This window comes from Paenibacillus sp. CMM36 (assembly GCF_053570945.1).
Map to the genome: position 1 here is coordinate 1 of NZ_JBSEDY010000003.1, position 57671 is coordinate 57671.

Consider the following 57671-nt stretch of genomic DNA (forward strand, 5'->3'; position numbering starts at 1 on the left):
CCCCTCAAGATGAGATTTCCCAATTAGTAAGACCCCTTGAAGACGACGAGGTAGATAGGTTGGGGGTGGAAGTGCAGTAATGCATGGAGCTGACCAATACTAATCGGTCGAGGGCTTATCCTAAAGATAAAACGCAAATGAGTTTCGGATCCAGTTTTCAGGGTGTAACCTTGAAGGTATGTACAAGTGACATACGACAAGCGCATGGCTATTCATTCACACGATAAGTGGTGAACCGAATAACCGTACGGAAGAATTTGCGTAGCAAATTCATGTTTGGTGGCGATAGCGGAGGGGTTCCACACGTACCCATCCCGAACACGACCGTTAAGCCCTCCAGCGCCGATGGTACTTGGACCGCAGGGTCCTGGGAGAGTAGGACGTCGCCAAGCACGATAAAAAGAGCACAGCCCGTTAAGGCTGTGCTCTTTTTCCTATAACCGATTTATTTATCATTCACCTGAAAGATCACCATTATGGATTCGGTCAAAAGTTTTATGGTATCTTGGTTGTCCTTTATATAGTGGTGCCTAGTCAGCATTTTTAACTGAGGACAGTATTAACTGGGGCAGTTAATCTATTTCAACCTGTTCTGTCTGAAGGACACTCAAGGCTTGAAGTTTACGGGTAATTTCTTTTTGCCACTTGGTATCTCCGACTTGTACGGCAAGATTGAGAAGGTCCAAATAATCATCAATATGCAGGGAGGTTTTACTAAAAGTTTCTTTCACTGTGGTCCTGCCTCCTTTAAAGTCTATGTGTATTTATCATTTAATAATGATAATCATTATCAAAAAACAATCTTATTCATATTATGCCTGTGTTCTAGATAAATTGCAAGTTATGATATGAATGAATTTTGAAGCACGCAAATGAGGGCTTGAAAAAACAAACCCTTCTCCTTAAGTTCACGCATTGTTCACGTCTTTTCTATGGAACATAATGAAAAGAACAAGCGGGCATTGAGTGTCCACCAATAAGGAGGGCAAATTGCGCAATGCTTCAACAAGAGGAGGAAAAAGACCATGAGCAGAACAAAAATGAAAGCGTTTGCTATTATGATGGCGAGCGCCTTGGCATTGACGCTGGCAGCTTGTAATAACGGACAAAGCGCAAGTCCGGGAAATTCAGGAGAACCGAGCAAAGGCACCGCAACGAAAGATGTTACGATTACCTTTCAGAACATCAATCCTGATCCGAGCACCCCTTCGTACAAAATGATTAAGCAAATTGTAGGTCAATACGAGCAGGATCATCCTCATGTCAAAATTGAATTGGATTCGCTAAATACAGATCAACAAAAGCTTAAGCTGAAAACACAGGCAGCGGCGAAGGAAGTGCCTGATATCACGATTGTAAACCCTGCTGCACAGATGAAGCCATTCGTAGATGCCGGGCTGCTAGCTCCATTAAACGATGTGGCTGATAAAGAGGGGTTAAAAGATACGTTCCAGAATGGACTTCTTAATTACTATAGCTTCGACGATAAGCTCTACGCTTTTCCGGACGGCAACAATATAGAAGTGGTGTTTTACAATAAGGAACTGTTCAAGCAGGCGGGAATCCAGAAGTTGCCGACCACCTTTGACGAGCTGATTACGACGGTCAAAACGCTGAAGGCGAAGGGAATTACTCCGATTGCCATTGGGGAAAAGGATTCATGGACGGGGTCCCTCCTTTTTATGAACATTTTGTTGCGTACGAATGAAGGACCGAATTTTCTCAATGATGTACTGGACGGCAAAAAGACGTTTAACGACCCGGCTTTTGTGGAAGCGGTGGATGCATTTCAGGAATTGGTGCAGGCAGGAGCTTTCCCGGATGGAGCTACGTCTATTGACTACAATGCAGGTGGTAATATTTTTAAAACAGGAAAAGCCGCGATGTATATCATGGGTACGTGGGAAACGGGGTCAATTGATGCTTCTTCGGTAGCGGGTAAGGTAGGAGCGTTTCAATTCCCTACGGTGAATGGCAAGGGTGATGTGAATGAGTACGTAATTGCGCCGGGCAGCGCATTTGCGGTATCTGCGAACAGTGAACATTTACAGGAGACGAAGGATTTTCTGCATTATTTTATTAAGGAGATGCCCAAAATTCAGTTTGATCTGAAAAATGCGATTGGCAGTGGTCAGAAAATGAAAGGGGACCTGAAGGAAGCGGGCTACTCCGAGTTAGCAATTAGTCTTAATGAGCTGTTCAAGAATGTAAAAGGGGGCGATCTCGCCTTTGATAATACGATGAATCCGGCTATTGCGCAGGCGCATCTGAGTAGCATTCAAAACCTGTTCGTACAAAAAGAAGACTCCGCACAAGTTGCCAAGGAACATCAAAACACTTTTGAAGCGAATAAATAAGTGAGGATTTTACAAAAATCCAGTAAGCGACTTCCGATGAACAGTATTATAGATCGAAATGGCCTAGTTCATCTAGATATTGCACTTTGGAATGACTGGAATGGAATTTTGCAAAATCCCGAAGTAGCAGGCACTAGGGAGGGGGCGGAATGCTTCTTCCCTGATCGGAAATCATGTAGGTTGTACATCCTCAGAAGATGTTCAGAATCAACATAAAGGAGATTAGAGCATGAATGTACTGAAGGTGCCAGCACGTACCATTGCCGTTTTCGTGCTACCCTGCCTGTTGCTGTATACCTGTATGGTATTTGTTCCGATTCTGGTGTCGGTGTATTGCGGATTGCTGGATTGGAACGGAATCGCCGAGGCAAAGTTTGTGGGGGTGGCTAATTTTGAGCGGATTTTCACATCAGATTCAGTGTTCTGGCCGTCCGTGAAACGGACTATGATGTTCGCTGTGTTTTCCATGCTGGAAATTCCGTTCTGTCTGCTGCTGGCGATCTTGCTTAATCGCTATGTGCGTAAGGCCAATACGCTGGTAACGATGTATTTTCTGCCGGTTATTCTGTCGGTGGTCATTATCGGGCAGCTGTGGAAGACGATCTATAATCCAGCCTCGATGGGTGGAATGCTGAACGGTATTTTGCTGGCGACTGGGCTGGAAAGCTGGACACGCTCATGGCTGACGGAACCGCTGATCGCGATGTACGCCCTCTATTTTGTATCGTTATGGCAGTATTTTGGCTATCATTTGCTTATCCAGTTTACCGGGGTACAAAATATACCGAATGAGCTGTACGAAGCAGCCAAAATTGATGGAGCTGAAGGATTCAAAGCAGACCGCTATATTACGCTGCCGCTCATTGTACCTATTTTCAAGATATCAATTGTATTAGCATTTATCGGCTCCCTGCAATCGTTTGATTTGATTTGGGTGATGACGGGTGGAGGACCAGCCCATGCGACGGATACAGTATCTACGTATATGTACAATATGTCCTTTTTATCGATGAAATACGGATATGGCAGCGCATTGGCTTCAATTCTCGTAGTGATTTGCTTGTCATTTACAATTGTGATAAATTTTGTTTTCAAACGAATCGAAAATAAGGTAAGCTAAAGGAGATGGAACTGTTGAATGTCTTGAAGAAAACGGGAGTCTTTTCCTTATTGGCAATCTTAATGGTCACGCAGCTGTATCCACTCTTTTGGCTTCTGACCTATTCGTTGAAGACAAATGAAGAGATATTGAGCTCAAGCTTCTTTGCACTCCCTCAAGTGCCTCAGTGGCACAACTATCAGGAAGCCTATGAATCAGGGAGCTACTTGCGTTATTTAGGAAACAGTGTGCTGGTAACCGGGGTTACGATGATTTTCGTCATTTTATTAAGCTCGATGACTGCTTATGCGATTACACGTTTTCGTTGGCGCTTCGGGGCTGTTGTGCTGACCATGTTTCTGATCGGGATGATGATCCCGATGCAAGCTACACTACTGCCGCTGATGGTGATGTTTAAAAATGTCCATATTCTGAATACGTATTTCTCATTGATTTTACCCTACATTGCTTTTCAGACACCGATTGCGGTCTTCATCCTATCCGGCTTTATGCGGTCCATTCCCCACGAAATTGAAGAGTCCGCTTACATTGACGGAGCGAGCATTTATCGTATTTTCCGCAGTGTAATCTTACCCATCTCGATTCCGCCTACCATGACGGTATGTATTTTAACTTTCATTAATATCTGGAATGAATACATTATGGCTGCCACCTTTATCTCGTCCGAGAAGCTCAAAACTCTCCCTTTCGGCGTATATACGTTCGTCAGCCAGTATTCTGTGAACTACGGTAATATTGGCGCTTTTCTAGTCATGGGTGCCTTACCGGTCATTATTATTTATTTTGTTCTGTCCGAAAATATCACCAAGGGCATGGTTGCGGGAGCGGTTAAAGGATAGGCGGCCGATGCGAAAGGAGCGCAGAGAGGTATGATGCGCCGTTTTCAATCCATTCAATACCGCTTGTTTGTTCTGTTCCTATTAAGCATGTCGGGCATTGTGCTGGCGGTCAGTCTATTATTTTACAACCGTACTACGGTGCAGTTCCATGATAAGGTCAGCGAGCTGGCGCGTAAAAATGTATCCCAGACGGCAGGACTGTTCGAATTGCTGCTCGGCAGCTATAATAGTCTCTCCAAATCAATCAGCAACAATATGGATTTGGTTCGTCTGTTGACGACGGATAGTATTGATTTACCTGCTGTCAATTACATCAACGAACGTACGATTACGAATATTCTGGGGGCTATCTATTATTCGCGTGAAGATCTGATTGGCATCCATGTCATCACAGACACAGGCAAGGTATATAACTATGGCAATTATATGAATGTCATTGATACTCATTACGAACAGACGGAATGGTATAAGGAAATTCGAAAGTCGGCGGGAAAAATTGCATGGCTGGGCGTGTATCCTCACTCTGTCATTGATCAGGTGGAAACCAGACCCGTATTTGCGTTTGGACGGCAGCTCTATGATTTGGATGAGCACAAGCCGATTGGTATTGTCTTGTTTGAGGCTGAGCCGGGTTCTGTTTTGTCGGCTCTCCACAATTTGCGGTTAGGTACCAATAGTCAGGTATATCTGCTGGGTCATGAAAATCGAATTGTGTCGGCCACTTCCCCTGATCCGCCACCGGATTTGCGAAATCTAGAGCAGCAGGTGCCAGAGGGGGAAGTTATTGTAAATCGAAGTAATGAGAATGTTGTAATCGCTTCCAAGTTGCCGTTTGCCGACTGGTCTGTGATTAGTGTGACACCTAGTGAGGATCTGAACGTGGAGCTGGTGCAAAATCAAAGGTACCTATTTATCGTGGCACCTATACTTATTATTGTGTCGGCGTTAATTGCGTCCATCGTCTCCAGAAGCATTTCCCTTCCGCTCAAGCGAGTCATTCGGGAGATGAAGCGAGTAGAGACAGGGAATTTCCGCCATACGGTAAACACCAAATCCTATGAAGAAATCAATCAGTTAGCTACTTCCTTTAACCATATGGTAAGACGAATTGCAGAGCTAATCGAGCTGGTGCGTATATCATCGGTCAGTGAAAAAAATGCGGAGCTACACGCGCTACAGACGCAGGTCAATCCACATTTTCTGTATAATACGCTGGATATGATCTATTGGATGCTGGACGAAGAGGGGCAGGATCAGCTCGGAGAGGTGATTCTCTCCTTATCCCATATGTTCCGTTACAGTAGCCATTGGGAAGAGGGGGCTGATGTAAGCCTTCGTGAAGAAGTGGAGCAGGTTGGCCACTATCTCACCATTATTCAAGCTCGGCTGGAGGGCAGGGTATCTGTAGACATTAGCATTAATGAACGATGGATGGATATCCGCTTGCCAAAAATGACCTTACAGCCCTTGATTGAAAATGCGGTGAAGCACGGACTGGAGCCTCTTCATGCGAATACAGGTGGCAAGCTGCTCGTCAGAGCGGAGGAATATGAGGGTGTATTGAGCCTGCACATCATCGACAACGGTGCAGGGATGAAGTACGAACGATGGGAGGTGGTCCAGGTCGCTTTGGCAGAACCCGGCAAACAGGCGGGCAGCGGGCAGGCGGGAGGCATCGGCCTGCAAAACCTAAATTTACGGCTACGGCACATGTTCGGAGAAGAATACGGCCTACGGATCTCTAGCGCACCTGGGGCCGGAACAACAGCCACTGTAAGTGTGCCTCTGCCACAGAAGGAGGAGAAACATGAATATTCTGATAGCTGACGATGAAAGTATGATACGGCAGGGGATTCGGCGTACCATTGGCCAAGCTCTACCCACCTGCGGCATTCATCTCGCTGCTTCCACCGAGGAAGCAGCAGGCATTCTGGCGGAGCATTCTGTAGATATTGTATTAACTGATATCCTGATGCCTGGCATGGATGGTCTGGAATTCATGCGTATTTCTAAGCGAAAGCATCCTCATCTGCAGTGGGTTGTCATTTCGGCCCATTCCGACTTCCATTATGCACAAAGAGCAGTAAAGCTGGGTGCCAAAGACTACCTGTTAAAGCCGATTGGTAAAAGAAAGCTGCTGGAATGCATTGAAATGTTGGCAGCCGAGGCACTTGTGGCCTCGCAGCAGGCGAACGAGGGTAGGCTTCTCAAATCCAATATGGTTTATTTGCGTGAAGCCGTTTTCCAACGCTATGCCCTTGGACTGGATACAGGTAAGCTGGATATACAGCCTTTTGTCGAAAATTATCCGGAATTCCATCTCTTCATGGTTCGTATGGAACCTGATCACAAGCAGACACATCTGGAGCATTTTATGATTGAAAATGTACTGTCCGAACTCGTTGAGGCAGGGGGCAGCGGCTTTGTCGTTAGTCTAGACCGCCATAGTCTGCTGGGCATTGCAAGGCTAAGGAGTGAGGCAGAGGCCGCACGGCTAGAGACGTTGCTCGAATCCCATTTGAAGCGTTATGTGAAGGTGCCCCTACAAATTACACGTTCGGGTGTTCATCACAATTTTGCTTCCATACCTGAAGAGGTGGCGCGGCTAAGACGTACGCCAGAGGAGATTGCAGCCGCAGCAACGGATACAGGAGAATGTCTCCGCAAAGGCATGCATACGGTAGATGTGGCGTTGCAATACATTCGGGCTCACTTTACAGAGGAGCTGTCACTTGAAAAAGTGGCCTCAATTGTATTTTTAAATCCGGTGTATTTTAGCCAGTTATTTAAGCAAAAGACGGGACAAGGCTATAAGGATTACGTCATTTCCTTGCGTATGGAGGAGGCGAAGCGGTTGCTCAGTGATCCTCATTTGCGGCTGGCTGATATTTCAGAGCGGATCGGCTATCAGGATATGCGGCATTTTACACAGGTATTCCGGCGCAAATGTGGAATGACTCCAACCGAGTATCGACATCAGGGAGTCAAGTAAGGCGATATCAACGACCGAATGAAGGAAGTTTATCCAGCATCAGACTGTTTCAGGAGTAGAGCGGTAGAGCATCTACTCGGGAACAGTCTTTTTTGTGTTTTCAGCTTGTAGCAGTTCAACCAATTTGCGAGCTGCATTGGATAAATAACGATCCTTGCGCCATACGACGGCAGGCCGTGTGAAGGGGAACGGCTCCTTAATGGAGAGTGTGCGAAATCTGTCCCCGTATTCTTGTCCCAAGCCAGCGTCTGGAATGATGGTAATTCCCATGCCTGTGGAAACGAGCGAGAGAATGGTCGATATTTCAGGACAGTCCAGTACGACGCGCGGAACAAGATGGTGTTCCTGAAATTTGCGTATGACGGTTTCGTATAGTCCGTGTCCCTCTGTTCGGCGTCCCAGCAAGAGGTCATAGTTGGCAGCTTCTTGTAACGTAATTTCCCCACTGGGATGACGATCTGCCCATTCAGACGGAAGTACGGCAACAAAGGAAACGCCCTCCAACTCAATTGAATGGTACGATTTGTCATCTACCGGAAGCAGCAACAGGGCCAGATCCACTTTATTTTGGTGCAGCAGCTCTTCCAGATGATGTGTGTCTCCGTGTCCTATTTTAATGTATACCTCTGGATAATCCTGATGAAAGCGGCTGAGTTGTTCAGTAATCAGAGACATACAGGCGGATGACGTGCCTATAGCAAGTGTGCCGGTTACTTTGTTTTCAAACTCCCCAATTTCTCTACAGGTGTCCTCCATTTCAGCCAATAATCGTTTGGCGCGTGTATACAGTGTATACCCGGCCTCGGTAACTTCCCACTTCTTTCCTTCACGGTAAATCAGCTTTACGCCAAGCTCGTCCTCCATATTTTTGAGTTGTTGACTCAGTGGAGGCTGGGCCATGTTGAGCGTTCTGGCAGCCTTGGTGATTTGCCCATCCTCCACGATGACACAAAAGTAATGCAGATGCTTCATATCCATTGGGATTCCTCCTTATTTCTAAACAACGCTTCAATTAGGATACTTTTAAAGTATGTATTACATATATTATATATATTTTTCGTGTGCAGGGAACAGGCGTATAATTTTTGACAGTAATGCATGGGTGAACATAAAACGATGGAGTGGAAGGAGGGGACATATGAAAAAAATGATTGTAGGAATATCGGGAGCGACAGGGTCGATCTTTGGTATCCGTATATTGCAACAATTACGAGAGGCTGGAGTTCAAAGCCATCTGGTACTATCCCCGTGGGCTATTGCGAACATTCCCTATGAGACAGGCTATACGGTGAAGGAAGTGGAGGCAATGGCGGATGCAGTCTACTCGTATAAGGATCAGGCTGCGCGTATTTCCAGCGGCTCCTTTCGGGTAGACGGTATGGTCGTCGCTCCTTGCAGCATGAAGACTCTTGCCTCTATTCGTATCGGTATGGCGGACAACCTGCTCACCCGATCAGCGGATGTGATGCTGAAGGAGCGAAAGAAGCTACTGCTCATGACCAGGGAAACACCATTAAGCAGTATCCATCTGGAAAATATGCTGGAGCTGTCACGTATGGGCGTGATGATCCTGCCGCCGATGCCTGCCTTTTATAATCATCCTGCAAGTATCGAGGAATTGGTAGATCATATTGTTTTTCGCGTATTAGATCAGTTCGGTATCGTCACAACCGCAGCCAAACGATGGGATGGAATGAAGCAAACTGACTCCAGACTGCACCAGAATTGAGAAATCGAAAGACGAAGGAGAATGAATGATGGCTTATAAAGACTTTCGCGATTTTCTAAACACCTTGGAAAAGGAGGGACAACTACTCACGATCAGCGACGAGGTAAAGCCGGAGCCAGACCTGGCGGCAGCTAACAAAGCATTAAGCAATCTTGGAGATAAGACACCTGCTCTCTTTTTCAACAATATCTATGGATATACGGATGCTCGTATTGCAATGAATGTGATGGGCTCCTGGCCCAATCATGCCCTTATGATGGGAATGCCAAAAAATACGCCGCTCAAGGAACAGTTTTTTGAGTTCGCCAGACGCTATGAACAATTTCCGGTGCCCGTGAAGCGGGAAGAAACGGCTCCTTTTCATGAAGTCGAGATTACAGAGGATATTAATTTGTTTGATATTTTGCCGTTGTTTCGTTTGAACCAGGGGGACGGAGGATTTTATCTGGACAAAGCGATTTTAGTTTCACGCGATCTGGATGACCCGGACACCTACGGTAAGCAAAATGTCGGCTTGTACCGGATGCAGGTGAAAGGAAAGAACCGTTTGGGCATCCAGCCTGTACCACAGCATGATATTGCGATCCATATCCGTCAGGCTGAGGAACGCGGCGAAAATCTGAAGGTGGCTATTGCCCTCGGATGTGAGCCTGTTATTACAACGGCTGCTTCTACACCGCTGCTGTACGATCAATCCGAATATGAGATGGCTGGGGCCATTCAGGGTGAGCCTTATCGTGTGGTCAAAGCGAAGGACGCAGATCTGGATCTGCCTTGGGGAGCCGAGGTCATTTTGGAGGGCGAAGTGTTGGCAGGTGAACGTGAGTATGAAGGTCCATTCGGTGAATTCACAGGTCACTATTCCGGCGGTCGCGCGATGCCAGTCATCCAGATTAATCGTGTATATCACCGCAAACAGCCTATCTTTGAGCATCTGTACATCGGGATGCCTTGGACGGAAACGGATTATATGATCGGTGTGAATACAAGTGTACCGTTGTTTCAGCAGCTTAAGGATGCTTTTCCTAATGAAATCGTAGCCGTTAATGCTATGTATACGCATGGGCTGGTTGCTATTATTTCCACGAAAACCCGGTATGGCGGCTTTGCGAAGGCTGTGGGAATGCGTGCGTTAACGACTCCGCATGGATTGGGGTATTGCAAGCTGGTGATTGTGGTGGACGAGGGGGTCGATCCGTTCAATCTGCCGCAAGTCATGTGGGCTTTATCCACCAAGCTTCATCCAAAGCATGATGCTGTCATTGTTCCTGGCTTGTCTATTTTACCGCTTGACCCCGGCTCTGATCCGGCAGGTATGACGCACAAAATGATACTGGATGCGACGACACCTGTAGCACCGGATATTAGAGGCCATTACTCGCAGCCGCTCGATTCCCCGCTGGGTGTAGCGGAATGGGAGAAAAAGTTGAGCCAAATGCTTCGCTAAATATTTTTAAAAAACAAAGAAAGATTAAAGGAGTGCTGACAGATGCATATTTGTCCCCGTTGTGAGTCCAATCGTTCAGAAGTTGTTTCCCATTCGCCGGTTAAAGATGCCTGGGAGGTTTTGTTGTGCCCTGTATGCCTGTTCACATGGCGAACCTCAGAACCGGATAGCATTACGGATCCAGCAAAGTATAAATCGGCGTTCAAGGTAAACCCCAAAGATATTCCGAATGCTGCTCATGTTCCTCCTATTCCAGAGCGGTTATAGGGTCGTTCGTAAGTAGCCGTAAATTATGGTACTTTGAAGTTATAGGCCAAAAGTAAAGGGGATTATACTTCATGCAGACACCAAGGATCGGTAAGGAACTGTTCACGCTACTGGACGGCAAGGCATTGGAGAACAAGCAGCATGAAGCCATGATGCTGCTGACGGTCACGGAAGATCAGTGGCCGCACATAGCGATGATTAGTGTGGGCGAAGTTGTAGCGCTGGACGAGGGGAATTTGCGTCTGGCCCTATGGCCGGGTACAACCACGACGGGCAACATGATCCGCACTGGGAAGGCGACGCTTGCGGTGTTTACCGGGGGGAAGGCGCATTATGTGCGGTTGTCACTGGAACATCTGCCTGCTTTGCCCGGAGCCAAGCATGTACGTGAGCGATTTGCGGCTCATGTTTTTGCAGCCAGAGAGGATTCGGCCCAATATGCGGATATTTTGACAGGTGTCACGGTTCGTCTCAAGGAACCGGAATCGGTGATTCATCGCTGGAAGGAAACGGTGGCTGAGCTGTTAATGTAAAGCCATCTGATTATGATAAATAATCTATGTATTTACCAAGTTTACCGTTAAAATAAATGCGAGGGAATAAGCGCTTACAAGAAATCACGCTGAACTTGTTGGAACAAGAATTAGAGCGCGAGGGGAAGCTTGTTTCTTTTGAAGGAAAAATAGGAGGGATGAATATGTCTCGTTTTGACAAGGTAGATCAGCTATTGCAACAATTTATAGTAAATGGGCCGGCAGGTTGCGGTTGTGCCATTGCCCAGAATGGTGAAGTGTTGTATGAAGGGTATCATGGATATGCTGATCTGGAAGCCGGAAAGCCAATCACTGAGGATACAGTGTATCGCTTGTTTTCCATGACAAAGGTTGTTGTCTGTGCGGCTGCACTTATGCTGTACGAACGTGGGCAATTTTTGTTGAATGAACCCTTGTATGAATATTTTCCCGAATATCGTAATGCGCATGTATTCAAAACCGCTCCTAACGGATACACCTACGTGGATAAGGCAGAGAATCCCATTTTAATTAAGCATATATTCAATATGAGTATGGGTCTTCCTTACGCTTCCGAGTCTTCAGAAACAGGAAAAGCTATGCAGAAGGCCATTGCAGGATTAAAGGAAAAGCAGGGGAAATATGACCTACGCACAGAAATTGAAGCGCTTTCTGAAGTTCCACTTGCGTTTGAGCCCGGAACACGCTGGTTATACGGATATGGACATGATTTTGTTGCAGGCCTTATTGAAGTGATTTCAGGTAAATCAGTAGGACAATTTTTAAAGGATGAAATCTTTGATCCACTTGGAATGAACAATACAGGTTACCGTTATCGTGGAGATATTGAATCGCGGATGGCCTCCATGTATCAACGGAAAGACGCCGGAAAACTTGAAAAAATGGAGGGTTTCCTGGATGAATATCATCAGCCAGATGCTATATATGAAGGCGGAGGCGCAGGTTTATATTCGACAGTCAAAGATTACCTCACATTTGCACAAATGATGTCAAATGGCGGCACGGTAAACGGTGTGAACTTATTGGGGAGAAAAACCATTGATTTAATGCGCACCAATCATCTGAATACAGCTCAACTATCGGATTTCACCAATTCATACCATACAGGTTATGGCTATGGACTTGGTGTGCGCACGTTAATGGATAAAGCGGCTGGGCATGCAAACAGCTCGATTGGAGAATTTGGCTGGACGGGAATGGCAGGCACCTGGGTTTCTATAGATCCGAGCGAACAATTCTCCGTCGTATATATGCATCAGCTCGATCCCAATATGGAAGAGTACCATCATTTGAGAGTTCGCGCGGCAGCTTATAGCTGTTTATAAATGCGGGATTGTGGATCTGTTGTGAAAACTCTTCACTATGGCCCTGAAGATACACAAATTGTAATGTCTAAATCTTTATCAGAAATGATCTAGTTAATAAGGACCAAATTTCCCTTGAAGCCTAAACTATTCTTTTCCATATGACGACATAAAACGTAGGTATAAGGATTTTGCGAAATCCTTAATTTAAGTTTTGAAATGGGAGGGAATTAGATTTTGAAGAATAGATGGTCCGGTTTTCTGGCGTTGGTCATCCTGATTTCAAGTTTTACATCATATGCAGGGTTTGCATCTGCAGCAGAAGCAGTGCTTTCCAAGATTGTCCTTTCGTCTAACGAGGTAACTTTGCAACAGGGGGATACAGCTGCATTGACGGCTACGGCTGTTTTTAGTGATGGGACAACCTCAAATGTAACCGTAAGCACGGATTGGAAAAGTGATAACACAGCTATTGCTACTGTGTATAATGGTACAGTTTCGGCCAAGGCTGAAGGGGAAGCCACCGTGGTTGCGACCTATAAAGATAAGATACAATCGGTTCAGGTACATGTAACGAAAAAGGTTAAGGCGCTGACATCTAGTGTACAAAGCCTGAACTTGCGTTCAAGCGGTACAGGACAGGTTGATTTGACAGCGACATACAGTGATAATACAACAGCTCAGGTTTCGGGTGATGCTACTTGGACCTCGGATAATCAAAAGATTGCAACTGTAGTTAACGGTTTGGTTACCGCTCAGGGAGCAGGTACAGCCAATATTAAGGCCGTATATGGTCAGCAGACCGTAACCATTGCTGTACAGGTAGAGCAAGTTAAACGTCTTGATGTCAGTTCATCAGAGGTTTCTCTTTTGCTGAAGGATACTGAGAAGGTTAAACTTTCAGCGACGTTCCCGGATGGATCGGTACAGGACGTGACAGAGTCCGCTGAGTGGAGCTCCAGCAATGCAGCTGTGGCGGATGTACTGAAGGGCACCATTACCGGTTACAGCGCAGGAAAGGCGACAATTACAGGTAAATATGGTACGATGTCCGCTACGATTTCGGTGGATGTCGATCAAACGAATAAGCTGAAAGCCAGCGAATCCAATATTTTTCTCCGTCTGGATGAATCTAAAAAAATACAAGTTTCTGCCGTTTATCCGGATGGGACGGTAACGGATATCACAGATAAAGCTGCTTGGGCATCAAGCGATGAAAAAATTGCAACGGTGAATAAAGGAACGATTATGGCCATCGGTGCGGGTTCGGCAACGGTGACCGCTAAGTATGGAGATAAGACCGTTTCGATCAAGACAGATGTCGAAACCTCTAGATTTCTGGATTTGAGCGAGGACAAGCTGAGCTTGAATGCCAAGGAATCCAAAAAGCTCAAGCTGACCGCAACGTACGTAACAGGTACGGAAGAAGATATCACAAGTAAGGCAGAGTGGAAGTCCAGCAATGAAGATATCGCTTTTGTCAGCGCGGGGGAAGTCACAGGTTATAAAACAGGTGAGGCTACCATCACCGCTTCTTATGGCGGCAAGACAGTTACAGCTACGGTATCCGTAAATGTACCCGGGGATCTGTCTCTGTCCTCCAAAACGGCAACAATTGATATTAATGAGGACTATACTGCAACTTTGACGGCTACTTATGCGGATGGGCGTAAGGAAGATGTAACACAGGATGCAGAATGGGCTTCAAGCGCGGAAGATATTACCTCTGTGTCCAAAGGAACGATTACGGGTAAATCTGCTGGTAAAGCGGTTATTACAGCGACCTATAATGGCAAAAAACTAACAATTAACGTACAAGTGGGCCTTGTAGACCGTCTGGAAACAGACTCGCGTGTAATTGCGCTTGGTGCTCAGGAAACGAAGCAGCTGAAAGTAACAGGAGTTAAGAGTGGTGGTACAAAAACAGATGTAACCAAGGATGCCACCTGGACAACTAGCAATGTAAAAGTGGTTGAAGTTAGCGAAGGTTTGATCAAAGCGAATGGTAGTGGTAAGGCAACTGTGACTGCTTCATATGGCAAGCAAAACATTACGTTTACGGTAGAAGTGGACGTAGCGCAAAAGATTGAAGCGGATGCAATCGCGCTATCGCTCAAATCTGGAGATCAAAAAACCATCGCGATTGTGGTTAAATCGAGCGATGGTAAAGAAAAGGATGTTACAACCCAAGCTGAATGGAAAACGTCCAATTATAAGGTAGCCACTGTTAAAAAGGGTCAGGTTACCGCGGTCAGCTACGGTAAAGCTAACATTCAGGCGAAGTTCGGCGGGAAGATAATCAGCGTACCTGTAGATGTTGATACGCTTAAATATTTGCAAACAGACGAAGTCGCCTTGAATTTGAAGGCAGGACAGCTGGCTAAGGTTACGGCTACAGCCACGTATAAGGATGAGTCGGAGAAGGATGTTTCCAAACCGGCTGTCTGGTCCTCGTCCAGAATTATTGTGGCGACCGTCAAAGACGGTAACATTAAGGCACAGGGCAAGGGCAAAGCAGTAATTACTGTGAAATATGCAGGTAAAATGACGAAGATACAGGTAACCGTTCAGTAATCTGTAACCCGACTAAAAAGAAAAAGAGCAAGCATACGTCCAGCGACGATATGCTTGCTCTTTTCTTTATAAGGGCGAATTCTCTTTCCCTAGGACAATGTAGGGGAGAGGTAGTCGCCTTGTTTTATAGAGGAAAAGTAATTGGTTTAAAGCTTAGAAATTACGACTTATTCTTCTTGATTGATGCGTTGCGTGTAAGTGATTCGGTCAAACGCTTGCCAGTCGGCGTCTGAGCCAAGCCGCCTTTGGCGGTCTCGCGGTGCTTCGACGGCATCGCGCTGCCGACTTCAAGCATCACGTCAATGACTTCGTCAGACGGAATAGCGCTGCGCACACCCGCCAAAGCCATGTCCGCTGCGGCAAGCGCAGTCACGGCTCCCAGGCCGTTGCGCACGATGCACGGAATCTCCACGAGTCCGGCGACGGGGTCGCAGATTAGGCCGAGCGTGTTCTTAAGAGCGAGGCCTACGGCGTGAACAGCCTGTTCAGGCGTACCACCGCGTAGCTCGACCATAGCGCCAGCGGCCATCCCGATAGCTGAGCCAATCTCAGCCTGACAGCCTCCCTCCGCGCCAGAAATGAAGGAGTTGTTGGCGATCACGTAGCCAATGGCTCCAGCGGCGAATAGGCCGTTCACCATATGCTCATCATCCCAGCCGAACCGTTCCTGCGCACTGATGAACACACCAGGGATAACCCCACATGAGCCTGCGGTAGGAGTGGCGACAATGCGACCCATGGATGCATTAACCTCCGACACGGAGAGGGCATAAGCCATGGCGAGCGCAGAGGCATCACCGGAGCAGGTTTCCCCTGACCGCAGATACTCGGCCAGGCGCTTGCCGTCGCCGCCCGTCAATCCACTGCGGGATACGGTGTCTTGTGTCTGACCGCGATGAACGGCTTCCTTCATGACTTCATAATAATCAGACATTTGTCGAAAGATTTCTTCCTCCGTTGTATTCGTTTCTTGTACCTGCTCTTGAATCATCAAGCGGCCAATCGTGGTGGATTCTTCAGCGCATAAAGCGCTGATCTCATGCAGATGGCTAAACCGCATCGGATTCAGCTCCTTTTTTCAAATTAATCATCTTAATTTCATACATATGAGGTAAAGAACGCAGTTCCGCAATCAGTTCAGCTGGAGCAGAACTGTCCGTTTCAATGGCGGTGAGTGCTTCACCATCCCGGCCTTTGCGATCTACGTGCATATAGGCAATGTTAATGTGGGCCGCGCCCAGCGCTGAAGTTATTGCGCCCAATGTACCGGGCTTATCCGAGTGGAGAAGCACCAGCGTAGGCAGCTCCCCGGTCAGATTGACCCGGAATTCGTTGAGTTGCTGGACATGGATGCTGCCGCCGCCGATGGAGGAGCCCAGCAGTGTGCGCTGATCCTCGCCCTTCCACAACTCGAAACGGACGGTGTTCGGATGAGGAGCGGGGAGTCCACTGACGGCGAATTCCACGGTCATCCCGGCTTGCTCGGCCCATTGCTCGGCATCTGGAATCCGGTGATCGTCCGTATCGTAATTAAGCAGTCCTGCGATGAGCGCCAGATCCGTACCGTGTCCTTTATACGTATCGGCAAAGGAGCCGTACAGTGTCATACGGGCACGGTCAGGCTGCGCCCCGAGCCAGTGCCGGGCAACGCGTGCGAGTCGCACCGCGCCTGCGGTGTGTGAACTGGAAGGTCCGGTCATGGCCGGGCCGATAATAGAAAATACATCTTTGAAACGCATGGTGTGGCCCCCTGTATGTTCTAATACCATACTATATGGTATTTCCGCGTCTTTGCGCGGTTATGACGGTTCCTAATGCTGACGCACAATGTGAGCACAAAAAAGGACAGGATAAGGAAGTTTCCCTTATCTCTGTCCTCGTTACCTGAGAGTTTCGTGCGGTGTTCTTACCGCCTTACCCCTTGGGTGGCTTGCGCTCTCTCCAGAGTTGCGTCAGATGACGATACATGGACCTGAGAGATTATCCGCCAGCCGGGTGCTGGCGTCTTGCTCCTTCGGTGCCGCCAGAGTGTAAGCCCCCTGGACAGACTCTCCCGTCATCTTCATTCGCGTATACCGTTCTACATGTCTTTCTTAGCGTAATGTATGACGTGCTCGGTGTCAATCACAGGGTTTAATTTTTACATAAACAGGTGCATTTCCAATAAAAAAGATTAAAGTTTACATAATTATGGATGAAATCAGGAAGGAATTAGAAGATTGGCGGCTAATCTGATAGAGGACAAGTACATTTATGGAAATCATAGGAGGGATATTGACGTATGGTAAAAGGCTTGCGGTTCACAGGTTCACGCTTAAAAGGGATGCTGCATCTAGCAGCGATCGCATCACTGCTGATCGGGATCTTCGTTCCGTTCGGTCAGGTCAAGGCAGAGGGAGCATTGACAGTAGCCGAAGCACTTCAGGGCCAAAGCAGTGGAGGTACGGTGACGGTAGAAGGTTATATCGTCGGACATGCTACCGGATCGAAAACGGCTAACTTTTCTTCTCCGTTTGCGAATGATTTTAACGTACTGATTGCCGACCAGGCCAATGAACGTAGCACGTCTAATCTATTGGATGTGCAGCTGACATCTGCGTACAGAGGGCAATTTGGGTTAACAGGTCATCCTGGACTGGTCGGCAGCAAAATTCGCGTGACAGGTACGCTTGGTGCCTACAATAATTTTGGTGGAGTAAAAAGTCCAAGCGCTGTGGAACTGGTGAGTGGAAGCGAGCCGGGGGAACCAGGTGAACCTGGCGAACCTGAACCTGGCAACCCGGGTCAACCCGGTACTACATTGCCGGATGGAAAAGGCAAAAAGGTGCTGTTCGATAATACGCACGCACAGACGGCTGGTGCAGCAGATTGGGTCATTGAAGGCGCCTTCTCCGACTTTGCCAATGGATTACGTAATGTAGGCTTTACTGTGGATCAATTGAACCGCCCTATTCCTTTTACTTATGGAGAACAGGCCATAACCTATGATAAGCTGCGCCAATATGATGTGTTCATTATTGGTGAAGCGAATGTTGCCTTTAAGGCATCCGAGCAGGCTGCCCTGCTGCAATACGTGAATAACGGAGGGAGCGTCTTCTTCATCTCCGATCATTATAATGCAGATCGTAACAAAAACCGTTGGGATTCCTCCGAGGTTATGAATGGCTACCGTCGTGGAGCCTATACTAATCCGGCCAAAGGCATGACTGCAGAAGAGGCTGCATCACCGGCAATGCAAGGATTAACAAGCTCCGATTGGCTGGCGGCCAACTTTGGCGTTCGTTTCCGTTACAATGCGCTCGGTGATGTGAATGCTACCGACATTGTAGCCGCAGATCAATCTTTCGGTATTACCAAGGGTGTGCGCTCGATTGCCATGCATGCAGGATCTACGCTGGCTATTATTGATCCTACCAAGGCTAAAGGCATTGCTTATATCCCTTCAGGCACGAAAAAATGGGGGAATGCGGTAGATCAGGGGGTTTATAACGGCGGGGGCCGTGCGGAAGGACCTTATGCCGCTATCTCCAAGGTAGGCCAAGGCAAGGCGGCATTCATCGGTGATTCTTCCCCTGTAGAAGATGCTACACCGAAATATGTGCGTGAGGAAAACGGACAGTCGAAGAAGACATATGATGGCTTCAAAGAAGTGGATGATTCAACCTTCCTGGTGCAAACGGTTCAATGGCTTGCATGGAAGCAGGACTACACGAAATTGTCTGATGTGGCAGGTTTGACTCTGGATCAACCAACGAAGCTTCTGCCATTCGAAGAGCCTGCGGCGTCCACGGAACCACATCCTGAGCCTTGGTCTGCTCCGGCAGCAGGCTACAAATGGTACGATCCTAGAACATTCAAGTCTGGCTCCTATGGAGCGGCTTCGTAAATTATATTGTCAGGAGCTCAATGTGAGCTTGGGTTAGTTAGTCGTTTGATCCCTGCTGAGGGATCAGGCGACTTTTTTTGTGATGAAAATTAACCTGTGGTTGGTTATTTCATTACATTTTGTGCCAGAAAGGCCGCACTATTGCTGGATCATTGATTTTTTAAATGATGTTGATAGCATAATCTTAATTGATATATCCATATACTGGTGATAGGATGTATTCAAATTATTCCGACAAAAACGGTATGTAATGTTCATGAGAGGTTTTAAACATCAAACATGGTGAGAATAAGCGGGACAAGACCATGGAGAATGGAGGAAGCGCGCATTGAATACCGAACCTGTGTTGGAAATTAAAGGATTATCCGTATCTTTTCGCATCCAGGATCAATATCACCCCGCAGTCGACCATCTGGATCTGACGGTCAACCCCAATGAAGTGCTGGCTGTAGTCGGAGAATCCGGCTGTGGCAAAAGCGCGTTAGCGCTTTCGATCCCGCAACTGCATGACATGGAACGCACGCGTGTAGAGGGGGAGGTCTTTTTTAAAGGAACGGACTTGAACCGTCTTTCCTCAGGGCAAATGAATAAAATCCGCGGAGCGGGAATTGGCATGATCTTTCAGGACCCGTTGACAGCACTCAACCCGTTGATGAGCATTGGCAAGCAGATTGAGGAAAATCTCGATTATCATACGTCACTATCTACGAAGCAAAAAAGGGAACGTGTGCTGGAGCTGCTGGAAAGTGTAGATATACCGAATCCAGTGCGTGTGTATGATCAGTATCCGCATGAACTGTCAGGAGGGATGCGGCAGCGTGTGATGATCGCGATTGCCATAGCTTGCCGACCTTCTCTTATTATTGCAGATGAGCCGACGACTGCGCTCGATGTAACGATCCAATCGCAAATTCTCGACTTGCTCAAACAGCTTCAACAGGAGACTGGGAGCGGTATTATCCTGATTACGCACGATCTTGGTGTTGTGGCAGAAGTAGCCGACCGCGTGGTGGTCATGTATGCCGGAGAAATCGTGGAGAGCGCTGATGTTTTTGAATTATTCAGGCATCCACAGCATCCGTATACGCGTTCTTTGCTTGCTTCCATGCCGGGATCGCATACCAAGGGGGAATCACTGCATGTCATCGGCGGCATTGTTCCCTCATTACAAGATATCCCCCGCAATAGCTGCCGCTTTGCTCCACGTATTCCCTGGATTCAGCAGAGGGTGCATGAAGACCATCCCCAATTAAATGAAATTTCCCCTGGACATTGGGTCCGTTGTACATGTTATCAGCATTTTCATTTTGAAGACGAGGCAAAGGGGGAGGCTGCTCATGGCACTACTGGAGTTAAATGATTTGAGGGTGCACTATCCGGTGCGCGGTGGTTTCTTCCAGCGTGTTATCGAACAGGTGAAAGCAGTGGATGGCGTGTCGATCAGCATTGAGGCAGGCCAGACCTACGGGCTGGTGGGGGAGTCTGGCTGTGGGAAAACGACGACAGGCAGGACGATCATCGGTCTAAATAAGCTGACGAGCGGACGGATTTTGTTTAAAGGAAAGGACCTTGCAGCTCTAAGTAGTAACAATCGTCATCCATTGCGTAGAGATATTCAGATGATTTTTCAGGACCCATACTCTTCGCTTAACCCGCGTAAGCGCGTATTGGATGTCATTGCTGAACCGCTGCGAAATTTTGAAAGGCTGAGTAGTGAGGAAGAACGGAGAAAAGTACAGACGTTGCTGGAAAAGGTCGGCTTGAACGCCGATGCAGCCTATAAATATCCGCATGAATTTTCCGGGGGGCAACGACAGCGGATCGGGATCGCGCGTGCGCTGACATTAAACCCCAAACTGATCATTGCTGATGAGCCAGTGTCAGCACTGGACGTTTCCGTGCAGGCACAGGTGCTTAATTTTATGAAGGATGTGCAGCAGGAATTTAATTTGACGTATTTGTTCATCAGCCATGATTTAGGTATTATCCGCCATATGTGCGACCAAATCGGTATTATGTATCGGGGCCGTCTAGTGGAGCAGGGGAGCGAGCAAGATATTTATGAGCGTCCACAGCATCTGTATACCCAGCGCCTCATTGCAACCATTCCCAATATTGATCCTACAAAACGGCTGGAAAATGCTCAAAAAAGGCAAATGCTTTTATCCTCCTACAAAACAGAGCTACCCAAACATCTAGACGCGAGTGGAAAACCGTTTGCACTAAAATCAGTAAGTCCATCCCATCAAGTCGCGCTACCATAAGGGGGGTACAGAAATGTGGAAATTTACACTGCGTCGGCTACTGGTTATGATCCCTCAACTTTTTGCACTGAGCGTGCTTATATTTTTCCTGGCTAAGGCTATGCCGGGGGATGCCCTGACAGGACTTATTACTTCGACACCCAATCTGAATCCGGCCGCACTGGAAGAGCAGCGACAAAGACTGGGACTGAATGACCCGGTGTGGATGCAGTATGGGAACTGGCTCGTCCAGCTTGCTCACGGGGATCTGGGCAAATCTTATGTACATAAAATTAGCGTTACCGATCTGATTGGCAGCCGTCTGGGGAACACGTTCTTTCTGGGCGTAGTCATTCTGGTTCTGACGTATCTGATCGCCATCCCGCTCGGCGTACTCAGCGGTCGTTATCAGCATAGTCTGCTGGACAAAACTGTAGTGGGCTATACCTATCTCAGCTTTGCGACACCTCTATTTATACTCGCGTTGCTGCTGCTGTATGTATTCGGCTTCAGGCTCGGATGGTTTCCAACCAGCGGCAGTGTGGATGTAGGTGTGGAGCCGGGGGCATGGTCATATTACGTGAACAAGTCGTATCATCTCATTTTACCGGCGGTTACAGGCGCATTGCTCAGTACAACGGCTACGATTCAGTATTTGCGCAATGAGGTCATTGACACAAGACTGAAGGATTTTGTGAAAACAGCGCGTTCCAAAGGGGTGCCCGAAGGTAAAATTTATTCCCGCCATATTTTCAAAAACTCTCTATTGCCGATTGCTGCCTTTTTGGGCTATGACCTGACGGGAGTCATTGCAGGCAACATTTTTCTTGAATCTATTTTCGGTTATCCGGGGTTGGGCCAATTATTTCTTCAGTCCATCACTCAACGGGACTTTTCAGTCGTGAACGCGCTGGTCATGATTTCTGGCTTCTTGGCACTATTAGGGACCCTTTTATCTGATGTCATCCTGAGCAAGGTCGATCCCCGCATTCGAATTGAATAGCGAACAAGTCTAGAGAAAGGGAGGGATTATGGTGTCTATACAGGTGGAGGAGGTCTTCACGCCGGAAATCATTCATAAATCACCATCCAGTTGGTCTGTACTGCGTCGTGAGCTGGTGCGTGACAAAATGGCCTTGGTTTCCATTGGCTTTGTGATTCTGTTCTTGATCTTTATATATGCCTCTGTCCTGTTTGTAAATCAGGATGTAGTCACGACGGTCGATTTGGGCGCGATTCGTGAAGCTCCAGGCTCAGTGCATTGGCTGGGGACAGATCGAGCGGGCAGAGATATTTTCGGCCAACTGGTCATTGGAGCCCGCAATTCCTTCACTATTGGCTTTACGATTACATTGTTATCCGCCGCTATTGGCTTAACATTAGGTTTACTGGCTGGTTTTTATGGGGGAATGGTCGATAACATCATCATGCGAATCATTGATTTTATCCTGGTGCTTCCATTCTTGATGCTGGTTATCGTATTTGTCAGCATTGTACCCAAAAGCGGCATAGGGTCCTTTATTTTTATCATGACTGCCTTTTTATGGATTGGAAAAGCACGCCTGATCCGGGCGAAGGTGTTGTCGGAGCGCGAACTGGATTATGTGCAGGCTTCCAAAACCCTTGGCACACCCAATTGGAAAATCATCTGGTTTGGCGTGCTGCCCAATCTTAGCTCGGTCGTGATCGTCAATCTGACCCTCAGTCTCGCGGGGAATATCGGGATTGAGACCGGGCTTTCTTATCTCGGCTTTGGCTTACCGGAATCTACGCCAAGCTTGGGTACACTGGTGAGTTATGCCAATGACCCGGATGTTTTGCAGAATAGCTGGTGGATGTGGTTACCTGCCTCACTGCTTATTTTGGTGTTAATGCTGGCGATTAACTTTATTGGCCAGGCGCTCAAACGCGCCACGGATGCCAGACAACGATTGGGTTAACTGAAGTTCAAGGATAAGGACAATGACAAGGAGGGATTTACAATGGTTAAACACTGGAAAAAAGGGATTCTGCCTGTTCTATCTGCAATTTTAGTACTTTCATTGGCGGCATGCAGCGGTTCGCCTTCCGCTTCAAATGGAGGGAAATCGTCTGACGGTACAGGCGGCTCAGGGTCCGACAGCAAACAGGTGAATGCGACAGCGCTGGCGAAGGCGGTCAAGAACGATAAGGCACCGATTAAGGGTGGCATCATCAATTATGCACTCGTGTCTGATACCCCCTTTGAAGGCATTCTGAATCCTGTATTTTATGATGGCAATCCTGATTTTGAAGTCTTCCAGTTTTTTTACCCTTCTATGTTTTCGATTGACTCCAATCTGAATATTGACAATAAAGGGGCGGCGACGATTTCCTTTTCCCCAGACAATAAGGCGGTGACTGTGAAAATTGATCCCAAACTGAACTGGACGGATGGTAATCCCGTAACGGCGGAGGACTATGCTTTTTCCTATGAAGTGATCGGTCATAAAGACTACGAAGGTCCGCGTTATGATAGTTTTATGACGAATATTGTGGGTATGGAAGATTATCACTCGGGTAAGGCCAAAACCATTTCTGGCATCAAAGTGCTCAATGAGAAAGAGGTTACCATTCATTTCAAGGAACCTAATCCTTCGGTGAAATCGGGACTTTGGTCTACCCCCCTGGAGAAAAAGGTGTTTCAGAATATCCCTGTGAAAGATATGGCCGGATCAGACCCTGTCCGTAAAAATCCGATTGGCTATGGGCCGTTCAAAATTAAATCCATGGTTACAGGTGAATCTGTGGAATTTGTCAAAAATGAGGATTATTTTCACGGTGTACCCAAGCTGGATGGCCTTCATCTGAAGGTGGTGAACCCGAATGTCATTACCGAGGCGCTGAAAAGTGGAGAAGTCGACTGGGCCAGCTATCCAACCACCCGTTACAATGAGGCCAGCAATCCGAAAAATGTACAGTTTCTCGGTCAGGAGGAATTATCTTATAGCTATGTAGGCTTTAAGATGGGCAAATTCGATCAGGCCAAGAGTCTAAATATCATGGACCCGAACGCCAAGCTGGCGAACAAGTCATTACGTCAGGCCCTCGGCTATGCGCTGAATAACGAGCAGGTTGGCAAGCAGCTCTATCATGGGCTTCGGACTCCTGCGACATCCTTGGTCCCGCCCGCCTTTAAGGGATATCATGATGTGAATGCGAAGGGCATTGCGTATGATCCGGACAAGGCAAAAAAGCTGCTGGACGAGGCAGGGTATGTGGACACCAATGGAGATGGATACCGTGAGGACCCTAAGGGCAAGGAACTGGTGCTCCATTATGCGGCAATGAGCGGGGATGCGACAGCCGAATCGCTGGCGAAGTTTTATTTGCAAAATTGGAAGGATGTCGGGCTTCATGTCGAGCTGGTGGACGGTCGTCTGCTTGAGTTCAATTCTTTCTATGACCGTGTGCAGAAGGATGACCCTGGCATTGATATTTTTGGCGGCGCATGGAGTACAGGTACAGATGTAAACCCTAGTGGGCTGTATGGACGCGGAGCCAGCTTTAACTACTCGCGCTTTACCAGTGAAGAGAATGATAAGCTGTTGCAGGAAGGGGTGTCTGTGAAAGCCTTTGACGACAATTATCGTAAAGATATATACAATCAGTGGCAGGCGTATATGAGCGAGGAGGCACCCATTGTACCGACGTTATTCCGTTACTCGTTGGAGGCAGTGAATAATCGGGTAGCCAATTACGATATTACCCGTGGCAAGGAGTATGATGCAGATACGTTTGCGAATATTACGTTGACTGCGGAAAAAGCAGAAGTAGCCCAATAATCTAAAAAAAGCGCAATAACCTGAAGAAGAAGCGCGAACCGGTTTGATCCGATTTTGCGCTTCTTTTGACCTTTTATGCAATCATTCTGGGGATTCTCGAAGGGAGAGAAGGAAGACGGAGATACGTCAGCTTCAATACTTCATTGCGGTATGCGAGGAACTGCATTTTACGAAAGCTTCGGAAAAGATCGGAATCTCCCAACCCACACTTAGCTTGCAAATTAAGGCGTTGGAAGAGGAATTGGGCATGACTCTTTTTGACCGTGCAGGCAAGAAAATTAAGATGACAGATGCCGGGAAATTGTTGCTGCAACACAGTGCACATGCGCTCAAGGATTTACAGCAAGCAAAGGCTTCCATTGAGGAGTTGCGCACCGAGCAACGCGGGAGTTTGCGGATTGGTATCGCATTACCGGAGCTGGAGGAACCATTACAAGAAATGTTTATCCATTTTCATCAGTCATTTCCTAGAGTCAGCTTGCACATCCATCCATCATTTGATGTCACAGAACAGCTGCTGGATAACCGAGTGGATGTTGGCATCACGCTGCATTCGGGTACGGATGAAAGGCTTGTCCAGCTTCCTCTTCGTACGGAGAACTACTGTCTTGTTGTTCCGGTAGAGCATGTGTTTTCCAACCGTTCTTCCATTACGCTGGACGAATTGAGGCATGTACCCTGGGGGATGCAGCCAGAGTGTCATCCCGGCAGGAAACTGATTGAGAAGTGCTTCCGTGATCACGGGTATCCTTTTGCAACCGTCTTGGAGACCAATTCCATACCTTCCATCCTGCGCTGGGTGCAGGATGGACTTGCCGTAACCCTACAGACGGAGTCCCTTGCAACAGAATTGGATCACTCACAATTTTGCACTGTACCTATTTTGTGCGACGTGCTCCAGGGTCAGCTAGAGCTGGTTTATCGGTCTGGCCGTTATCAGGGAGAAGCGTTGAAGCAATTGATTAAAGAGATACAAGCTGTACTAACCGTGCGTTCCAACTAGTGGCAACCCTGATGAGTATCACGAGCTTTAATGTGTACGAACTTCCAGCCTGCGTGCAATCAGTGACATACTGTAATTGACAGCAAAGTACAGGAAAGCTGCGAACAGCAGGGCTGGAATGACAAAGGATTGATTTTGCCCACCGACAATCTGAATATTATGCGTCAGCTCCGGCAAACTGATAATGACAGCCAGTGAGGTATCCTTGAATAGGGAAATGAACTGGCTGACAATCGGGGGCACCATGCGACGAAGCGCTTGGGGCAGAATGATATGCCATAAGGTTTGAGAATAGCTTAGACCAGAGGAACGTGCGGCTTCCACCTGTCCTTTATGGACCGAATTCAGACCGCTACGCACAATCTCAGCAATCATGGCTCCCTCGAAGATCGACAGGCCTGTAATGGCTGCCCACTTGAGGGAAATGGAAAGACCGATAGATGGTAAAACCATACCGATGAAGAAAATAATGAGCAATAATGGAAGATTACGAATGAGATCAATGATAAAGGCTGCAACCTGTGAAATGACAGGTAAGCGGGTATAGCGCAGAATGCCGAATAAGATACCAAGAGCGAAGCTGAACACGATAGAGTAAATAGCAACCTCCAGCGTGAGCAGGAAGCCCTCCAGTATAAAACGCACATTAGGCCACACAAACAATCCACCGAAATCCATACAGGCTTCCCTCCTTAGGATGTTTTGGACAGACGCCGTTCCATGTACAGTACAAGAAAGCTAAGCGGAACTGTCAAGATAAGATACAACAACGCCGTGATGGCGTAGACTGTGATGGGCAGGAAGGTATCCGAGTTAATGAGGTCCGAGTAATACATGAGGTCCAGCCCGGCCACAATAGCCAGCACGGAAGAGTTTTTGACCAGATTAATGAATTGGTTGCCGATCGCAGGCAGTACAATTTTGATGGCTTGCGGTAAAATAATGCTGATCATCGTCTGGTTGTAACTCAACCCGGAGGACCTTGCCGCTTCAAATTGCCCCTTGGGCACAGATTGAATGCCGGCACGTATGGCTTCAGCAATAAAGGAGGCTGTGTATACGGTCAATCCAAGCGTTCCAGATACGAATCCGTCCAAAGGGATGCCCAAAGTGGGAAGCCCGAGATAAAAAAACAGCACGACGATCAGCAATGGGATATTGCGGATGACCTCTACATAGACGGTACCGATCCAGTTTAGCCATTTAAAAGGCGCAATTCGGAGGATGGCAATAATAGCCCCCAGAATAAAGCTTCCAATCAAGGCAATGACACTAGCTTGAACGGTATGAAGCAAGCCTTCTCTGAAACGGTCGCTATGATCGAAAAGTACGTTGATATCAAAAGTAAGCATCTACAGGTATACCTCCTTATCCAGACTTAAGAAAGGAAGGAGCTCGCAAGCGCGGCTCCTTCACAAGAATACTATTCGGGCTTAACCCCAAGCCATTGCTCGTGGAGCTTATCGTATTCACCGTTGCTTTTCAGTTCCTTGATCGTATCATTAATGGCTTGTAGGAGTTCGGTTTGTCCCTTCTTTACTGCAATGCCGTAAGGTTCCTCTGTGAAGTTCCCGCCTACAAGAATATAATTCGGATCTTGCTTCTGCATGCCGAGCAGAATAGAGTTATCGGTAGTTAACGCTTCTCCTTTACCTGCTTTGAGGGCATTGAAAGCATCCTGATAGTTTTCGAATTCTAATATCGTCGCTTCTGGTGCTTTTTCACGGATATTTTTGGCGGAAGTAGAGCCTTTCACGGCGAGCACCTTGGTATTCGGGGTCAGGGACTCCAGCCCGGTGATGGGGCTCCCCTTTTTCACGAGTAGAGATTGCCCGGCGTTAAAATAGACGTCGCTAAAATCAACCTGCTTTTTACGTTCATCCGAAATGGTCATCGTCGCGATAATGGCGTCGATGTCCCCGTTTTGCAATAAGGTGATTCGTGTTTTGGACGTGACTTCTTTTAGTTCAAGTTTGGTTTCATCGCCAAAAATATGTTTGGCTACAGCCTTGGCGATGTCGATATCAAAGCCTTCTACTTTTCCGCTAGCCGGGTCTTTCAGTCCGAACAGCTTGGTATCGTATTTCACACCAATGACTAGTTTGCCACGCTGTTTGATCGCTTCCAGCCCGTTGGCTGCTGCCGGCTCATTTCCCGACGTTGCCGCTCCTTCTTTGCCTCCGCAGCCTGCCAAGACGAGCAGACAAGATAAAGCTACCAGCACCAAAGTACTCCATTGAAATCTTTTTCTCATCAGAACATTCCCCTTTCGATTTACGCTACATTGGTAAGTCTGTTTAATGATGAATCAGACGGCTCAGGAACAGGCGGGCCCGTTCTTCACCCGGATTCTGAAAAAATTCGGCAGGTTGGCCGTCTTCCAAAATCTGTCCTTTGTCCATAAAAATCACGCGGTCCGCCACTTCACGTGCAAAGCCCATTTCATGAGTGACAATGACCATTGTGATGCCCTGATGGGCGAGCGAGCGCATAACATCCAGTACCTCTCCGATCGTTTCGGGATCAAGAGCTGAGGTAGGCTCGTCAAACAACATAATTTTTGGATTCATCGCGAGCCCGCGGGCGATCGCGACCCGCTGCTGCTGTCCACCAGACAATTGGGCGGGGTAGCTCTGTGCCTTTTCCTCGATTCCGACGCGCTTTAGATAAGTGATGGCTGTTTGAGTAGCTTCTTCTTTCGAGATGCCCAGTACCTTCATAGGTGCCAGTACAATGTTTTCAATTACCTTTTTGTGGGGATACAGATTGAAATGCTGGAACACCATTCCGATATTGCGACGGAAGGCATTAATATCAATCTTTTTGTCATGTACAGGGATCTCGTTAACGATCAGTTCCCCATCCGATATCGTTTCCAGACGATTGATGCAGCGAAGCAGGGTGCTTTTACCCGAGCCGGAGGGACCGATGATGACGACGACCTCGCCCTCCTTAATCTGAAGATTAATGTCTTTGAGTACATGAAAGTGACCGTAATGCTTGTTGACATTGCGAAACTGGATCAGAGAGCTCACCCCTTTTAGGCTTGGATACATAGCTTAGTAGACGGATTGACATGACCAAGCTCTATTAGAATTTAAAAATTTCTCTCATGATACTATAAGCTTACAATAAAAAACAAGATTTTATGTCATAAAACTTCACGTGTAATGTATTTTGGTGTGATTTTTACTAGTGAACTATTATTTATATGATGAAAATGAGTAAACATCCGTATTTTTATGTTATTAAATTTCACATAAATTATTGATCCCCGACAAGCCAAGGGAGAAACGTGACAAAAGCAACGCTATGTTTTACAGTAGGGAAGAAGGAATTTAGGGTAAAGGAAGGTTAGACAATGACGAAAGCTATTTCACCGCTAGTCACGGCATTGGGCATGGAGCCCCATCCAGAAGGCGGCTGGTACAAAGAGATGTGGAAGGCCAATTTTCAAATTCCGAAGCCTGTATTGCCGGATGTATATTCTGGTCCGCGCTTTGCAGCTTCGTCTACGTATTTCTTGCTGCATCCGGGCGAGTTCTCCGAGTGGCACGTGGTCCATTCTGATGAGCTGTGGTTATATCATAGCGGAAGCCCTGTAGAGTTGAAATTGGGTGGAAGCGGAGAAGAGCCTGGTGAAGAAACTGTGATTATTGTTGGTGCAGATGTGGAGGCAGGACAGCATCCACAAGCACTCGTCCCAGGAGCAGTATGGCAAACGGCACGTCCGCTTGGGGATGAGCCCGTACTGGTAACCTGTGTGGTTGCACCAGGATTCCACTTTGATGATTTCAAGTTGATTGCCAAGAATCCAACTGAATCGTAATGTGAACATTGGCGGGTGTATTTCTGTAAATGAACAGGAATGGCCCGCCTGATTTATTTTTACTCATAAAAATAGGCGCTTTAATGGCTTTAGGTGCTTAGTTTGGCCTGAACAATGAGACGATGGGTGGGATTTATGAGAGGGTCACATGTAATCAGGGTGAGCAGCTTTTGTTTTTTGAAGCTTTTCAGAACAGACACGTCCGTAGGATCGACCATCTTCAGGCTATAAACGCTATATACATATTGGTTACCCCGAGTGTTAACAACAATCTTATCCCCGATCTTCAATTCATTTAGACGATTAAATAAACGTCCAGAGGTGCGGGCTCGATGAGCAGCAATGGCGGCATTCCCCGCCTGTCCCAGCGTCCCCGTTTCCGGCATATGTACAGCCGCGTGTCTCATATTTATCCTCGTTGCGCCTTCCAATACAGGGAGCTTTAAAGCAATACGACTTATACTAATAGTGGCTATGGGAGTTTGTTCATTAGCGCTTCCAATGGTAACAGGGGGTGTGGAAGTATTTTGTCGTGCTTCACGAGCCGGGACTTCCGTAAGAGTAGTGGACAAGCGAGCATAGCTGTCCGTAAGACTGGGGGGCCATAGCGCATCGCTTTTTCCTGATGGTAGTTCTGCTGCTTTTAATAGCTTGCTTTGTTCCCGATCCTCATTCCATTCCGTCGCTTTAGGAAACAAAATAAAAAGTAAGCCTAACAAAATAAATACGTAGGAAAGTTTACGCAGACTCAGCAATCTCGCCTCCCCTAAGCAAAGTACGGATTATACATATTTTTTTGAAAAATGCCCCATTCCCGGCTCATTCCAATCGGAAATGGAATGAGGCGAGAGATCAGGGCAGGTGATCCATTTTATTTTTTGTTCGTCCGTGTGAATTTCAACAATACGCCCCACATAACCAACGCTATGCCTGTCAAATAGAACGGAACGGGGCTGCTTTCACCTGTTTGGGGCAACTGATGTACCGCAGGTGGATCCTCTGGCTCTTCTGGCTCTTTCCCGGGAACCTTGACACGGATCTTAGGTTTGGGATCGTCTTTCGAATCCACCGGAGGAGAAGGATCTTGATGAGGCATGACGGCTGGCGGCTCCGGCGGTATAGGTGCAGGTTCCTCCTGTAGAAGGGCTATGTCCTCCGGAGACATTGGCAATGACGGAGGAACGGTTACAGACGGAGTATCGGGTATTTCCGGATCTCTGTCATGTTTCTTACCTGAGCCTCCAGACGGGGGTGACGGGTCTGGATGAGTAGGCGTTCCTGGTTCGTTTTTCTTTTCTTTACGGTTGGTGATCACAATCTTTTTTACACCAGAGCTTTGTCGCAGTGTTGCGTCTATTTTGATCTCAAGCTTGCTCTCGGTGATTTTATAGCCCTCCGGTGCTGCCAATTCCTCCAAGATGTAATCGTCATGAAGCAAGGAGGAAAAGATGATTTTGCCTTCCTGATTGGTGGTCTGAATGAGAGGGGCTCTTTTTTGACCTTTATCATAGAGTGCAAACTGTGCGCCAGGCAGTACCTTCTCAGGCATATCCTGGTCTACCTTGGTCAACTCAAGACTTTCGGTCACACCCCCGCCGGAACCGGAGCCGGAAGACGTTCGTACAATGATTTCCTGGCTGGTTTCCCGTATCTCTGTCGTCAAGCGATCCCCCTCAAAGGCAACCTTATTACTCACTTTGGCTTTGTCCTCAGCATGAATGAATGATTGGTATTCAAGAATAAAAGCAGAGGAAATATCCTTGGCAAAAGCAAGTTCAAAAGTTTGCTGGCCTTGAGCATCTGTTTTGATATACAGCTTGTAATCTTGGTTTCTAATCAACTCGGTGCCCTTGGTGGTATTTCCGTTGGCAGCGATGATTGTAGAGTACAAATGAAAGGAATCCTCGATTAAGATTTGATTGCTGCTAGGCTGATCTATAATTTTAGCGTTGGATACATGTGACTGTCCTTCATTGATGCGGATGCTCCAGTCGATCTTATTTCCATTTTGTGTACCGACTTTAGATACATATTCTCCACCATGAGGTACCGTGACTTGCGCTGCCCATTTGGAGACTGTTTTTTGTCCATCCAGTAGAAGGGCTTGATTATGAATTTCCTTGTCAATCAGTTCTCCTTCCAATGAAGTTTGAAAGGTAATCCAGTAGGGAGTCTGTATCTGCTCCTTGAACTGGATACGCAATTCATTCCCATTTTGCTCGGAGGGAGGGATAATGGTGTATTGATCTGCCGGGATTTCAGCCCCTTTTTGTACGCCATCCCACCATCCCAGCAAGGTCATATCGTGTACTTTCACGGAGCCGGGCAGTAACTTCTGACCTTGCAGCAAGGGGTCTCTCACTTCCGCGTGGTTTAGGATCTTGCGATTGTAGTTGGCTTTAATGTCCCAGGTAATGAGCTTGGAGGTCGCATTATAGCTTCCTTGCTTGGCACCGTTTCGTTGTGTCATAAAGTCCGGCCAGATCGGGCACTCCACGGCATGCGATGATGTTTCTCCGTCTTCAAACTGGTATTCTATAATGGATTTATTACGAAACTCAGGCTTCGTCGTATCCGTTTTCCAGTCATTGTTATAGGTGGTTGAATACTTGATCGTATAAGCTTTATGAATGGTTTTATGAAATTTGAGCGTAAATCCTTGTTTATAGTCCTGTGATAGCGGAATCAGCTCATAATCCGTGGGGGCACGTAGCTCCGTTGTTCCGTCAACAGTTTGAATTTTCAGGGTGTCCGGCAACAAGGCCAAGCCCCCGTTTGGAAACACATCGTGAATGACAATATTTTTCATGGTGTACAAGTCTGTATTAATGGTAATCACCCAAGGTATGATTTTGGTGTTGTAATTGGGTGTGTCATACATTTTAGTCATAACTCCGCTTGTGATTTCTGTCGATACGATCTTCTGGATTCCATCTGAGGTTATGATGTTTATAACTTTTCCATTTTCATAGACACGGCCTCTGGCTTGAGTCTGGTATCGGATGGTATAGGCTGAATCTACGTCAAAGTTAAATTGAAGTTTGAAGCCGTTGCGGTCCGGATAATCAACTGGGATGACAGTATACGCCCACGATGGGAGTTCCTCCAGCGTGTTTCCTTTAAATACTTTCAAGGAACCGGGTAGCAATTCTTGAGTTTTGTTGAAATGATCAATTAAAAGAGCTTTGGCTTCGGGGATTTTTGTCTCGCCGAAGTTGTATCGTATGGCCCACGAGAGTGTTTGTGTGGCATGATCATATTTTTCAACCTTTTTGGACAAAAACTCACCACGTTCTACCTGAACAGTACCGGTAGCAGCAACGTTCTCTATCGCATCTCCTGAAAGCGTTGCTGTGTTGGAAAAACGAGTTTCGTCGCCAGTAATGCGCGTGGAATATTGAATCTGGTAGGCCGTGTTCATGCTATCGTCTTGAAAACGAATCACAAACCCTGTCCCGGCCTGATCTGCTTCAATGGCATATTCACTCGCATTTACTAGGTCTCGAACAACGGTCGATCCGTCGATATTGACTTGGAGATGATAGAGCCGGATAGAGTCTCTTCTGAGTTCCAGTCCTAAAGGAATTGGATCGGTGATGAAGGCATGCTTTACGGTGTTTAGCTGTTTGTTCACATCAATGGTCCAGTCGATCTGATTTGTGCCAGCTAGTTTCCCTTGTTTGCTTAGGGACGGCCCTGACTGGGGCTTTACATTCACGATGACCGTTTGCACCCCGCCTTTGATCGGAATCGCAATGATGACCTCTGTACTACCTTTCACTATTTCTTTTGTAAACTCGGTTTTGATTTGCAGTTTGCCGCTGACATTGGAATGAGTCTCTACATATGGGTTAAAGGTCATGATCACCTTGCCCTGACGATCTACTGTGAAGTATCCCACGGTTCCGTCGGTAGTGACTAACGGAGATGAGATATCAGTGTAGATGACAAACTGTTCTGGTAAGTGAAAGGTGAAAGTGTCTCCTGACTTATAGGTATTGTCAGGAAGCTCCCATTCATAGCCTAGTTGGATGGCTGATCCGATGTCGAATTGGCTGTCGGGACTATATACTGCATCAATGACATGCCCTGATTCGTCGGTCAGGCTCAACTTCGTTAGTATGCTCTGCGGAGTTGCATCATGTTGAGATTTTGAACTGACTGCTCCTTGAACGAAGGGGGGCGTATTTGAAGGAATCTCCCTGGGAGGTTCAAGGTTTGGGACACCGTATACAGTATCCGTAACGGTATGTGTAGGATCGGATACAGCACTCTGCGGCAGTTCTGGGGCTGGAGCATCTGCGTAAGCCAGTGTTGCGTTGAAAAAGCTTTGGACAATGAGCAATAAGGCAATGATCATTACATTTATTTTTGTTCTCATGCTCCAAGTGATTCTCCTATTCATCGTAATATGGCAATGCTTCGTTCGAAATTAGTATATTCAGCATGCTAGGCTGACATGACTATCCCAATAGAAAAAAAGCCCTGATCATAGCGATCAGGGCTTTTTTCGAGATAGGCATAGCAAATTGTGGTGGATCTATGTAAAAAAGGGCATAATAAAAAGCTCGTTCATCTGGTAGCTGGCTGCCATCCGGATAGGAAGGCCCTATAGTTTTGCGTCACTGCCTTTCGACAGCTTTGCCATTAACTTGAATAGCTTGTGCGTCTATCATCTATCAAACTGGTTTCATGTAACCTCTCATTTACAGCTTGGAACGGTTCCCCCACTTCTTGCGGAAGGAATGAGGTGTTTCTCCTACATGCTCCTTGAACAGGTTAATAAAATGGCTCGTATTGGGAATACCTACGTACCTTGCGATATCCACAATGGACATGTCACTGGTTTTAAGCCAGCTTTGAGCGGCCGTGATACGGACATTAATGAGATAATCAATCGGAGAGAAACCGATCTGCTTTTTGAAATTTTTAGCCAAATTAAACTTGTTTAATTCAAACATGTCTGCCAGCGAGTCCAGTGTTATTCGCTCACAGTAGGACTGATCCAAATATTGCTGTACCCGACGTACTTCGCTGAGGGTTTCAGCATTCACATGCTGGTGATCATAGGGATGCTGCAAGATGCACATCAGTATTTCACCAATGAGCCTGGACGTTAGCAGTTCAGCGGAAAGACTTCTGTCAGACTGCCCACAAATCAGAGCATGCAGTTTGTCCAATATAATATACGGATTATGCATGGATATTACCGGTTTATTATGCTTGGCAAATTGTTCGTAAAAGTTTCCGATCAGGTTGCCGTACAGGTATAAGCTGATAAACTCCCAGGCTTCATGACCGGAGGTGCTATATTGCACATACTCCTCACAATTAATAAAAAACAAATCATGAGGCTTTAAAATATATTTCTTGTCCCGGTATAGTAATTCTCCCTTACCAGACAACGTAAAAACAAGCAAAAAAGAGGCGAGTTCTTTTCTTTCCACCGTAAAAGCAGAAGTTTTTTGGAAGTAGCCTAATTCCTGAATATATAAAAGGGATTGCTTGGCAAAAGCGGAGGGAGTGCGCACAATTACGACAGGTTCGCCGTTCCAGAGGCCCTCGTTGTTTTTTTGGTCTGTTGTCATATTCAATTCCTTTACAAAGAAGCAATTTTATCTAGCTTATCTTGGTTTGATTTAACCAATATATAATGGCTGATTAAACATGATTTACTATATATAAAAGTTTATTTTATCACATGAAATATGTCTATATATCAAAATATGTTTGTAAGTTTTATAGAAGCCTCGCTCTTATGGACATCTAACCTGATCGTCCGTATAAAAGGTCGAATATTGTTGAAAGAATTCTGAGGTCATCATGGATTCAAATCCTTTCTGGGGTCAAAGATAGAATTAGTGCTGAAAAAGATATCTTACATGCCCATTCAACTTTTCCCTTCACTTCTCCTTTCGGTTTAAGAAATTTAGGACTTGGTTCTGATAAAATGGTTCGTAAGGCTTATTATTAAAAATGAGATTTTGGGCCTAGTGTTGTGATTTAGTTCACGAACATGAATGTAAAAAAGAGAGATATATGCATAAAAAATTACGCAAAAAGTGGCCTTACGCGTTTCATCAAGAGTGCTTTCAACTTTGGAAATGACACGGGCAATGATATGATGGGTAATACAGGTATAGTGCTTTACTTACTCGACAGTCAGTTTGGAGGATTACAGGATGGGAAAACCCAAAAATACGAAAACCGCAGCGGCTTGGTCGCTTGTTATTCTAGGGGCAGGCTTTGCAGCCACATTGCCCTTCCAGCAATATGGCTGGGCTCGTTTGTTAGCCGGAGCTTTTGAGGCAGGACTTGTAGGGGGACTGGCGGACTGGTTCGCTGTCACTGCTTTGTTCCGTCATCCGCTAGGCATTCCGATACCACATACCGCGCTGCTTCCTAAAAATAGGGACAAGCTCACAAATGCCTTGGTGAGTACGGTGGAAAATAACTTGCTAAACAAAGACAGCATCGCGTCTAAAATTGCAGATATTCGTTTGGCCGATTTGGTGCTGGGTGGTGTGGAAAAAGGTTTGCGCACGCCGGAGGCGGCGGCATCCATAGATGTTCTTGCCAAGCGGCTCGTCCAGTCGCTCCCGCTCGCGGAATTGGCTCCGGTCATCGTGGCAGAGCTCAAGCGGCAGATGACTGACTTTGACGCCGGACCGCTGCTGGAGGCGCTTGCTCGTCAGACCAGCGAGAAGGGTTATGATCGCCGCGCGCTGGATTACACGCTGGAACAAGCCGAGTCCTGGCTTTTGCGACCCGAAACGGGCTATACGCTGGGTACCTTAGGTATGCAGGCTGTCAGCGGTTTGCAGGTGAGCGGACTGATGCAGTTTGCCTTGAACGCATTCCTCGGCTATCTGAACGAAGAGCGTATGGGTGAAATGATTCGTCATTTTTTGCTGGATCAGGTAGCAGAACTGCAAAGGGAAGAGCACCCGCGCCGTCAGGCCGTGCTGGATGGTCTAAGAACACAGGTGACCCGATTGGCGACGAAAGATACGGTTCAGGAAGGGTTGAACGGCTGGAAGGATAGCCTTGTTGAAGCCTGGGAAGGTGATGCGTCGGTGCTGGGAAAAATGGAGGAACTGCGTATACGCTTATTGGACTACATGGAAGACGGAAGCTATGTGCAGACCTATATTTTACCGCTATTGGATCGAATGTTGACTGATTTAAGAGGGAATACCGAGCTGCTGGACAAGATTAATGTGCGAATTGTGGAAGGTATTACTGGACTGGTGGAAGCCAACCATAGTCGGATTGGTAACTTGGTGCGCGAAAATGTAGACAAAATGGATAACAAATCCCTGATTGCACTGATGGAGGACAAACTGGGACAGGATTTGCAGTGGATACGTATTAATGGCGCAGTTACAGGCTTCCTGATCGGCATTGTGCTGACAGGTATCCGTATGCTAATCCAATAGATCAGAAAAAGCTACAGATAGGGTTGTGGAAGCATGAGGCTTTGGCATGAACATTTAATCGACAAGTTACCCCGTCCGCAACTGCTGGGGCAACATCGTGAGTGCTGTGCCCTGCGCGGGAATGGGTGGGGCAAGCCACACGCCACGGTGAATTATGTGTTCGATTATCACCCCATGCTGCTGGTGCGCTATCATAGGCTCATTATGGACGAAATGAAAAGCAGAGGGTACAATGTTGACCCACTATGGGAACAGCCTTTGTATCGCGGTAAGCAGTGTGAGCCTTGGGAGGCAGAGCTGGGTGAGGAACTGGCAGGCGCGGGTGCATATGTGGAGCATGACGATGAGTATATGAAGGAGTGCCTGGATAACCTGGCTTCCAAGGGGATTTTAATAGAAATTGAAGTGACCTAAAAAAGACGGGCTGTGGTAGGTTCATCATTCAGATGAAGTGCCGCAAGCCCGCTTTTTTGATGCTTCAATGTTCATCGTTTGGGAGAGAATCGGGATATTAGATTACAGAATCCAGCGTGTGACCTTTTCCAGGGGTTGTCTGGATTTTTCACGTTTGGGTTCATGAGCGCGATAACCGAAGGCAGCAATGACTGAAATATCGAGCAGCCCGTTCTCCAGCAGTCCTTCTTCCTCCAAAATGGCATGCACCTGATCGTAGTTAAAACCCTCAATCGGACAGGAGTCAATACCGATCTGAGCCGCCGCGGTCATCATATTGCCTAAGGCAATATAGGTTTGCTTGGAAGCCCAGTCAAATAGCGTACGTTCGTTTTCCAGCAGGTGTTGACTTTCACCCTGGAAAATCTTATAGCGGCCTGGCAGTGAGGCAAATTCCTCCTCAGACATACCTTTAACCTCTTTATACATATACTCCACGTAAGGAGAATCATAACGAACATCCTTGCGCGCCAAAATCAGGATGACGTGGCTAGCCGCAGGAATCTGCTTTTGGCCACCGCTGGAAACCGCAGCCAGCTTCTCTCTTAATGCCTGATTTTGTACAACTACAAACTGCCATGGTTCAAAACCGACGGAGCTTGGAGAAAGTCGCCCGGTTTCGAGAATGAACTGAAAATCCTCTTCCGGTATGATGCGATTGGGATCAAATTCTTTCGTGGCGTGCCTGAACAGAAAGGCGTCCAGAATTTCCTGTTTTTTAGCTGATGTATTAGACATAAAATGTACTCCTTTGGGTATGGGTTTAGTTGGTGCTCTATGGGTTTTCTGCTACTATAATGAGAGCTGATATCGAATATATAGTTATCATATAGAAAGTTTTTGCAGGGAACAAGTACGCACATATTTGTTTCTTGTCATACGTCTGAGGCTATTGGTTTACACATTCTACAGAAAGAAGGGTATACATGGCACAGGAGATGGAACATGCAGTTAGCGTTAATTTTGGATGTCCGGTAGCGAAAACCGTCGGGGTTATAGGCGGCAAATGGAAGGGAGTCATCTTGTATCATTTGACCACAGGACCGCGGCGCTATAACGAAATTCGACGGACCTTGCCTAATATTACACAGCGGATGCTAACCTTGCAGTTGCGTGAATTAGAGAGAGATGGCATTGTGCACCGTGAAATTTATAACGAGAACCCACCGCGTGTGGAATACTCGCTTACCCCGTTAGGAGATACGTTAAGGCCATTGCTGGATTTTATGAGAGACTGGGGGATCTTCTATGGAGAACAGGGTTGCGAGCCTGTGACGACAACTTCCAAATCAGGCAAGCACTTTTGTTAAAGGGAATGAAGAAAGCCCGCCAGATGATTTCATAGAAGACTCATAAGAAATCATCTGGCGGGCGAAATAAGGTCGGTTTTACTTGGATAAAATGTACACTTATTTAAACTCGATGGCTTCGTTCATCTGTGACCAGGCCGTTTCTCCAATGATGCCCAAGCGCCAGATAGCGATTCCTTTGAGGTCATAACGTTTGGCTAAACCGATCTTGGCGTTAACGGTGCTGTCTTTTTCGCTACCCATCGAAATCCCCAAAATGAGCTTGTCCCGCGAGGTTTCCTTCAAGGCCAGTTGGATGGCTTCATCCACTTTTTCCAAAGGCTCAGGTGTAGCCTTTTGTCCGTAATCATAAGCCATGATGATCAGATCGTCCGCCAGATTGCCCAGCGTTTTGTAGTCATAGCCAGAGTAAGAACTGTTCAGCGGATGCAGAACGACGGTGAGCTTGAGCCCGGCCTGATGCGCTTTGGTCGATAGCTTTTTAATAAAGGTGTTGTAGTCTGAACGAGCTTTGGCTTTGTCGCCGCTCCAGCCCAATCCTTCCAGGTCTAGCGTAATGCCTTTAAATTGTTTGTCGGTGGCGGTGCTGACAATTTGGGAAATGGTTTGTTCTTGAAGCTGCGCATTTTCCAAAACTTTGGTCAGCTCGTGATTGCCATCTCCGGAATAGACCATCAGGTAAGGGGAAGTCCCCTGGCTGTCTGCCTCCTGCACAATGGACTCTGGCGTTACAGTTCCAGCGGCTTGAGGCCATTTGTATTCTTTGCCGTTTGTGGTAAATTGTCCGTTCGTATCAATTCGACTCCAGCCGAAGGCAACGACGTTAAAATCCGGTATTTTGGATTTTTGGTCAAAGGAAGACAGCGCATAGAAGCCTACTGTATACATCGATTCACGAGGCGATGTAATGGAGACCGTCCGTGTTCCCTGGTTCCAGTTCACCGTGGCTCCAAACTGCTGCCCGAAAAAGCCCAGCGGAATCATGGTGCTGCCGTGCACGGTTTGCGGAGCGGCTGTTAGTTGAACCGCTTGTCCGTCCACTGTGGCATTGCGGCTACCCATCTTTAGAATCACCTGCTTGGTAGCAGAATCTTGCGCTTTGGTAGCGGTGATGCTTTGGCTGGCTTGGTCCCATTTCACTGTAATGCCAAGAGCTTCAGAAATCGCACGAAAGGGAACCATGGTCGTGCCGTTCATCATGGCAGGTTGTACAGGGAACGGTAATGGATATCCGTCCAGCATAATGCTGATCTTGCCGGCTTCAGCTTGTGCCAAGGGGCTATAGATGCCCACTGTGGTACTCAGAAAAATAGCACTAGATAACAAAGCCTTATTTACGATTTTCATCCTATGATCTCCTATGCTCAATAGATTGCAATGCTATCATGTTAGAATCGTGAGGTATCTATCATTTTACCAAAAAAATGATAGAAAGGTGAATGTGAAATAATAGGATGAGATGAATCTGAATATGTGTTAAAGCTGAATATTAATCGTTTTCTTTCATACCAAAAAAGCTGACCCCTTTTAAATAGGTATCAGCTTTTCTTTTTAAAACGATCTTAACTTTATCCGTAACCCAGATTACTTGCGGCGCTTGAGTGCAATGCCGACAGCTGCGGCACCAAGAACGACTGCAATGATCGAGAGAACGAGTGCTGTCGTTTGTGCAGCAGAGCTGGCTGGAGCAGAAGCGGCAGGTGCAGCTTCTACAGCATTGTTCGAAGCAGGTGCGGGGTTGCTATCTTTAGCCGTATCTGTGCTGGCGTGGCCTGCTGCCGTACCCGCTGAATCGTGTCCGCTGTCTGCGGCAGGGGCAGGGGTTGCGGACGTGGCGTCCGTCGTAATTTCGGTAATGGAATGAGGATTGCTACTTCCTTCGTCGCCTGTCCATTCCACGATACTTCCGTCACTGTAATACTGGAAGGCGTCCCAGGCTGCTGCGGTATTCTGGTCTGCATTTTGCGCTACAAAGCCGAAACGCTGATACTGACCTACTTGAATGCCGTCTTTTTCAGTCGTCCAGGTCACGGTGATTACTTTGCCAGAGCTGTCCTTTTCGGTGGCTACCTTCCAATCCGGTACAGGCTCGTATTGTTTGAAAACGACCTCTTTCGGAATTTTCAAGGCGACTTTGGTGGTTGGAATGTTTTTTTCCACGGGTACTTTCAATGTGTACGTTTCCCACGCATTAGGTTGTGAAACAGAAGGCTTGACTGTCACATGTGCACTGGCCATACCTGCAAAAAGTAAGGCACCCGCTGCGATTAGACCCACAGAGGTCGCAAACCTGGAAAATCTGGATTTTGCTGTTTGAATTGTTGTATTCATATTCAATTATTCGCTCCTTTTAACTGAGGATTTCACAAAATCCTGAAGTATAAAATAATTATTTCTTACCGCCTACATGCAGGGTGAATTCAGCATCAACCGCATCGAGTGAAGCCGTCAGAGCATGTACCTTTACCGCCCATGTTCCTTCGGAGGTCATCAATTCCTGACTGCGGAATGGCTGTTGCTGCTTCACAGGTAGAACAAATTCCTGTTGATCTTGGTCAGGGTCTGCTGGAGTGAGCGTTAATGTAACCTGCTGGATTCCTGAAACGGCAGCACCCTTGCTGTCCTGAACGGATACCTTAAATTCATTGCTGCCCACAGCATTGGGACTGACTGCCAGGGTAACGTTATATCCACCCGTAGTGCGAGTCTCCTCAAACGGTACAGCAGGTGCCTGACCGGGTGACAGGTGAGTGAGCACCGCAGTCAACAGCATCACGAGCAGGCCGACGGACAACTCGGCACGCAATCCCCGGGCGGCTTGCTTGCTGGGCGCCGCTTGCCGTGCGCTGCGGAACTGGCTGGCCGCGAAGGCCAGCATGACTAGCAGCAGCGCTGCCTTGCCGAGCAGAACGAGTCCATAGGACGTGTTCAGCAGCATGGAGGGAGCCGGAATGTACAGCACGGCTCCATATATACCGGTGGCGAGTAACGCCGCCACCATAGCAATGCCCCAGCCGGCGAAGCGGCGCAAGGCGGCTTGTCGTAGAGTTGCCCGCTCGGATACGGGCAACTCTGCTCCGGCAACCGGCAGGCACACGACCATGACGGCAAGTGAGCCGATCCAAAAGGCTGCTGCCGCGAGATGGACGAAGTCCGCCGCAATGGCTGGAGCTGGATGGGTAGCCGCTGCCGGATGACCGACAAAGGCCTTGGACAGCATGAGGCATAGCGTTAGGAGGGCCGAGCTGTAGCCCCAAAGACGGCGCTGGCGACTCGAAATGCTGTAATCCAGCGCGTAAATCAGCGTTACGCTTAGGAGTAGCACGAGAATCATCTGGATAAACCAAATTTGTCCGGCTCCAGTAAACTGGAGAGCTTCTCCCAGAATCGGGAGTGAGAAGCCCTCCCTGATGGAAACCCCGGCATCCCATGAAGCCTGAAGTGGCAGGCTGATCAGAATGGCGGCAGACGTTATGCCGTAGCCGCTCCATAGCAGTTTATTCCAGCGGGGCGATGTTTCAAAGGGCCGCTGATTTTGCTTATGCTGTTCACTTTGATTCTTGTCTTGGCTTATGCTCGGTAAGATGAACAGCCGGAAACAAATCGCTCCAAAAAGCAGCGATAGTCCTATGTAAAGAAACCAACGGACAGCGATTAAGTCGATTCGTGATGTCCCTGAGCCTTCAGGTGCGGTAGCTTGATGGGTAGGCGCATTGGAACCGCTGCCTACTTGAAATGGAATAACTCCATTAACTGGATGTCCGTCTGCGGATAAAGCTCTCCAACTAACAGAGTAAATTCCATTTTTCATCCCTGGGATCAATTGGATTTCCATGGTGGCTTTGTGATTCGGGTCAAGCTGTGCTTTTCCTGTGTCGACCCGCTTGCCTGTTTCGTCGGTCACTTTGATCGACATGAAGGCAGATTGCAAATCTTCATTGAAGGTAATGGTCACCTGAGAAGGCGACTTGTCCAAAACCTGATTTTCGGTCGGACTGGATTCAATGACAAATGCATGAGCCCACGAAGAGTGAGGAAACAGGACCAGAAGGGGGAGACACAGCAATAAAAGACAAGCCACACGGGCTGGTCTGGACGGATACAACATGCTTGTGAAGTCACCTTCTCTCGATTACTTGAAGCGAGGATATCCCCATTTATAACATTTTATACAGGAGGATTTTGCCTGACGGACAAATCCATTCCTATCTTAATCATAGTGCATATAGCGCGAATAGATGGAGCGAATTATGACATTTATATGAAATTTGAAATAATAAGCATTATACAAAATGCCAATCATATGAAAACCCCTAGTGTGGTTGAATTCAGGACGATTTCAACCATGCTAGGGGCAAAGAGGAAGAGCCTATGAAGGAATTAGAGCCCTGTTTCCATGAGATCCGTGAAAGCAGGTTGCTTATGTTGAATATAATGGATAAAAATAGCCGTTAGTTTGGGATCGAATTGGCTACCCGAGCAAGCACGTAATTCTTCAATGGCCTCCTCGAACGTTTTGGTGGGTTGATAGGGACGCTCGGTTGTCATCGCATCAAAAGAGTCGATGATCGTCAGCATCCGACATAAAAGTGGAATTTGCTCGCCCTTAAAGCCAAACGGATAGCCTCCTCCGTCATAACGTTCATGATGCAGCTCCACAAAAGGAATCAAATCTACGAATCGTTCGTTGGCTTCTACAATACGCTTGCCCCACATGACATGCGCTTGCACCATCTGCCATTCCTCACCGGACAGCTTCTCTTTTTTATTGAGGATATTCCAGGGAATCTCCAGTTTACCAATGTCATGAATGAGAGCTCCTAGTATGAAACGCCGCTTATCCTCCGGTCCGAGTTGAAGCACATCGCTCATGTCTGCTGCATATCTGAACACCCGTTTTGAATGCTTGAAGGTATTAATATCCTTGTACAAGAACAAATTAAGCTGCTGTTCAAGATCCCGAATATCCTGCCCCAGATCGACCTCGCGCTCCACTTCATTTAAACTTCCGTGCGTATGAACGATGTTTTTTCCCTGTTTCTTGGCGTAGTACAGGGCTTTATCCGCTAGATCGACCAGCTGTGATTTGTCGTAGATGTCAATGCGGCTTTGGGCAATACCTGCGGAGAAGGACAGACAGCCATGTGGAAAAATTTCGACACCCTCATAACGAGAATCATTTAATCTTTTTCGAATAGCATTGACTATTTCATAAGCTTGTTCAGCGGTATGATCAGGCATAAGCAGGGTGAATTCTTCTCCACCGTAGCGGGATACGGTGATGGGGGTGTCGGAGGTTTCCTTCTTAAGAAACTCACCGAGAAATCCCAGTAGCTGATCGCCTTTAAGATGACCGAAATGATCATTGTATTTTTTGAAATCATCAATATCAATCAGCGCCAGACTGAGGGGAGTATTCTCGGATCTCGATATATTTAATTCAGCTTCAAGTGTATTTTCAAAGTAGCTGTGATTGTATAGTCCTGTTCTACGATCCATGTTCGCTTTTTCCTCGATTTCCCGATACAGCGTGAACATTTGCTTGAATGCGTGAGACAGGAGCATGCTTAGGCCAAGGAACAGCAAAAGTCCTAGAATACCATTGTTATAAATCAGTGTAGTCAATACCAAAGACAGAATGAGTGTACATAAGTATACGAGCAGGGATTCAGCCAAAAAAGCCTGTTTAAGCTCATTGAAGGACCCTTTGTATGCGATATAAAAGTAGATGCCCAGTGTGATTGTGTTCACCGCAAAGTAGCAAATTAACGCCAGCAGGTAGGAAGCGAAATGCTCTTGGTTTAAAGCTCCCTGCGTTCCGCCGCTTAGTTCAAATACTGTTGAAGACAGGAAAATGGAAAGGGCGTAAATAGAAAAATTGACGGTATGCTTCCACCAGGACAGTTCTGTGTGCCGGAACATAGCAATGATTACATTTAACAGCAAAATCAGAATAGCAATTTCGGTGCCATGCACAAAAATACAAGCCAGATACACGGAGGAATCCATGGACTGCTTGTTACTGGCCGGTGGTAGCTGGAATGTAAAATGCTCCAGAATTAGAACTGCTCCCAATAGGGAATAGATCGTGACCCACTCTGTTGTCGTATAGTGCAAAAAGGACCACTGATTCGTATACAGGAGAACGATCAAGCCTGCCAAACATATGAAAAACACATATATTCCAGTCGCGGTAACCCGTTCTTGCAGCTTTTTTATTATACTCATCATTTCTTCTCCTGCCTTGTCGTATCTTGATGTCAAAGCTACCAGGGGTGAATGGGATAATTTACAATTTTATAATCGAAAATTTCACATGAAAAAACAGGCCGGAATCCAGCCTGTTTTGTTGAGCCTGTGCTTCCTTTTTTTCTTATCGGTGACTAGCCCCCGATTTTGTAACCGGAAGTCAAAGCAATTATGACAGAAGCTACAATAATAGCATTGATAATCACACGGGAGTATTTCAAGTTTTTCATAGGGTTCCCTCCCTTCCTTGGAATAAGGTACGCACTAGGCGTGACGGGGATTGGTTTCTTGCTGCTTATCCTTGGTTCTTTTCACGACCATAATGCTTTGGATAAACAGAAACATCCCGAAGTTCATGACAACATCTCCAATACTAATTACCTGCGTGCGGGGATAGGGCTTGGAGAGAGGAATAATGTCACCAAGCAATGATAGACGCGTACTCGCATCCATCATGTAATGTTTCGAGATGACACTTCCGGATTTAAGCATATCTGTATAATAGGGACCCAGCACCTCCGAAGCGCTCAACGAGACTGGCATCCTGCCGCCATTCACCGCCATAACGATAAAATTCATCAATACGCCGATGATAATAAGCTTGAATCCCTTATGATGTCTGTTCAACCAGAGAAATATCAATCCAACCACGTAGACTCCCATAAATAGATACCCGTTAATGGCTGCCAGCCCAGTCCACTTTTCCTGGAAATAAAAAATAATCAATTGTACCAGCAGCAGCACAGGGAACATCCAGCCGGCTATAAGGCGAATTTGACTGAAACGGATCAGACCTTGCCGCCAGCCTCCTCTGAACAGACCTACAATGAGACCCAGTAGTACTCCATCATAGACCATTATCATTCTCCAGATTCCACAAATTTTTTGTTTTGGTTACCGTATAATTCGACCTGAAATTGGTAAATTCCTGCCTGATATATAGCAGTTTTGAAAAAAAATTGCGGATTAGCGTGTAATTATTCGAAGCCAGACGAAATGAGTGATATCATGATATATTAAAGTAATTATTTATATTTTTGTGAAAAGGATGATTATTATTATGAACCGGTTATCCAATACTGTTATGGTTGCCGCAGATATGACCAAATCGCGAATATTATGGATCGCCTTTGTCCTGGGTGCATTGAGTGCTTTCGGGCCGTTGTCCATAGATATGTATTTGCCGTCGCTGCCTACATTAGCCGACAATTTGCATACGACTACTTCATTGGCGCAGCTTAGTTTAACCGCCTGTCTGTTGGGCTTGGCCGTTGGACAGATCGTTGCTGGTCCGCTTAGCGATGTAAGGGGGCGCAGAGGACCGCTGGTGATCTCGCTCATTCTGTACGCTGCTGCTTCGCTGTTATGCGTGTTTGCGCCGAATATCGGTATGCTCATTGCACTTCGCTTTATTCAAGGGCTTACAGGATCGGCAGGGATCGTGATTTCCAGAGCTGTAGCCCGTGATCTATACTCGGGCAAAGAATTGACACGCTTTTTCTCACTACTCATGCTGGTGAACGGCGTGGCCCCCATTGCTGCACCAGTACTGGGCGGTGCCATTTTGAACTTTGTTTCCTGGCGTGGTGTATTCATGGTACTTTGTGTGGTCGGCGTGGCTATGCTGATTGCCGTCGTATTGGGTTTGCCAGAAACGTTGCCAACGAACCGCCGCTCATCCGGTGGTTTGAAGCAGACGCTGGGGACACTCGGTCACTTGTTTGCCGATCGACGCTTTATGGGCTATGCCTTCTCACAGGCGCTGATTACGGGAGCGATGTTCGCGTATATTGCTGGCTCACCATTCGTGCTTCAGGATATTTTCGGGGTTTCCCCTCAGACGTATAGCATCATTTTTGCAGTGAATGGTTTGGGGATTGTACTGTTTTCCCAGTTAACGGGTAGACTTGTGGGTCGCTTCAGCGAACGACAGTTACTCTTGTCGGGTCTGGTCATTGCGGCTGTAGCCGGAATCAGCTTGCTTACTGTAGCCTTTACTGGAGGTCAATTGTTTGCTGTTTTAGTTCCTCTGTTTTTTGTCGTTTCCTGCGTAGGGATTGTAAGTACAACGACGACTTCATTGGCAATGCAGAGTCAGCAGCGCTCCGCAGGTAGTGCGTCCGCCATGCTTGGTTTGCTGCCTCTATTGCTGGGTTCCATCGCTTCACCGCTAGTAGGTTTGGGGAGTGGAACCACCCCCGTACCGATGGCGATCGTTATAGCTATAGCCGAGGTTGGTGCGCTAATAAGCTTTGCCGTACTTGCTAAGGAAACACGCGCGAAGGCTTGAAATAAGGCGAATTGAACTAAAAAACTCCCATGGACTGATACGTGAACCATTTCAGTCCATGGGAGTTTTTTACCGTTTTGCAATCGAGATATCCTCGGCTTCCTTTGCGGGCAGAGGTGTCTGCTTTAAGTACATACGAGATGGTTTGTGAACCAGAATTGAAATAAGCATGCAGATATGAACGGGAAAGAAAGGGTCTATTCCGTTGATGTTTAAACCAAAAATGGATACGAAAAGCAGTAAAGTAAGGGTAAGTTTATACTTTTTTGTCGCAATAAACAGCAAGATCATTATTGTAGGAAGTAATCGAAAGAGCAATTTTCCGAATACAAATCCGACCATATGAGCGGTAGAACCTTCAAGTGGAGGTGTGATGGATAGCGTGCGGGAGGCCATATGGATTAACCGAGACTCCCCACCTATCGGTTGGGCTGAAATAAATACACATCCTGCGATAATGATTACAAGGATTTTAAACCACAACAGGCCTTGGATAAGCCGTAACAAGGGTGTAATCTTTATTTTCATTGACTTCTAATAAGCTCCTTCGACGTATGATTTGTTATGATTGCTCGTTTGTATATATACAAGACAAGTGGGAATTGCAACTTTAATATTATATCAATATATTACCAAAAGAGTAGTCCTGCTAAAGAATGATTATGCGGAGACTATTTTCCTGATGTTGAGACAGAATCGAACGATATTTCGGTTTCCTGCCAAATATATAGATGTGAGATGAAAGAAAGGGGGAGATCAGGATTGGACAACGCAAGGAGGCGGGCAAATTTGACAAAGAATGATTTGATGGTTGCTCTTGTTACGGAGACGCTGGCTGGCAGTCGTGAGGCTTACAGAGAACTGTATGATCAAACAATTCATACAGTCTATAGAACGGTGCATTTTTTGTTGGAAGAGAAAGTGGATGCTGATGATGTGGTGCAGGAAATTTATATTCATGTATATAAATCACTTGAGCAATTTGACGAAAGACGTCCTTTTCAGCCTTGGCTAATGGGGGTCGTTATGCGTCAGATCCGGGCTTACCGTAGAAAACAATGGATGAGGCTACGAATCACAAGCAAAGCAAAAAGGCTCGAACTTCATTCATCTCATGATTTTTCTGAGGAAATTGTGGACAAGGTTGCAAATCATGTATTGCTCCAAGCAGTTCAGCAGCTTTCGTTCAAGCTTAAACAGGTAATTGTGTTGCACTATTTGCAGGAATATTCCCAAGAGGAAATCTCCAATATTTTAGAGATACCGTTAGGCACGGTGAAATCACGAATTCACGCGGCTTTGCAAAAGCTTCGATCGAAAGAGCAGCAGGAACATTTTCTAATCGGAAAGGTGGAGAAGATCCATGAAGCTTGAGCAAGAACTACGTAGGGTGATGCAGCAGGATGATGACCACATATTGGCTCCGGCTGAATTAAAAGAAAACATTATGGGTCAAATTGAACGGCTTGAAAAAGGAGGACCTAAACCTATGAAAAGGTATATTGTGATAACTCTTCTCGTAGTGTTATTACTAATTCCAACAGGTGCTTTTGCTACTTACACTTATTTGGCGGATACAATATATGGTTCACAGGAAAAGCTAATTGAAATGGGAGGATCGCCAGAGGAATATAATAGAGTAGAATCCAAGTTGCAGCAGGTGCAGGGGCATTTAACGAAAGAGGAGTTCACTGTTTTTATAGGGTTATTGAGAGAACTCGGGGCCTATAATCTGAAAATGACGGATGAAAACGGCGCACTCCACAAGGAGCGCTTAAGCGCAGAGGAACAGCGTGAATACGATCATATATCTGCCAAGCTGGAGCCGTATTATGACAAGTTGAATCAGGGGAAAGCGCTAACCCAAACGGACGATGGTAAAAAAGATGGCGGTGATTCTGCCATTACGGGCACATTAGATGCAAAGGCCCACGCAGGCATCGATTTACAGGTCGAGCTGGACTATGCGAAAAAGGTTCTGACTGAGGATGAATTTGTAAAGTTTCGTGTACTGTTCACGAAGTTCTACGAGTATGTACCCCGCATTACAGGGGCCAAAGGTGTACTATATCCAGATCGTTTATCTGAGAGGGATAGAAAAGATTATGAGGAACAGTTAGAGTTGCTACAGCCTTATTTTGATCAATTTAATTCGCTTGAGTAGAAGCAGTGGCGAAAATCAAGGCGAAAAAGTGACATTTTCCTGGAATGTTGACATACCCCGTGGGGGTATATTATGATGGAACTATAATAAATGCATGAATGCATATATACACCACACAGGAGGCTGATGTATGGCTGAGGAGCAACCTGTTTCCCACACTGAAGTCCATGAGAATCACTGTGGAACAGATGGGGAAAAGACAGTTAGAAAAAGTCATCATTCGGCAGAGTTCAAGAACAGCCTCGTATCCCGGTTGAACCGTATTGAAGGTCAGGTTCGCGGAATTAAAGGCTTGATTGAGAAGGATACCTACTGTGACGATGTACTGAACCAGATTGCGGCTGTCCAGTCCGCGCTGAATGGTGTCGGTAAGCTGCTGCTGGAAGGGCATATGAAAAGCTGTGTCATTGAGCGCATGCAGGCAGGAGAGCAGGAAGTGATTGACGAGCTGCTGGTTACGGTCAAGAAGCTAATCCGTTAAGAGTAGTATTCATACACATTATGGGTACGGAAGTACCCCAGAGGAGGAAAAGAAAATGGCACAAGTTACATTGAATGTAGAAGGCATGAGCTGCAATCATTGCGTGAAGGCAGTAGAAGGAGCTTTGGAGAAAGTTGGCGCTACCGGCAAGGTCAGCCTCGAAATGAAACAAGTGAATGTAGAATATGACGAGTCCAAGCTGAACGTTGAAGCGCTGAAAACAGCCATTGAAGACCAAGGCTATGATGTTGTTTAAGCTGAAGCTTTATGTGTGAAAAAACTTGTTTCGAAGAGGAAGCTTCCATATTAGAAGCTTTTTCTTTTTGGATATAATATACCCCACTGGGGTATGGGAGGAGGATGGCCATGGAAAACCGTGCGACGACGGTGACAAGCAGACAACGCTTCACATTACAGGGATGTCCTGTGCTGCCTGCGCAAGCCGTATTGAGAAAGGTTTAAAGCGAATAGATGGTGTGGCACAGGCTAATGTGAATTTGGCTTTGGAGCAGGCGTCGATATCCTATGATCCCAAGCAGGTGGAGATCGCTGAATTCCGCGATAAAATTGCTTCTCTTGGGTTTGGAACTGTAAGTGAAGAAGCCAATCTGAATGTAACGGGCATGACTTGCGCGGCCTGTGCAACCCGGATTGAAAAGGGATTGAATCGGATGCCTGGTGTAACAGGTGCCACGGTAAATTTGGCGATGGAAACCGCTCATGTGGAATATGCCGCGGGGAGTATTGCGGTTGGTGATCTGGTGAGCAAGATTGAACAGCTAGGCTACGGAGCGATCCCGCAGAGCGCTGAGGACAATATCGCGGATGTCCGCAGTAAGGATATCCATCGTAAAAAATGGAAGTGGATTGTGTCCGCAGTGCTGTCGTTGCCGTTGTTGTGGGCGATGGTGGCTCATTTTTCCTTTACATCATGGATTTATGTGCCAGAACTGTTCTTGAATCCATGGTTCCAACTAGTGCTGACAACGCCGATTCAGTTCGTCATTGGTTGGCAGTTTTATGTGGGCGCGTACAAAGCGCTTCGTAACGGCAGTTCGAATATGGATGTGTTAGTTGCACTGGGTACGTCTGCGGCTTATTTTTACAGCTTGTACCTTACTCTGCGTCCGGCTGATGTTATGGAGGGGATGGCGGGAATGCCTGTCATGACCATGCCAGAGCTGTATTACGAGACAAGCGCGGTGCTAATTACGCTTATTTTGGTTGGTAAATGGTTCGAAGCGGTAGCCAAAGGGCGTTCGTCCGAGGCGATCAAGAGCCTGATGAGTCTACAGGCGACAACGGCACGTGTAGTACGTGATGGGCAAGAGCTTGATATTCCGATTGAACAGGTACGTGTGAAGGATATCTTTATTGTACGACCCGGCGAGAAAATTCCTGTCGATGGTGTGGTCGTAGACGGACGTTCGGCAGTGGACGAATCCATGTTAAGTGGTGAGAGTCTTCCGGTTGAAAAAGAAGCCGGTTCCGCAGTTACAGGGGCGACGCTCAATAAAAACGGGGTTCTACGTATCCAGGCTGAGCGTGTGGGTGGTGATACGGCGTTGTCCCGTATTATTAAGGTCGTGGAAGATGCGCAAAGCTCCAAGGCTCCCATTCAGCGGATTGCGGATCAGATTTCCGGTATTTTTGTCCCCATTGTTGTTGCTATCGCTGTGTTGGCCTTTATCGTCTGGTTTTTCCTTGTGACGCCGACTGATTTTGCAGGCTCACTGGAGAAAATGATTGCAGTTCTCGTCATTGCTTGCCCTTGTGCGCTCGGATTGGCAACTCCAACGTCCATTATGGCAGGATCGGGACGTGCCGCTGAATATGGTATTCTGTTCAAGGGCGGCGAGCATTTGGAGATGACCCGTTCAGTCAACGCAGTGGTGTTGGATAAGACAGGTACAGTTACGAATGGCAAGCCCGAGCTGACGGATGTTATGGTTGGAGCAAGCGGCATGGCTGAAAAGGATATGCTGCGGTTGCTCGGTGCGGCAGAAAAAAGCTCAGAGCATCCGCTGGCGGAAGCCATTGTAAAGGGGATTGCAGATCGAGGCATTGAGCTGGTAGGACCGACAGATTTTGAAAATATTCCGGGTTATGGTGTGAAGGCACATGTGGAAGGTAAACAGGTATTGGCCGGTACACGCCGATTGATGAGCAGGGAAGGCATCGCAATAGATGACTTAGCTGAGCAGTATATGAACAATCTGGAAAAAGAAGGGAAAACCGCGATGCTGGTCGCTGTGGACGGTTCCTATGCCGGACTGGTGGCCGTAGCGGACACGATTAAAGAAACGTCACGGGAGGCCGTTGCTCGTCTGCGGGCGATGAACATTGAAGTCATCATGATTACGGGTGACAATGAACGGACTGCGCGGGCTGTTGCCGCCGAGGCCGGAATTGAACGAGTGCTGGCGGAGGTGCTACCTGAAGGAAAGGCTGAGGAAGTGAAACGGCTTCAGGAACAAGGCATGATCGTAGCTATGGTTGGGGATGGTATTAACGATGCGCCTGCGCTGGCTACTGCTAATATTGGGATGGCGATGGGTACGGGAACGGATGTGGCCATGGAGGCGGCGGATATTACCCTCATGCGCGGCAACCTGAACAGCATTCCTGACGCGATTGAAATGAGCCGCCGGACCATGACAAACATACGGCAAAATCTGTTTTGGGCGCTCGGGTATAACGTGATCGGTATTCCGATAGCTGCTTTGGGCTTCCTTGCCCCATGGTTGGCGGGAGCGGCCATGGCATTTAGCTCTGTTTCAGTTGTGCTGAATGCGCTGCGTCTCCAACGAGTAAAGCTGTAAGTGTATGGATGTATCGGCAGGATAACGTGCTGTCGGACTTCTGTATCGAGATAAAGTTATTATCAGAGTATAGAGCAAGTACGCGCAATTGGTTGGTTTCTCTGCGTGCTTGCTTTTTGTTGTGTTTGGTTTTTTAAAACCATTCAACTTTCATTACGTCAGGTTGCTTATCATTCGCGAAAGTTCCATAATATTTGTAGGAGTGCCATGCAAGCATGCAAGAACTTCTTCGTATACTCACAGCTTGAAGTAGATAAAGAGCTTATATTATGGATTAGGAGTGAAGCAGTCATGAATGATACGATTTCCTTGTTGATGAATCACCGGTCTGTGCGAAAATTCAAGTCAGCCCCCATTACCGACGAGCAGCTCGCAGCTATTGTGGCAGCTGGCCAAATGGCTTCCTCGTCCAGCAATGTGCAGGCATATACCGTTATCGCCGTTACCGAGCCTTCTTTGAAAACAAAACTGGCGGAGTTGGCAGGAGGGCAGGCTTACGTTGAGCAATGCCCTGCGTTTTTGGTATGGTGCGCAGACCTGTATCGCTTGAAACAGGTCACGCTCCACCATCAGCCAGGTCAGCCTTCCTATGAGGGGTCCGTTGAAAATTATACGGTTGCGACCATTGATGCCGCGTTAGCTGCACAAAATGCAGCGGTAGCCGCTGAATCACTGGGCTTGGGCATCGTCTACATTGGCGGCATTCGTACTAACATAGCAGAGGTGTCTGAGTTGTTAGGGTTGCCAGAGCTGGTGTATCCAGTATTCGGTATGTGTATTGGTGTACCGGATCAGGAAACGGGCTTGCGTCCACGCCTTCCGCTGTCCGGTGTTTTGCATATGAACGGCTACGACAAAAATCAGACGATGAAAGCTGTAGAGGTATACGATCACACATCAGCGGAATATTTGAAGGAACGTACGGGCGGTCAACGCTCTACGCCATGGTCTGAGCAAATGGCCGGAAGATTGACCGAGCCAGCACGCTTGCAGTTGAAGCCATTTTTGGAACAGAAGGGTTTCTTGAAGCAATAAAAGTTGAGTAGTGATAAAAAACTCTGCAAAATACAAGTAGTATTTGAGCTATATACGTTTGAAAATACAAGAACCTCCTTATTTACGTATGATGAAGTTCCGCGTAAATAAGGAGGTTCTTTGCTTTGGTTGCATGTTGTGGTTGTAAACCTTCCAGTCAGTAAACAGCTGGTATACCTTTATCCATCAGATAGTGAGTAAAAGCGTCTCGTATTTTCATAAAATAATTGATGGACGGCAGATTCATCTTGCTGGGTCAGCTTGCTGTACGCGCGAATGACGTCGGCAGTCATCCGGGGATGTGTCTGTTGTCCGGTAAAAGGACCCTCGAACGGCCAGGGACCGTCTGTCTCTGCCATGATCTGATCAGACGGATACTGTCTTGCCAAACTGCGGATCTCTTCTTCGTACAGAAGATCTGGTGTAAAGGAGACAAAATAGCCGTTCCGGGCCATACGTTCAGTCGTGGCGGCAGAGCCTTTAAACCAGTGAAAATGCGCCTGTGTGACGCCATGACGTTCCAAAAGGTCACAGGCGATGTCTGCGTCCTCATAAACGGCGTGCAGAATAATGGGCTTGTTATGCTTGCTTGCAAACTGGATAAAACGCTCCAGTAGCACTATGTAGGGAGCGAGGTCAAAAGCTGAACCGCTCTGTAAGGCTTTCAGTCGAGTGTAATAGGGCAAGCCGACTTCACCCACGGCGACCATCTGCTGTACATGTTCGTCCATCCAGTTGAACAACAGGTCAAGTTCAGCTTGCGGCGGCAGAGCCTGTTCAGGATGAAAGCCGAAGGCTGGTCGTACTAGTCCAGGGTGAAGCTCCGCCAACTGTAGATTAGCTCGGCTGGAGACCAGATGCATCGACACAGCTATCACAGCTTCGACGCTGTTATCAGCAAGCGAAGCGAGCACTAGCGCCTGTTGTCCAGGCGGGTAGCTGTCTACATGAATGTGCGCGTCGATCAATGGAGCGGGTTCAATTGCGGCCAAATCCAAGCCTGGTTTTGTTTGGTTGTTCCATTTCAATGCACATTGAACTTTTACGTCACTCATGTCGATTCAATCCATCTTCCGGGATATTCTTGTAGACGCTCTGAGCATTGTCCATGTCACCGTCCAGTTTGTGTTTTTCCTCGCGCATCCAGCCGGTCATGGTCCGCTTCCATTCAATAAATCGCGGATCAAGGGTGATTTCTTCGCTACGCGGGCGAGGAAAGGGAACGTCTATGACATGCACCACCGAAGCAGGTCGCGCCGACAGCACATAGATGCGGTCGGAGAGCAGTAACGCTTCTTCAATGCTGTGGGTAATGAACAGCACAGAGCGGCGGTTCTTCTCCCACATGCGCAATAACCATTGCTGCATGTCTGCACGTGTCAGCGCATCGAGTGCGCTGAACGGCTCATCCAAAAGCATTAATTCCTGCGGGCTAAGCAGTGCGCGAAGAAAGGCCGCGCGCTGCTGCATACCACCAGATAGGGTATGTGGATACGCCTTGGCGAATTTTCCTAGTCCAACCTGCTCGAGCCATTGCAAGGCTTCTTTGCGACGCTCGCGTTCACTGGTGTACTGAGGGGGGGGAGGCTGTATTTTTACGTGGAGCATTTTCCTGTCCAAGCAGTACGTTGTCCAGCGTGGTACGCCACGGGAAAAGAGCGGGCTGCTGTGGCATATAGCTGATATGCCCACGTTCACCAGTCATGTCCCGTCCGTGCATACGGATACGTCCCTGCTGTGGTCTGAGTAGCCCCCCGATGATATGAAACAGCGTGCTTTTGCCGCTGCCTGATGGACCGATGAGGGAGACAAATTCTCCCGGCTTGACGGTTAGGGACACATCCTGCAGTACGGGCAGAAAGCTTCGCTTTTCGCGGAAGGCGAGGCTGATCCCGTCCAATTCCAAAGCAGGAGGAGCAGTTAAAGGACTCTGTTGTTCCCCTGCTCGTTGTTCATTAGCCACGTTGTGTGATAATACCTCAGTCGGATGCAGACTCATATGCGCCACGTCCTTTCCTTTGTGTATTTAATTTAAGGAGGAAGCTACTCTCGATCGGGTTTCCAGCGAACCAGCCATTTCTCCAGTAGTAAAATAACCACAAACATAAGTAAGCTGAGTGCAACAATAATACCGATAGCGGCAAAAATGAGGTCCGTGCGATAGGCCGATTTTTGCAGCAGCATATAATATCCAATTCCTTCACTAGCTCCAATCCATTCGGCAATGATCGCGCCCATCACACTGTAGGTAGCAGCAATTTTAACACCAGAGAACACTTGTGGTAGGGAATGTGGTAGCTCCAGCTTCATAAAAATAGCCATACGGCTTGCTCCCGACATTCGCATATAGTTCATCATCGTACGGTCTGTTCGAGTCAGCCCGTCCATGGCTGCTACAGCCACGGGAAAAAAGCATACTAAAGTAATGACCATCAGCTTGGGCAGCACGCCAAATCCAAACCACACCATGAGCAGTGGCCCTAGAGCGATGATCGGAATATTTTGGCTCAGGATTAGCAACGGATACAGAGCGGATTTGAGAAAAGGAATTGTATGAAGAACGATAGCGATCAACAGTCCCGTTGCTGTCCCTATAGCAAATCCCGCAAGTGTCAGACGAATCGTAGCCCATGTATGGGCACCGAGCAGCGCCGTCTGGGCCATGCCCTCATGTACGATGAGGGATGGAGCAGGCAGCAGCCAGGATTCGACATGCAAATAGGAAACCGCCCCCTGCCAGGCCGCTAAAAAGAAGAGGACCGCCACAAGGGGCGGCCATACGCTTTTCCACCAGGATGCGCTCTTGCCTTTCGGATTCATGGGCGATATTTCTCAGTCAGCTTGTTCATGCTGATGCCCTGTGGGTTATGTGCGATTTTGATCTGTGAAATGACGCTGGGACTGCCCGCTTCCGTCAAAGCCTCGTGCATTTCTTTAACCACTTTCAGCAACTCGTCAAGTTCGCCCTCCATGGTCGTATCCAGTGGGTTCACCTGATGCTTGACGCCGGAACGCTGGATGACCTCAATCGCCTTATCTACATACGGGTAAGAGTCCTCGTTATTAGGAGTTTTAGGGATGACTTGAATACTGAGTAGTGTGTTAGCCATGCGAATTCACCTGTCCTTTATTTGAAGTGTTTTAGAGAAAATAGGGTGGTTTAAGGCGGGGAGACCGCTTCGCGTTTCATTTGATCTTACGATCGCTGTTGCCATGGGATTCTTTGAATAAATTTTAAAAGGTAAGAATCCCACGGCAAAGGCGAGCGCTACGCTTCTCTAGATTCAAATGAACCGCTACGCTGCCAACCGCCTTAAAAGCACTTTAATTTTTGATAGGTTGTGTGGCATTTTTACACACAAGCGCATCTGTTTTTGCGCTTTAGATACTATGAGACTAAAGAATAAACCAAGTGGAACGAGAACGAAGTGGGCGGAATGGTGCTGTACAAGCGTTAGCGTTCGCTTTAAAAGCTTTCCGTAGGAAAGCTCGCTTCGGAAGC

50 protein-coding genes, 2 rRNA genes, 1 pseudogene and 2 riboswitches are annotated in these 57671 nt (G+C 47.2%); of the genes and pseudogenes, 31 read left to right on the forward strand and 22 right to left on the reverse strand.

Translation table 11 applies throughout. The features are described from left to right. Together ACWA2B_RS07360 and rrf are read left to right on the forward strand one after the other, a co-directional pair. Positions 1-123, forward strand: a 23S ribosomal RNA gene (locus tag ACWA2B_RS07360); the annotation flags it as partial. 152 nt (positions 124-275) lie between these two features. Continuing rightward, positions 276-392: ribosomal RNA gene (gene rrf / locus ACWA2B_RS07365) — 5S ribosomal RNA — on the forward strand. A gap of 180 nt (positions 393-572) precedes the next feature. Here the strand turns inward: rrf and ACWA2B_RS07370 are convergent. Further along, positions 573-731 (reverse strand): hypothetical protein, encoded by a 159-nt coding sequence (locus ACWA2B_RS07370; protein WP_165147892.1) that lies wholly within the window; start codon positions 729-731, stop codon positions 573-575. 294 nt (positions 732-1025) lie between these two features. On the opposite strand from ACWA2B_RS07370, the gene ACWA2B_RS07375 reads away from it, so the two are divergent. From ACWA2B_RS07375 to ACWA2B_RS07395, 5 genes are all read left to right on the forward strand, one after another. Beyond that, positions 1026-2357, forward strand: coding sequence for an extracellular solute-binding protein (locus ACWA2B_RS07375; RefSeq protein WP_029514650.1), 1332 nt, complete (start codon positions 1026-1028; stop codon positions 2355-2357). Between the two features lie 229 nt (positions 2358-2586). After that, positions 2587-3477 (forward strand): carbohydrate ABC transporter permease, encoded by an 891-nt coding sequence (locus ACWA2B_RS07380; RefSeq protein WP_341071537.1) that lies wholly within the window; start codon positions 2587-2589, stop codon positions 3475-3477. Between the two features lie 5 nt (positions 3478-3482). Then, positions 3483-4316: a carbohydrate ABC transporter permease gene (locus tag ACWA2B_RS07385; RefSeq protein WP_069010722.1), complete on the forward strand. Its 834-nt coding sequence runs from the start codon at positions 3483-3485 to the stop codon at positions 4314-4316. A gap of 30 nt (positions 4317-4346) precedes the next feature. Next, on the forward strand, positions 4347-6143 hold the full coding sequence (locus ACWA2B_RS07390) for a cache domain-containing sensor histidine kinase (RefSeq protein WP_449291860.1): 1797 nt from the start codon (positions 4347-4349) through the stop codon (positions 6141-6143). After that, positions 6124-7308 carry a response regulator transcription factor gene (locus ACWA2B_RS07395; protein WP_449291861.1) on the forward strand — a complete coding sequence of 395 codons (1185 nt, stop codon included), beginning with the start codon at positions 6124-6126 and terminating at the stop codon, positions 7306-7308. Before ACWA2B_RS07390 ends, ACWA2B_RS07395 begins: the two co-directional genes overlap by 20 nt. 72 nt (positions 7309-7380) lie before the next feature. Here the strand turns inward: ACWA2B_RS07395 and ACWA2B_RS07400 are convergent, their stop codons facing one another. Beyond that, on the reverse strand, positions 7381-8286 hold the full coding sequence (locus tag ACWA2B_RS07400) for a LysR family transcriptional regulator (protein WP_029514655.1): 906 nt from the start codon (positions 8284-8286) through the stop codon (positions 7381-7383). A 160-nt stretch (positions 8287-8446) separates the two neighbouring features. Between ACWA2B_RS07400 and ACWA2B_RS07405 the strand changes: the two genes are divergently transcribed. The 6 genes from ACWA2B_RS07405 (at position 8447) to ACWA2B_RS07430 (ending at position 15162) form a co-directional block, all read left to right on the forward strand. After that, entirely contained in the window at positions 8447-9037 is a 591-nt protein-coding gene (locus tag ACWA2B_RS07405) for a flavin prenyltransferase UbiX (protein WP_029514656.1), read from the forward strand. A gap of 28 nt (positions 9038-9065) precedes the next feature. Next, the gene (locus tag ACWA2B_RS07410; protein WP_029514657.1) at positions 9066-10484 is read left to right on the forward strand and encodes a non-oxidative hydroxyarylic acid decarboxylases subunit C; all 1419 of its coding nucleotides are present in this window, start codon (positions 9066-9068) and stop codon (positions 10482-10484) included. A gap of 42 nt (positions 10485-10526) precedes the next feature. Continuing rightward, complete coding sequence (locus ACWA2B_RS07415; protein ID WP_029514658.1) at positions 10527-10751, forward strand: non-oxidative hydroxyarylic acid decarboxylases subunit D; 225 nt, start codon at positions 10527-10529, stop codon at positions 10749-10751. Positions 10752-10822: 71 nt separating this feature from the next. Further along, complete coding sequence (locus ACWA2B_RS07420) at positions 10823-11284, forward strand: hypothetical protein (protein ID WP_029514659.1); 462 nt, start codon at positions 10823-10825, stop codon at positions 11282-11284. Positions 11285-11448: 164 nt separating this feature from the next. Then, positions 11449-12609 carry a serine hydrolase domain-containing protein gene (locus tag ACWA2B_RS07425; protein ID WP_449291862.1) on the forward strand — a complete coding sequence of 387 codons (1161 nt, stop codon included), beginning with the start codon at positions 11449-11451 and terminating at the stop codon, positions 12607-12609. Positions 12610-12825: 216 nt separating this feature from the next. Then, positions 12826-15162 carry an Ig-like domain-containing protein gene (locus ACWA2B_RS07430; protein WP_449291863.1) on the forward strand — a complete coding sequence of 779 codons (2337 nt, stop codon included), beginning with the start codon at positions 12826-12828 and terminating at the stop codon, positions 15160-15162. A 160-nt stretch (positions 15163-15322) separates the two neighbouring features. Here ACWA2B_RS07430 and sdaAA read toward each other — a convergent pair whose 3' ends face one another. Further along, positions 15323-16222, reverse strand: a complete 900-nt coding sequence (gene sdaAA, locus ACWA2B_RS07435) for an L-serine ammonia-lyase, iron-sulfur-dependent, subunit alpha (protein ID WP_076159116.1) — start codon at positions 16220-16222, stop codon at positions 15323-15325. Further along, on the reverse strand, positions 16212-16901 hold the full coding sequence (gene sdaAB / locus ACWA2B_RS07440; RefSeq protein WP_069010729.1) for an L-serine ammonia-lyase, iron-sulfur-dependent subunit beta: 690 nt from the start codon (positions 16899-16901) through the stop codon (positions 16212-16214). Before sdaAB ends, sdaAA begins: the two co-directional genes overlap by 11 nt. 211 nt (positions 16902-17112) lie before the next feature. Beyond that, positions 17113-17228, reverse strand: a riboswitch (glycine riboswitch). A 215-nt stretch (positions 17229-17443) separates the two neighbouring features. Between sdaAB and ACWA2B_RS07445 the strand changes: the two genes are divergently transcribed. The 7 genes from ACWA2B_RS07445 to ACWA2B_RS07475 all read left to right on the forward strand — a co-directional run bounded on the left by ACWA2B_RS07445 (position 17444) and on the right by ACWA2B_RS07475 (position 26097). Next, positions 17444-19048: a DUF6359 domain-containing protein gene (locus tag ACWA2B_RS07445; RefSeq protein ID WP_449291864.1), complete on the forward strand. Its 1605-nt coding sequence runs from the start codon at positions 17444-17446 to the stop codon at positions 19046-19048. A 328-nt stretch (positions 19049-19376) separates the two neighbouring features. Continuing rightward, positions 19377-20408: an ABC transporter ATP-binding protein gene (locus ACWA2B_RS07450; protein WP_069010731.1), complete on the forward strand. Its 1032-nt coding sequence runs from the start codon at positions 19377-19379 to the stop codon at positions 20406-20408. Then, positions 20386-21312 carry an ABC transporter ATP-binding protein gene (locus ACWA2B_RS07455; protein WP_449291865.1) on the forward strand — a complete coding sequence of 309 codons (927 nt, stop codon included), beginning with the start codon at positions 20386-20388 and terminating at the stop codon, positions 21310-21312. Before ACWA2B_RS07450 ends, ACWA2B_RS07455 begins: the two co-directional genes overlap by 23 nt. Positions 21313-21325: 13 nt before the next feature. Further along, positions 21326-22294, forward strand: a complete 969-nt coding sequence (gene opp4B, locus ACWA2B_RS07460; RefSeq protein ID WP_029514667.1) for an oligopeptide ABC transporter permease — start codon at positions 21326-21328, stop codon at positions 22292-22294. Between the two features lie 28 nt (positions 22295-22322). Continuing rightward, positions 22323-23231, forward strand: coding sequence for an ABC transporter permease (locus tag ACWA2B_RS07465; protein ID WP_029514668.1), 909 nt, complete (start codon positions 22323-22325; stop codon positions 23229-23231). A 42-nt stretch (positions 23232-23273) separates the two neighbouring features. After that, positions 23274-25094 carry an oligopeptide ABC transporter substrate-binding protein gene (gene opp4A, locus ACWA2B_RS07470; protein ID WP_318627675.1) on the forward strand — a complete coding sequence of 607 codons (1821 nt, stop codon included), beginning with the start codon at positions 23274-23276 and terminating at the stop codon, positions 25092-25094. 43 nt (positions 25095-25137) lie between these two features. Beyond that, positions 25138-26097 carry a LysR family transcriptional regulator gene (locus ACWA2B_RS07475; protein ID WP_165147906.1) on the forward strand — a complete coding sequence of 320 codons (960 nt, stop codon included), beginning with the start codon at positions 25138-25140 and terminating at the stop codon, positions 26095-26097. A 27-nt stretch (positions 26098-26124) separates the two neighbouring features. Here the strand turns inward: ACWA2B_RS07475 and ACWA2B_RS07480 are convergent, their stop codons facing one another. The 4 genes from ACWA2B_RS07480 to ACWA2B_RS07495 all read right to left on the reverse strand — a co-directional run bounded on the left by ACWA2B_RS07480 (position 26125) and on the right by ACWA2B_RS07495 (position 29153). Then, on the reverse strand, positions 26125-26775 hold the full coding sequence (locus ACWA2B_RS07480; RefSeq protein WP_029514671.1) for an amino acid ABC transporter permease: 651 nt from the start codon (positions 26773-26775) through the stop codon (positions 26125-26127). 14 nt (positions 26776-26789) lie between these two features. Beyond that, positions 26790-27449, reverse strand: coding sequence for an amino acid ABC transporter permease (locus tag ACWA2B_RS07485; protein WP_023986681.1), 660 nt, complete (start codon positions 27447-27449; stop codon positions 26790-26792). Positions 27450-27520: 71 nt separating this feature from the next. Further along, complete coding sequence (locus tag ACWA2B_RS07490) at positions 27521-28351, reverse strand: transporter substrate-binding domain-containing protein (RefSeq protein WP_069010734.1); 831 nt, start codon at positions 28349-28351, stop codon at positions 27521-27523. Positions 28352-28394: 43 nt separating this feature from the next. Beyond that, positions 28395-29153, reverse strand: a complete 759-nt coding sequence (locus ACWA2B_RS07495) for an amino acid ABC transporter ATP-binding protein (protein WP_069010735.1) — start codon at positions 29151-29153, stop codon at positions 28395-28397. 305 nt (positions 29154-29458) lie between these two features. Between ACWA2B_RS07495 and ACWA2B_RS07500 the strand changes: the two genes are divergently transcribed. Further along, a complete protein-coding gene (locus ACWA2B_RS07500) occupies positions 29459-29926 on the forward strand; it encodes a cupin domain-containing protein (RefSeq protein WP_029514674.1) in 468 nt (155 codons plus the stop codon). An 89-nt stretch (positions 29927-30015) separates the two neighbouring features. On the opposite strand, the gene ACWA2B_RS07505 is transcribed toward ACWA2B_RS07500, so the two are convergent. From ACWA2B_RS07505 to ACWA2B_RS07515, 3 genes are all read right to left on the reverse strand, one after another. Next, positions 30016-30681 carry a class D sortase gene (locus ACWA2B_RS07505; RefSeq protein ID WP_069010736.1) on the reverse strand — a complete coding sequence of 222 codons (666 nt, stop codon included), beginning with the start codon at positions 30679-30681 and terminating at the stop codon, positions 30016-30018. Positions 30682-30797: 116 nt separating this feature from the next. Further along, positions 30798-34307 carry a collagen binding domain-containing protein gene (locus ACWA2B_RS07510; RefSeq protein WP_449291866.1) on the reverse strand — a complete coding sequence of 1170 codons (3510 nt, stop codon included), beginning with the start codon at positions 34305-34307 and terminating at the stop codon, positions 30798-30800. Between the two features lie 194 nt (positions 34308-34501). Next, positions 34502-34582, reverse strand: a riboswitch (cyclic di-GMP riboswitch). A gap of 50 nt (positions 34583-34632) precedes the next feature. Continuing rightward, positions 34633-35514 carry an AraC family transcriptional regulator gene (locus ACWA2B_RS07515; RefSeq protein ID WP_029514677.1) on the reverse strand — a complete coding sequence of 294 codons (882 nt, stop codon included), beginning with the start codon at positions 35512-35514 and terminating at the stop codon, positions 34633-34635. Between the two features lie 594 nt (positions 35515-36108). On the opposite strand from ACWA2B_RS07515, the gene ACWA2B_RS07520 reads away from it, so the two are divergent. Both ACWA2B_RS07520 and ACWA2B_RS07525 read left to right on the forward strand, forming a co-directional pair. Beyond that, positions 36109-37365, forward strand: coding sequence for a DUF445 domain-containing protein (locus ACWA2B_RS07520; protein ID WP_069290903.1), 1257 nt, complete (start codon positions 36109-36111; stop codon positions 37363-37365). 33 nt (positions 37366-37398) lie between these two features. Next, positions 37399-37779, forward strand: a complete 381-nt coding sequence (locus ACWA2B_RS07525) for a TIGR02328 family protein (protein ID WP_029514679.1) — start codon at positions 37399-37401, stop codon at positions 37777-37779. 102 nt (positions 37780-37881) lie between these two features. Here the strand turns inward: ACWA2B_RS07525 and ACWA2B_RS07530 are convergent, their stop codons facing one another. Beyond that, entirely contained in the window at positions 37882-38556 is a 675-nt protein-coding gene (locus ACWA2B_RS07530) for an NAD(P)H-dependent oxidoreductase (RefSeq protein WP_029514680.1), read from the reverse strand. A 188-nt stretch (positions 38557-38744) separates the two neighbouring features. Here ACWA2B_RS07530 and ACWA2B_RS07535 point away from each other — a divergent pair, with 188 nt between their 5' ends. After that, positions 38745-39128 (forward strand): winged helix-turn-helix transcriptional regulator, encoded by a 384-nt coding sequence (locus ACWA2B_RS07535; RefSeq protein ID WP_023986690.1) that lies wholly within the window; start codon positions 38745-38747, stop codon positions 39126-39128. A 99-nt stretch (positions 39129-39227) separates the two neighbouring features. Here the strand turns inward: ACWA2B_RS07535 and ACWA2B_RS07540 are convergent, their stop codons facing one another. The 5 genes from ACWA2B_RS07540 to ACWA2B_RS07560 all read right to left on the reverse strand — a co-directional run bounded on the left by ACWA2B_RS07540 (position 39228) and on the right by ACWA2B_RS07560 (position 46235). Further along, positions 39228-40475, reverse strand: coding sequence for a stalk domain-containing protein (locus ACWA2B_RS07540; protein WP_340931222.1), 1248 nt, complete (start codon positions 40473-40475; stop codon positions 39228-39230). A 237-nt stretch (positions 40476-40712) separates the two neighbouring features. Continuing rightward, positions 40713-41459 carry a YcnI family copper-binding membrane protein gene (locus ACWA2B_RS07545; protein WP_449291867.1) on the reverse strand — a complete coding sequence of 249 codons (747 nt, stop codon included), beginning with the start codon at positions 41457-41459 and terminating at the stop codon, positions 40713-40715. A 58-nt stretch (positions 41460-41517) separates the two neighbouring features. Beyond that, entirely contained in the window at positions 41518-43236 is a 1719-nt protein-coding gene (locus tag ACWA2B_RS07550; protein WP_318627670.1) for a copper resistance CopC/CopD family protein, read from the reverse strand. A gap of 272 nt (positions 43237-43508) precedes the next feature. After that, a complete protein-coding gene (locus ACWA2B_RS07555) occupies positions 43509-45359 on the reverse strand; it encodes a bifunctional diguanylate cyclase/phosphohydrolase (RefSeq protein WP_049816859.1) in 1851 nt (616 codons plus the stop codon). Positions 45360-45641: 282 nt separating this feature from the next. Continuing rightward, a complete protein-coding gene (locus ACWA2B_RS07560) occupies positions 45642-46235 on the reverse strand; it encodes a DUF5317 domain-containing protein (protein ID WP_318627669.1) in 594 nt (197 codons plus the stop codon). Between the two features lie 202 nt (positions 46236-46437). Between ACWA2B_RS07560 and ACWA2B_RS07565 the strand changes: the two genes are divergently transcribed. Continuing rightward, positions 46438-47667 carry a multidrug effflux MFS transporter gene (locus ACWA2B_RS07565; protein ID WP_318627668.1) on the forward strand — a complete coding sequence of 410 codons (1230 nt, stop codon included), beginning with the start codon at positions 46438-46440 and terminating at the stop codon, positions 47665-47667. A 69-nt stretch (positions 47668-47736) separates the two neighbouring features. Here ACWA2B_RS07565 and ACWA2B_RS07570 read toward each other — a convergent pair whose 3' ends face one another. Further along, a complete protein-coding gene (locus ACWA2B_RS07570) occupies positions 47737-48195 on the reverse strand; it encodes a hypothetical protein (RefSeq protein ID WP_318627667.1) in 459 nt (152 codons plus the stop codon). Positions 48196-48474: 279 nt separating this feature from the next. Here ACWA2B_RS07570 and ACWA2B_RS07575 point away from each other — a divergent pair, with 279 nt between their 5' ends. The 6 genes from ACWA2B_RS07575 (at position 48475) to nfsA (ending at position 54169) form a co-directional block, all read left to right on the forward strand. After that, on the forward strand, positions 48475-49041 hold the full coding sequence (locus ACWA2B_RS07575) for a sigma-70 family RNA polymerase sigma factor (RefSeq protein ID WP_318627687.1): 567 nt from the start codon (positions 48475-48477) through the stop codon (positions 49039-49041). Beyond that, positions 49031-49831 (forward strand): DUF3600 domain-containing protein, encoded by an 801-nt coding sequence (locus ACWA2B_RS07580; protein WP_039270283.1) that lies wholly within the window; start codon positions 49031-49033, stop codon positions 49829-49831. The genes ACWA2B_RS07575 and ACWA2B_RS07580 overlap by 11 nt, the downstream gene beginning before the upstream one ends. 130 nt (positions 49832-49961) lie before the next feature. Beyond that, positions 49962-50312 (forward strand): metal-sensitive transcriptional regulator, encoded by a 351-nt coding sequence (locus ACWA2B_RS07585; RefSeq protein WP_013308456.1) that lies wholly within the window; start codon positions 49962-49964, stop codon positions 50310-50312. A 55-nt stretch (positions 50313-50367) separates the two neighbouring features. Continuing rightward, the gene (locus ACWA2B_RS07590; protein ID WP_165147930.1) at positions 50368-50568 is read left to right on the forward strand and encodes a copper ion binding protein; all 201 of its coding nucleotides are present in this window, start codon (positions 50368-50370) and stop codon (positions 50566-50568) included. A 163-nt stretch (positions 50569-50731) separates the two neighbouring features. Next, on the forward strand, positions 50732-53134 hold the full coding sequence (locus ACWA2B_RS07595; RefSeq protein ID WP_449291962.1) for a heavy metal translocating P-type ATPase: 2403 nt from the start codon (positions 50732-50734) through the stop codon (positions 53132-53134). Positions 53135-53425: 291 nt separating this feature from the next. Further along, positions 53426-54169 carry an oxygen-insensitive NADPH nitroreductase gene (gene nfsA / locus ACWA2B_RS07600; protein ID WP_318627665.1) on the forward strand — a complete coding sequence of 248 codons (744 nt, stop codon included), beginning with the start codon at positions 53426-53428 and terminating at the stop codon, positions 54167-54169. Between the two features lie 179 nt (positions 54170-54348). Here nfsA and ACWA2B_RS07605 read toward each other — a convergent pair whose 3' ends face one another. The 4 genes and pseudogenes from ACWA2B_RS07605 to ACWA2B_RS07620 all read right to left on the reverse strand — a co-directional run bounded on the left by ACWA2B_RS07605 (position 54349) and on the right by ACWA2B_RS07620 (position 57279). Continuing rightward, complete coding sequence (locus ACWA2B_RS07605; RefSeq protein ID WP_449291868.1) at positions 54349-55224, reverse strand: TatD family hydrolase; 876 nt, start codon at positions 55222-55224, stop codon at positions 54349-54351. Continuing rightward, a pseudogene (locus ACWA2B_RS07610) lies at positions 55217-56168 on the reverse strand (ABC transporter ATP-binding protein). Before ACWA2B_RS07610 ends, ACWA2B_RS07605 begins: the two are co-directional and overlap by 8 nt. Before the next feature lie 44 nt (positions 56169-56212). After that, complete coding sequence (locus tag ACWA2B_RS07615; RefSeq protein WP_449291869.1) at positions 56213-56989, reverse strand: ABC transporter permease; 777 nt, start codon at positions 56987-56989, stop codon at positions 56213-56215. After that, positions 56986-57279, reverse strand: a complete 294-nt coding sequence (locus ACWA2B_RS07620; protein ID WP_016818835.1) for an MTH1187 family thiamine-binding protein — start codon at positions 57277-57279, stop codon at positions 56986-56988. The genes ACWA2B_RS07615 and ACWA2B_RS07620 overlap by 4 nt, the downstream gene beginning before the upstream one ends. Positions 57280-57671: the final 392 nt, after the last annotated feature.

Excerpts from the sequence above, each read along its gene's own strand:
- ACWA2B_RS07375 (WP_029514650.1), top strand. The coding sequence starts at position 1,026 with ATGAGCAGAACAAAAATGAAAGCGTTTGCTATTATGATGGCGAGCGCC.
- ACWA2B_RS07380 (WP_341071537.1), top strand. The coding sequence starts at position 2,587 with ATGAATGTACTGAAGGTGCCAGCACGTACCATTGCCGTTTTCGTGCTA.
- ACWA2B_RS07385 (WP_069010722.1), top strand. The coding sequence starts at position 3,483 with ATGGAACTGTTGAATGTCTTGAAGAAAACGGGAGTCTTTTCCTTATTG.
- ACWA2B_RS07390 (WP_449291860.1), top strand. The coding sequence starts at position 4,347 with ATGATGCGCCGTTTTCAATCCATTCAATACCGCTTGTTTGTTCTGTTC.
- ACWA2B_RS07395 (WP_449291861.1), top strand. The coding sequence starts at position 6,124 with ATGAATATTCTGATAGCTGACGATGAAAGTATGATACGGCAGGGGATT.
- ACWA2B_RS07400 (WP_029514655.1), bottom strand. The coding sequence starts at position 8,286 with ATGGATATGAAGCATCTGCATTACTTTTGTGTCATCGTGGAGGATGGG.
- ACWA2B_RS07405 (WP_029514656.1), top strand. The coding sequence starts at position 8,447 with ATGAAAAAAATGATTGTAGGAATATCGGGAGCGACAGGGTCGATCTTT.
- ACWA2B_RS07410 (WP_029514657.1), top strand. The coding sequence starts at position 9,066 with ATGGCTTATAAAGACTTTCGCGATTTTCTAAACACCTTGGAAAAGGAG.
- ACWA2B_RS07415 (WP_029514658.1), top strand. The coding sequence starts at position 10,527 with ATGCATATTTGTCCCCGTTGTGAGTCCAATCGTTCAGAAGTTGTTTCC.
- ACWA2B_RS07420 (WP_029514659.1), top strand. The coding sequence starts at position 10,823 with ATGCAGACACCAAGGATCGGTAAGGAACTGTTCACGCTACTGGACGGC.
- ACWA2B_RS07425 (WP_449291862.1), top strand. The coding sequence starts at position 11,449 with ATGTCTCGTTTTGACAAGGTAGATCAGCTATTGCAACAATTTATAGTA.
- sdaAA (WP_076159116.1), bottom strand. The coding sequence starts at position 16,222 with ATGCGGTTTAGCCATCTGCATGAGATCAGCGCTTTATGCGCTGAAGAA.
- sdaAB (WP_069010729.1), bottom strand. The coding sequence starts at position 16,901 with ATGCGTTTCAAAGATGTATTTTCTATTATCGGCCCGGCCATGACCGGA.
- ACWA2B_RS07445 (WP_449291864.1), top strand. The coding sequence starts at position 17,444 with ATGGTAAAAGGCTTGCGGTTCACAGGTTCACGCTTAAAAGGGATGCTG.
- ACWA2B_RS07455 (WP_449291865.1), top strand. The coding sequence starts at position 20,386 with ATGGCACTACTGGAGTTAAATGATTTGAGGGTGCACTATCCGGTGCGC.
- opp4B (WP_029514667.1), top strand. The coding sequence starts at position 21,326 with ATGTGGAAATTTACACTGCGTCGGCTACTGGTTATGATCCCTCAACTT.
- ACWA2B_RS07465 (WP_029514668.1), top strand. The coding sequence starts at position 22,323 with ATGGTGTCTATACAGGTGGAGGAGGTCTTCACGCCGGAAATCATTCAT.
- opp4A (WP_318627675.1), top strand. The coding sequence starts at position 23,274 with ATGGTTAAACACTGGAAAAAAGGGATTCTGCCTGTTCTATCTGCAATT.
- ACWA2B_RS07480 (WP_029514671.1), bottom strand. The coding sequence starts at position 26,775 with ATGGATTTCGGTGGATTGTTTGTGTGGCCTAATGTGCGTTTTATACTG.
- ACWA2B_RS07485 (WP_023986681.1), bottom strand. The coding sequence starts at position 27,449 with ATGCTTACTTTTGATATCAACGTACTTTTCGATCATAGCGACCGTTTC.
- ACWA2B_RS07490 (WP_069010734.1), bottom strand. The coding sequence starts at position 28,351 with ATGAGAAAAAGATTTCAATGGAGTACTTTGGTGCTGGTAGCTTTATCT.
- ACWA2B_RS07495 (WP_069010735.1), bottom strand. The coding sequence starts at position 29,153 with ATGTATCCAAGCCTAAAAGGGGTGAGCTCTCTGATCCAGTTTCGCAAT.
- ACWA2B_RS07500 (WP_029514674.1), top strand. The coding sequence starts at position 29,459 with ATGACGAAAGCTATTTCACCGCTAGTCACGGCATTGGGCATGGAGCCC.
- ACWA2B_RS07510 (WP_449291866.1), bottom strand. The coding sequence starts at position 34,307 with ATGAGAACAAAAATAAATGTAATGATCATTGCCTTATTGCTCATTGTC.
- ACWA2B_RS07515 (WP_029514677.1), bottom strand. The coding sequence starts at position 35,514 with ATGACAACAGACCAAAAAAACAACGAGGGCCTCTGGAACGGCGAACCT.
- ACWA2B_RS07520 (WP_069290903.1), top strand. The coding sequence starts at position 36,109 with ATGGGAAAACCCAAAAATACGAAAACCGCAGCGGCTTGGTCGCTTGTT.
- ACWA2B_RS07525 (WP_029514679.1), top strand. The coding sequence starts at position 37,399 with ATGAGGCTTTGGCATGAACATTTAATCGACAAGTTACCCCGTCCGCAA.
- ACWA2B_RS07530 (WP_029514680.1), bottom strand. The coding sequence starts at position 38,556 with ATGTCTAATACATCAGCTAAAAAACAGGAAATTCTGGACGCCTTTCTG.
- ACWA2B_RS07535 (WP_023986690.1), top strand. The coding sequence starts at position 38,745 with ATGGCACAGGAGATGGAACATGCAGTTAGCGTTAATTTTGGATGTCCG.
- ACWA2B_RS07540 (WP_340931222.1), bottom strand. The coding sequence starts at position 40,475 with ATGAAAATCGTAAATAAGGCTTTGTTATCTAGTGCTATTTTTCTGAGT.
- ACWA2B_RS07545 (WP_449291867.1), bottom strand. The coding sequence starts at position 41,459 with ATGAATACAACAATTCAAACAGCAAAATCCAGATTTTCCAGGTTTGCG.
- ACWA2B_RS07550 (WP_318627670.1), bottom strand. The coding sequence starts at position 43,236 with ATGTTGTATCCGTCCAGACCAGCCCGTGTGGCTTGTCTTTTATTGCTG.
- ACWA2B_RS07555 (WP_049816859.1), bottom strand. The coding sequence starts at position 45,359 with ATGATGAGTATAATAAAAAAGCTGCAAGAACGGGTTACCGCGACTGGA.
- ACWA2B_RS07560 (WP_318627669.1), bottom strand. The coding sequence starts at position 46,235 with ATGGTCTATGATGGAGTACTACTGGGTCTCATTGTAGGTCTGTTCAGA.
- ACWA2B_RS07565 (WP_318627668.1), top strand. The coding sequence starts at position 46,438 with ATGAACCGGTTATCCAATACTGTTATGGTTGCCGCAGATATGACCAAA.
- ACWA2B_RS07570 (WP_318627667.1), bottom strand. The coding sequence starts at position 48,195 with ATGAAAATAAAGATTACACCCTTGTTACGGCTTATCCAAGGCCTGTTG.
- ACWA2B_RS07575 (WP_318627687.1), top strand. The coding sequence starts at position 48,475 with ATGGTTGCTCTTGTTACGGAGACGCTGGCTGGCAGTCGTGAGGCTTAC.
- ACWA2B_RS07580 (WP_039270283.1), top strand. The coding sequence starts at position 49,031 with ATGAAGCTTGAGCAAGAACTACGTAGGGTGATGCAGCAGGATGATGAC.
- ACWA2B_RS07585 (WP_013308456.1), top strand. The coding sequence starts at position 49,962 with ATGGCTGAGGAGCAACCTGTTTCCCACACTGAAGTCCATGAGAATCAC.
- ACWA2B_RS07590 (WP_165147930.1), top strand. The coding sequence starts at position 50,368 with ATGGCACAAGTTACATTGAATGTAGAAGGCATGAGCTGCAATCATTGC.
- ACWA2B_RS07595 (WP_449291962.1), top strand. The coding sequence starts at position 50,732 with ATGTCCTGTGCTGCCTGCGCAAGCCGTATTGAGAAAGGTTTAAAGCGA.
- nfsA (WP_318627665.1), top strand. The coding sequence starts at position 53,426 with ATGAATGATACGATTTCCTTGTTGATGAATCACCGGTCTGTGCGAAAA.
- ACWA2B_RS07605 (WP_449291868.1), bottom strand. The coding sequence starts at position 55,224 with ATGAGTGACGTAAAAGTTCAATGTGCATTGAAATGGAACAACCAAACA.
- ACWA2B_RS07615 (WP_449291869.1), bottom strand. The coding sequence starts at position 56,989 with ATGAATCCGAAAGGCAAGAGCGCATCCTGGTGGAAAAGCGTATGGCCG.
- ACWA2B_RS07620 (WP_016818835.1), bottom strand. The coding sequence starts at position 57,279 with ATGGCTAACACACTACTCAGTATTCAAGTCATCCCTAAAACTCCTAAT.